General features: G+C 44.6%; 54 protein-coding genes (1 of these 54 only partly in view). 15 read left to right on the top strand and 39 right to left on the bottom strand.

Annotation, left to right across the window (positions count from 1 at the left end):
* Nucleotides 1-24 precede the first annotated feature (24 nt).
* The 21 genes from DXN04_RS19295 to DXN04_RS19185 form a co-directional block, all read right to left on the bottom strand.
* The gene (locus DXN04_RS19295) at nt 25-450 is read right to left on the bottom strand and encodes a hypothetical protein (protein WP_147319998.1); all 426 of its coding nucleotides are present in this window, start codon (nt 448-450) and stop codon (nt 25-27) included.
* Nucleotides 451-1,260 (bottom strand): hypothetical protein, encoded by an 810-nt coding sequence (locus tag DXN04_RS19290; RefSeq protein WP_147319997.1) that lies wholly within the window; start codon nt 1,258-1,260, stop codon nt 451-453.
* 296 nt (nt 1,261-1,556) lie between these two features.
* Entirely contained in the window at nt 1,557-2,168 is a 612-nt protein-coding gene (locus tag DXN04_RS19285) for a hypothetical protein (RefSeq protein WP_116855030.1), read from the bottom strand.
* Entirely contained in the window at nt 2,153-2,635 is a 483-nt protein-coding gene (locus DXN04_RS19280) for a hypothetical protein (protein ID WP_116855029.1), read from the bottom strand. Before DXN04_RS19280 ends, DXN04_RS19285 begins: the two co-directional genes overlap by 16 nt.
* 525 nt (nt 2,636-3,160) lie before the next feature.
* The gene (locus DXN04_RS19275; RefSeq protein WP_116855028.1) at nt 3,161-3,496 is read right to left on the bottom strand and encodes a hypothetical protein; all 336 of its coding nucleotides are present in this window, start codon (nt 3,494-3,496) and stop codon (nt 3,161-3,163) included.
* A 3-nt stretch (nt 3,497-3,499) separates the two neighbouring features.
* Complete coding sequence (locus DXN04_RS19270) at nt 3,500-3,817, bottom strand: hypothetical protein (protein WP_147319996.1); 318 nt, start codon at nt 3,815-3,817, stop codon at nt 3,500-3,502.
* Complete coding sequence (locus tag DXN04_RS19265; protein ID WP_116855026.1) at nt 3,801-4,136, bottom strand: hypothetical protein; 336 nt, start codon at nt 4,134-4,136, stop codon at nt 3,801-3,803. Before DXN04_RS19265 ends, DXN04_RS19270 begins: the two co-directional genes overlap by 17 nt.
* A 515-nt stretch (nt 4,137-4,651) precedes the next feature.
* On the bottom strand, nt 4,652-4,996 hold the full coding sequence (locus DXN04_RS19260) for a hypothetical protein (RefSeq protein ID WP_116855025.1): 345 nt from the start codon (nt 4,994-4,996) through the stop codon (nt 4,652-4,654).
* A gap of 705 nt (nt 4,997-5,701) precedes the next feature.
* Nucleotides 5,702-6,334, bottom strand: a complete 633-nt coding sequence (locus DXN04_RS19250) for a P-loop NTPase family protein (RefSeq protein ID WP_147319994.1) — start codon at nt 6,332-6,334, stop codon at nt 5,702-5,704.
* On the bottom strand, nt 6,303-7,373 hold the full coding sequence (locus DXN04_RS19245; protein WP_116855022.1) for a hypothetical protein: 1,071 nt from the start codon (nt 7,371-7,373) through the stop codon (nt 6,303-6,305). Before DXN04_RS19245 ends, DXN04_RS19250 begins: the two co-directional genes overlap by 32 nt.
* Complete coding sequence (locus DXN04_RS19240; RefSeq protein ID WP_116855021.1) at nt 7,370-7,618, bottom strand: hypothetical protein; 249 nt, start codon at nt 7,616-7,618, stop codon at nt 7,370-7,372. Before DXN04_RS19240 ends, DXN04_RS19245 begins: the two co-directional genes overlap by 4 nt.
* A gap of 214 nt (nt 7,619-7,832) precedes the next feature.
* Nucleotides 7,833-8,405 carry a hypothetical protein gene (locus DXN04_RS19235; RefSeq protein WP_147319993.1) on the bottom strand — a complete coding sequence of 191 codons (573 nt, stop codon included), beginning with the start codon at nt 8,403-8,405 and terminating at the stop codon, nt 7,833-7,835.
* Nucleotides 8,406-9,000: 595 nt separating this feature from the next.
* The gene (locus DXN04_RS34595; RefSeq protein WP_147319992.1) at nt 9,001-9,228 is read right to left on the bottom strand and encodes a hypothetical protein; all 228 of its coding nucleotides are present in this window, start codon (nt 9,226-9,228) and stop codon (nt 9,001-9,003) included.
* Nucleotides 9,229-9,459: 231 nt separating this feature from the next.
* On the bottom strand, nt 9,460-9,606 hold the full coding sequence (locus tag DXN04_RS34840) for a hypothetical protein (protein ID WP_158569076.1): 147 nt from the start codon (nt 9,604-9,606) through the stop codon (nt 9,460-9,462).
* A 25-nt stretch (nt 9,607-9,631) separates the two neighbouring features.
* Entirely contained in the window at nt 9,632-10,057 is a 426-nt protein-coding gene (locus tag DXN04_RS19220) for a hypothetical protein (RefSeq protein ID WP_116855017.1), read from the bottom strand.
* A 210-nt stretch (nt 10,058-10,267) separates the two neighbouring features.
* Complete coding sequence (locus tag DXN04_RS19215; RefSeq protein ID WP_116855016.1) at nt 10,268-10,885, bottom strand: DUF416 family protein; 618 nt, start codon at nt 10,883-10,885, stop codon at nt 10,268-10,270.
* Nucleotides 10,886-10,950: 65 nt separating this feature from the next.
* Nucleotides 10,951-11,568: a DUF416 family protein gene (locus DXN04_RS19210; protein ID WP_116855015.1), complete on the bottom strand. Its 618-nt coding sequence runs from the start codon at nt 11,566-11,568 to the stop codon at nt 10,951-10,953.
* A gap of 140 nt (nt 11,569-11,708) precedes the next feature.
* Nucleotides 11,709-13,433, bottom strand: coding sequence for an RHS repeat-associated core domain-containing protein (locus tag DXN04_RS19205; protein ID WP_116855014.1), 1,725 nt, complete (start codon nt 13,431-13,433; stop codon nt 11,709-11,711).
* Nucleotides 13,434-13,447: 14 nt separating this feature from the next.
* Nucleotides 13,448-13,828, bottom strand: coding sequence for a hypothetical protein (locus tag DXN04_RS19200; protein ID WP_116855013.1), 381 nt, complete (start codon nt 13,826-13,828; stop codon nt 13,448-13,450).
* A gap of 158 nt (nt 13,829-13,986) precedes the next feature.
* Nucleotides 13,987-14,307, bottom strand: coding sequence for a LytR/AlgR family response regulator transcription factor (locus tag DXN04_RS19195; RefSeq protein ID WP_116855012.1), 321 nt, complete (start codon nt 14,305-14,307; stop codon nt 13,987-13,989).
* A gap of 343 nt (nt 14,308-14,650) precedes the next feature.
* Nucleotides 14,651-14,929 carry a hypothetical protein gene (locus tag DXN04_RS19185; RefSeq protein ID WP_116855010.1) on the bottom strand — a complete coding sequence of 93 codons (279 nt, stop codon included), beginning with the start codon at nt 14,927-14,929 and terminating at the stop codon, nt 14,651-14,653.
* Nucleotides 14,930-15,224: 295 nt separating this feature from the next.
* On the opposite strand from DXN04_RS19185, the gene DXN04_RS34590 reads away from it, so the two are divergent.
* Nucleotides 15,225-15,596 carry a hypothetical protein gene (locus DXN04_RS34590; RefSeq protein ID WP_147319991.1) on the top strand — a complete coding sequence of 124 codons (372 nt, stop codon included), beginning with the start codon at nt 15,225-15,227 and terminating at the stop codon, nt 15,594-15,596.
* Between the two features lie 99 nt (nt 15,597-15,695).
* On the opposite strand, the gene DXN04_RS19175 is transcribed toward DXN04_RS34590, so the two are convergent.
* The gene (locus tag DXN04_RS19175; protein ID WP_116855008.1) at nt 15,696-16,235 is read right to left on the bottom strand and encodes a hypothetical protein; all 540 of its coding nucleotides are present in this window, start codon (nt 16,233-16,235) and stop codon (nt 15,696-15,698) included.
* 211 nt (nt 16,236-16,446) lie between these two features.
* Between DXN04_RS19175 and DXN04_RS19170 the strand changes: the two genes are divergently transcribed.
* The 10 genes from DXN04_RS19170 to DXN04_RS35630 all read left to right on the top strand — a co-directional run bounded on the left by DXN04_RS19170 (nt 16,447) and on the right by DXN04_RS35630 (nt 26,497).
* The gene (locus DXN04_RS19170; RefSeq protein ID WP_116855007.1) at nt 16,447-17,784 is read left to right on the top strand and encodes a sigma-54-dependent transcriptional regulator; all 1,338 of its coding nucleotides are present in this window, start codon (nt 16,447-16,449) and stop codon (nt 17,782-17,784) included.
* Nucleotides 17,785-17,931: 147 nt separating this feature from the next.
* Complete coding sequence (locus DXN04_RS19165; protein WP_116855006.1) at nt 17,932-18,282, top strand: DUF7674 family protein; 351 nt, start codon at nt 17,932-17,934, stop codon at nt 18,280-18,282.
* A 91-nt stretch (nt 18,283-18,373) separates the two neighbouring features.
* Nucleotides 18,374-18,454, top strand: coding sequence for a K(+)-transporting ATPase subunit F (gene kdpF / locus DXN04_RS35825; protein WP_044219073.1), 81 nt, complete (start codon nt 18,374-18,376; stop codon nt 18,452-18,454).
* A gap of 11 nt (nt 18,455-18,465) precedes the next feature.
* Nucleotides 18,466-20,145, top strand: a complete 1,680-nt coding sequence (gene kdpA, locus DXN04_RS19155; RefSeq protein WP_116855005.1) for a potassium-transporting ATPase subunit KdpA — start codon at nt 18,466-18,468, stop codon at nt 20,143-20,145.
* A gap of 12 nt (nt 20,146-20,157) precedes the next feature.
* Nucleotides 20,158-22,203 carry a potassium-transporting ATPase subunit KdpB gene (gene kdpB, locus DXN04_RS19150; protein ID WP_116855004.1) on the top strand — a complete coding sequence of 682 codons (2,046 nt, stop codon included), beginning with the start codon at nt 20,158-20,160 and terminating at the stop codon, nt 22,201-22,203.
* Between the two features lie 2 nt (nt 22,204-22,205).
* Complete coding sequence (gene kdpC, locus DXN04_RS19145; RefSeq protein ID WP_116855003.1) at nt 22,206-22,760, top strand: potassium-transporting ATPase subunit KdpC; 555 nt, start codon at nt 22,206-22,208, stop codon at nt 22,758-22,760.
* Nucleotides 22,761-22,768: 8 nt separating this feature from the next.
* Nucleotides 22,769-23,362 (top strand): GNAT family N-acetyltransferase, encoded by a 594-nt coding sequence (locus DXN04_RS19140; RefSeq protein ID WP_116855002.1) that lies wholly within the window; start codon nt 22,769-22,771, stop codon nt 23,360-23,362.
* Between the two features lie 40 nt (nt 23,363-23,402).
* Entirely contained in the window at nt 23,403-24,527 is a 1,125-nt protein-coding gene (locus DXN04_RS19135; RefSeq protein ID WP_116855001.1) for a sensor protein KdpD, read from the top strand.
* 1 nt (nt 24,528) lies between these two features.
* A complete protein-coding gene (locus DXN04_RS19130) occupies nt 24,529-26,223 on the top strand; it encodes a HAMP domain-containing sensor histidine kinase (RefSeq protein ID WP_116855000.1) in 1,695 nt (564 codons plus the stop codon).
* Nucleotides 26,224-26,368: 145 nt separating this feature from the next.
* Nucleotides 26,369-26,497 carry a hypothetical protein gene (locus DXN04_RS35630; protein WP_262512484.1) on the top strand — a complete coding sequence of 43 codons (129 nt, stop codon included), beginning with the start codon at nt 26,369-26,371 and terminating at the stop codon, nt 26,495-26,497.
* 95 nt (nt 26,498-26,592) lie between these two features.
* Here the strand turns inward: DXN04_RS35630 and DXN04_RS19120 are convergent, their stop codons facing one another.
* Nucleotides 26,593-26,970 (bottom strand): hypothetical protein, encoded by a 378-nt coding sequence (locus DXN04_RS19120; RefSeq protein ID WP_116854998.1) that lies wholly within the window; start codon nt 26,968-26,970, stop codon nt 26,593-26,595.
* Nucleotides 26,971-27,266: 296 nt separating this feature from the next.
* Here DXN04_RS19120 and DXN04_RS19115 point away from each other — a divergent pair, with 296 nt between their 5' ends.
* Nucleotides 27,267-27,923 (top strand): NAD-dependent epimerase/dehydratase family protein, encoded by a 657-nt coding sequence (locus tag DXN04_RS19115; RefSeq protein WP_116854997.1) that lies wholly within the window; start codon nt 27,267-27,269, stop codon nt 27,921-27,923.
* 110 nt (nt 27,924-28,033) lie between these two features.
* Here the strand turns inward: DXN04_RS19115 and DXN04_RS19110 are convergent, their stop codons facing one another.
* The 3 genes from DXN04_RS19110 to DXN04_RS19100 form a co-directional block, all read right to left on the bottom strand.
* Nucleotides 28,034-28,999: an acyltransferase domain-containing protein gene (locus DXN04_RS19110; protein ID WP_116854996.1), complete on the bottom strand. Its 966-nt coding sequence runs from the start codon at nt 28,997-28,999 to the stop codon at nt 28,034-28,036.
* Between the two features lie 315 nt (nt 29,000-29,314).
* Nucleotides 29,315-30,016 carry an SMUG2 DNA glycosylase family protein gene (locus DXN04_RS19105; protein WP_116854995.1) on the bottom strand — a complete coding sequence of 234 codons (702 nt, stop codon included), beginning with the start codon at nt 30,014-30,016 and terminating at the stop codon, nt 29,315-29,317.
* A gap of 163 nt (nt 30,017-30,179) precedes the next feature.
* Nucleotides 30,180-30,626, bottom strand: coding sequence for a GNAT family N-acetyltransferase (locus DXN04_RS19100; protein WP_116855263.1), 447 nt, complete (start codon nt 30,624-30,626; stop codon nt 30,180-30,182).
* Nucleotides 30,627-31,002: 376 nt separating this feature from the next.
* Here DXN04_RS19100 and DXN04_RS19090 point away from each other — a divergent pair, with 376 nt between their 5' ends.
* Nucleotides 31,003-32,397, top strand: a complete 1,395-nt coding sequence (locus DXN04_RS19090) for a DHA2 family efflux MFS transporter permease subunit (protein WP_116854994.1) — start codon at nt 31,003-31,005, stop codon at nt 32,395-32,397.
* Nucleotides 32,398-32,658: 261 nt separating this feature from the next.
* Nucleotides 32,659-33,288: an HAD family hydrolase gene (locus tag DXN04_RS19085; RefSeq protein ID WP_116854993.1), complete on the top strand. Its 630-nt coding sequence runs from the start codon at nt 32,659-32,661 to the stop codon at nt 33,286-33,288.
* A gap of 245 nt (nt 33,289-33,533) precedes the next feature.
* Here the strand turns inward: DXN04_RS19085 and DXN04_RS19080 are convergent, their stop codons facing one another.
* The 13 genes from DXN04_RS19080 to DXN04_RS19020 all read right to left on the bottom strand — a co-directional run bounded on the left by DXN04_RS19080 (nt 33,534) and on the right by DXN04_RS19020 (nt 55,352).
* Nucleotides 33,534-34,958 carry a glycoside hydrolase family 30 protein gene (locus DXN04_RS19080; RefSeq protein ID WP_116854992.1) on the bottom strand — a complete coding sequence of 475 codons (1,425 nt, stop codon included), beginning with the start codon at nt 34,956-34,958 and terminating at the stop codon, nt 33,534-33,536.
* Between the two features lie 45 nt (nt 34,959-35,003).
* Entirely contained in the window at nt 35,004-37,346 is a 2,343-nt protein-coding gene (locus DXN04_RS19075; protein ID WP_116854991.1) for a glycoside hydrolase family 3 N-terminal domain-containing protein, read from the bottom strand.
* A gap of 100 nt (nt 37,347-37,446) precedes the next feature.
* On the bottom strand, nt 37,447-38,913 hold the full coding sequence (locus DXN04_RS19070; RefSeq protein ID WP_116854990.1) for a RagB/SusD family nutrient uptake outer membrane protein: 1,467 nt from the start codon (nt 38,911-38,913) through the stop codon (nt 37,447-37,449).
* Between the two features lie 18 nt (nt 38,914-38,931).
* On the bottom strand, nt 38,932-41,958 hold the full coding sequence (locus DXN04_RS19065; protein ID WP_116854989.1) for a SusC/RagA family TonB-linked outer membrane protein: 3,027 nt from the start codon (nt 41,956-41,958) through the stop codon (nt 38,932-38,934).
* A gap of 292 nt (nt 41,959-42,250) precedes the next feature.
* The gene (locus tag DXN04_RS19060; RefSeq protein WP_116854988.1) at nt 42,251-44,083 is read right to left on the bottom strand and encodes a 7TM diverse intracellular signaling domain-containing protein; all 1,833 of its coding nucleotides are present in this window, start codon (nt 44,081-44,083) and stop codon (nt 42,251-42,253) included.
* A gap of 118 nt (nt 44,084-44,201) precedes the next feature.
* Nucleotides 44,202-45,278, bottom strand: a complete 1,077-nt coding sequence (locus DXN04_RS19055; protein ID WP_116854987.1) for a hypothetical protein — start codon at nt 45,276-45,278, stop codon at nt 44,202-44,204.
* The gene (locus DXN04_RS19050) at nt 45,268-46,347 is read right to left on the bottom strand and encodes a hypothetical protein (protein WP_116854986.1); all 1,080 of its coding nucleotides are present in this window, start codon (nt 46,345-46,347) and stop codon (nt 45,268-45,270) included. The genes DXN04_RS19055 and DXN04_RS19050 overlap by 11 nt, the downstream gene beginning before the upstream one ends.
* Entirely contained in the window at nt 46,344-50,282 is a 3,939-nt protein-coding gene (locus DXN04_RS19045) for a PAAR-like protein (RefSeq protein ID WP_116854985.1), read from the bottom strand. The genes DXN04_RS19050 and DXN04_RS19045 overlap by 4 nt, the downstream gene beginning before the upstream one ends.
* The gene (locus DXN04_RS19040; RefSeq protein WP_116854984.1) at nt 50,279-50,950 is read right to left on the bottom strand and encodes a hypothetical protein; all 672 of its coding nucleotides are present in this window, start codon (nt 50,948-50,950) and stop codon (nt 50,279-50,281) included. The genes DXN04_RS19045 and DXN04_RS19040 overlap by 4 nt, the downstream gene beginning before the upstream one ends.
* Entirely contained in the window at nt 50,950-51,423 is a 474-nt protein-coding gene (locus DXN04_RS19035) for a hypothetical protein (protein ID WP_147319989.1), read from the bottom strand. Before DXN04_RS19035 ends, DXN04_RS19040 begins: the two co-directional genes overlap by 1 nt.
* Nucleotides 51,423-52,820, bottom strand: a complete 1,398-nt coding sequence (locus DXN04_RS19030; protein ID WP_116854982.1) for a DUF3289 family protein — start codon at nt 52,818-52,820, stop codon at nt 51,423-51,425. Before DXN04_RS19030 ends, DXN04_RS19035 begins: the two co-directional genes overlap by 1 nt.
* A 23-nt stretch (nt 52,821-52,843) precedes the next feature.
* Complete coding sequence (locus DXN04_RS19025; RefSeq protein WP_116854981.1) at nt 52,844-54,691, bottom strand: type VI secretion system Vgr family protein; 1,848 nt, start codon at nt 54,689-54,691, stop codon at nt 52,844-52,846.
* 148 nt (nt 54,692-54,839) lie between these two features.
* A complete protein-coding gene (locus DXN04_RS19020) occupies nt 54,840-55,352 on the bottom strand; it encodes a hypothetical protein (RefSeq protein ID WP_147319988.1) in 513 nt (170 codons plus the stop codon).
* A 294-nt stretch (nt 55,353-55,646) separates the two neighbouring features.
* Between DXN04_RS19020 and DXN04_RS19015 the strand changes: the two genes are divergently transcribed.
* Nucleotides 55,647-57,671, top strand: the 5' portion of a protein-coding gene (locus DXN04_RS19015) for an ABC transporter permease (protein ID WP_116854979.1). The gene runs 366 nt beyond the window's last position; 2,025 of the gene's 2,391 nt are visible here — the first part of the coding sequence; its start codon is at nt 55,647-55,649; its stop codon lies off the right edge, out of view.

The following is a 57,671-nucleotide window of genomic DNA, read 5'->3' as shown; positions in this document are numbered from 1 at the left end:
TCTGATTGATCAGGGATTTATTATTTATGAGAAGTAAACTTTAAAAAATTGTTTCATATAGTTTGCCAAGTCTTGAACATCGCTTATGACACTGTCTATTATATCATTATACTCCATCTCAGTCCAAATTGTTAAGTAGTCCCCTTTCTTAGTTAACCTCTTCTCCAAAAAAAAGGAAGCAAATATTTCAGGCAATAAGATATAATTAAACACATCTTCATTTGATACAACTACCAATTTCCATCTTATTTTCCCTTGATAATTACTAATAACCTCCTCCAACTTGAGATAAAGCTGATCCCCCTTTTTAATATCTTTAAATCTAAATCTTAAAAAAGGGATTCTCGCATATTTATTATCCAATGGCCACATACTCACTAAAGCTGTTTCAATTGGCCTTATTTGGGACAATGTTTCAAAAATTATTCTGTTATTTCTTATTTCGTTCATTTAACGTATGATTTTAACATCCAGTCCTCCTGGATTCAGTTTATAATACTCGCCTAAATAATCAGCGGTCTTAATTGGTTTATCTCCATACATAGGATCATAAATGCAACCCCGGTTTTCAAACACTTGATAATATTGCACTTCAACGCGTTCTCCATACTCAATACCATTCATCCACTTTCCTGATTTCGGGGTAATTTCTAGTATATTTCCGCCAGAAGTATTTCGAAAAATATCACTTGCAAGGTCTGAGCAATCCATCATATAATCATCTCCTTTACCCGCATAATGAGATAACCTTCCTGCTGCTTTCGAATCAACAGTTCCACCCTTCCCATATGAAGCTCCTTCCATTAACAATAAGAGACCCGCAGCCGTCTGGATATTATCAGCAACTTTAAGTCCTACGGAATGAAGCCTAAGCCCTCCATATGCTTTAGGATCTTTCGCCTCCAAATAATCTGTTAATAATGGGGTCGTTAATTTAGCCAAAGAAGTAAAATCCTCATCATTTCGCTCCATAAAAGGTAATACCCCTTGAGACTTTGTTACACCTGTACCTCTAAGAAACCCACCTTGACCATTTGGGCCATCTCCTCTTGGATAGAATTCCGTGTTAGAGGTTACTGTATTATCATAGATATCAGTAGGAGGGCCTTGATACATATTGGAAAGACCATGCTGCCGCATCGCAGTTAACCGGTTGAGCTGATCGTAGCGATAAGAATACCCTACCGGGTTGTCTGAGTTAATTTTTGAGAGGGCTAAAGTGGTGCGACTAATATTGGCATTGTACAGGTTGCGACCCATGATAGCTCCAGTGAGGGTTGACTAGGTTAAGGGATCACCCTGTCCTGTGCATCATATTTTGTATAACTATACCTACCACTTGCGGCATCATTCCCACGTGCCTGTTGCTCTGAAATTTTCGAGAATTGACTTCATTGTATTCTAATAATATTGTTGCTTTTGAATTAACCATGCAAAATTCTATAAATGGGAACGAAGACGTTATTCGTTTCCAGTGCAGAACAACAAAATTATGATCTATTTAAATCTGATCAAATCAAGGTATATTTAAAACGAAATCTATTATTATTGTTATTTTAAAAGGAATAATCAATTGGGTCTGATTCGATCGTTGTTAGTTCATTATTGACAAGTTTTTTCAAGTACTCAAGAACCTTTATAATTCTGCTAATATCAAGATTAACATCAGCAATTTCAAAAGATTTGATAGTTCCATTGTAAAACTTAATGAAATCTGGATCACCAGTACTTTTTTGTAAGGTAACTTTTGTTTCATCTAAAACTTCCATAAACCAATTTCTTTGTTCAACATTAATTAAACATTTGTTCAACTCTAAATCTACAAAACCATAAAAATTACCAATTGCATTTTCTTTAATTAAACTTCTAAATTCAACCGCCCACAAAGGCAAGTCACGCTCTGACATTTTTGTATGCAAAAAACAAAGCGTCAGGGTTAAGATATTATCCCTTATCCAAAACCCTTTACCATTAAAATCGATAAAACTAGTTGCCATATATTTATTACCTCCTATTGTTATTAATCTACTCATATCTTTAGCGTGATTCTTCTTAATATAGTTCATAACTTCATTAACCTGGTCCTTGTTCAAATTCCTTAGATCCACGGCTACAAGATCAACTGTCTTTCTAAAATGAGCTGTAACTGATTTTAAAAAACTTGACATTTTAAAATTACTAAGTGCGTTTCCATTTGCCTTGTAACAGTACCAATTGCCACATCAATTTCCTGCTTAAACTCTTCTGTCCTTTTTAAAATTTTCAAAGTTCTTAACATTCCAGTTATTGTATTCGCAGCGGGAAATGCTTTTGCGAATAGATATGCTCCAGCGCCTTTACCAGGTGATACAACTGCAACAACATTTAATGCTCCAAGTGCGACACCAAATAAATCCTTTATGACACCTTCATCGGTTTGAACTATGACATCACGATTATGTTTACGTATTTGAAATCCTTTGCCTAATATAGCATTATAAAGACTTGCTGGTATTGAATACCCATCTCTCTCCAATAATTTCCTCACAATTTTCCCCTCAAATCGATCTGTTACGGCCCACTCTGCTGCCGTCGCGATTATATTACCGAAACCATCTACAGCATCATCAAAAATACTTTTTGTTGCGAAGGCCATTTAAGCAGTTTTAGTTTCTGCATACAAAGCCAAAGCTCTATATCACAAACTACCCACCTGAGTTATTAGTGAACTTATTCCTAGGGCTGCACCAAAATTATTGGCGACTTCTGCCCCCATTTCAGTTCCAACTGTAAGGGCAGACTCAAGGAATTTAGTTAAATTTCCAGTTGGTGGTATAGTTTGTGAATCATGAACGTAACAAGGTGTTCTCAAAAAAGCTGTTGACAACTGTGTTTGTTTTTGGTGCCGGGAACAATATCCTTAAAATATTATCCGTCATCATATCTGGCATCCTTTGGATTTACCGCCATTATGACAGCCGAATTTCCTGAGAGTTTATTACTCCTTCTTGCCTTTCACTAGTAGTATAATGATATATTATATTTCTTTGGGGGCTTAACCATAGTGCTAGGGTTGCACCAACCTCAGTTTCTGCGCATGTAGCATTAAAAATGTTTGCTTACAATACTTATCAGCAATTATATTTGACAACATACCTTTCATTGCACCTGAAAAGTGTGGCTAAAAAAAGAAAACAATTCCAGACTTTCTATCGCGGGCATAACTAATAAGCAACAACAAATCATTTTTTAAATTGCTACCCAAAAGACTAAATGTGGATTTTTCAATAACCTTTTGAAGATTGAATATATCATTATCATCATCTATTATTGTTGTCTCAAAATCATCAATTAGCTTACCTGTTATTTTATAAAATCTTTCTACTATATCAGAATTCCAGAAATGCTTAAATTTTTCTTCATCGAGATCAAGTTGCTTTCCTGTCAGCGTATGATTTATGTTATTTGAATATTTTCTAATATCATCTTTAGTATCAGTTGCAATAATAATTCGCATGAGTTAATAATTATAATGAGTTAATTCATTATATTCTGCTTGAGAGTTACCTGTTGTTTTCCCATTTACAACTTTATTATTGGGTACATTTCCATTCAAATCTATATAATTTCTCTTGCCTGTAAGCTTAGTGTCAAGAATTCGGAAGTATTTATTCAATGGATCCTGAATAACTTCTATACTCGAGCTCTCACTTTTCCAAATTATTTTACCGGACTTACTTAATTCAAATGTTGCATCTTTTCCCACAAATTTAGTAATCGCTGACTGCAAATCATCAGTCGCCCAATTAGCTTTGTAGCCATTAGCCAACAACTTCAAACTCGCTGGCCTGCAACAAACCATATCGCCATACCTTGATATTCTTTTTTATGAATTCAGTGCTATTGTAGACAGAATCCCCTGCAGATGGGAATCCGGGGTTACCAACTGTAAACTGAATTGCTCTTCCTGAAATTTTGAATATCGTGTTTCCGTTTCCGTTATTATAAAGATATCCGGGAATATCTTTGGTACCATTACGAACAACGATTTCCGCATTTGTAACTTTTATAGAATCTGGTGTTACACGCATAGGAGATTGCGCCATGACCTGCTGTGCGGACACAAGCAGGCATGCAATTAGTAATTGATGTCCCATGTTTATTATTTAAACAATAAAACCCCCTTCTCCTGTTAAGCCGGAGAAAATTATACCCTCTTAAATCATCAATGAAAAAAATGAATACAGAATTGGCTATTCAGTATTTGGTTGGGATGAAAGTTCACACATATAGGTAAATGTTCTACTAGATGAAAGATAATATTTACTACGGGATTAAATAAATTTTGCATTCTGGATTGACGCTCACGAATTAATGCTCACGGAAACGGGATATAACGTCATGGAATAATTAAGGTTACGGTGTAAATATAGAGTAGATAATTTTTTCAGCATATAACACATTGATGTGATAATTCATTTATTACCAGGCAGTTAAATTACATTCTTTTTGAATTGATTAATAAATAGAATGTATAACGTTTCGGATCTTAAAATACTACCGTGTCCACTCCCCTTTCAAAAACCAAAAAAGGTTGCCCCCGATACCAACCGGGGAGCAACCTTATACTTCTACATTTTCAATACATCAAAAAAAACATTCTCATTTCCTGCTAACTGCTCTTTGTACGGGGTAGGGATACAATATGCAAGCCAACAGGATCATACAAAAACTTCATCTCTACAGTAGCTCCGTTTGTTCCTTTGCGGTAACTTCTGAGGTAGCCCCATTCTAATAGTTCCCTCATGTAACGGAAATAATTACTCCTATTGCCAAGATTAGACTCATAACACATCTCAGTAGACGTAATGTGGAGTACCGGGTTATCCTTTTGCTTTCGCCATTTCAACAATAGGTTGATATATAGCATAGCATGATGAGATTTTATGTTTTTATCTGCCATCCTGATTTCCCAGAAAGCAGAGAGTTGTATTTCTAAATTAAAGTGATTGTTCATTAAGATGCGGTATGGTCGTTAATAATTGGATTACTAACAAGACGACCATTGCATCTGATCGAATCATCGATACACCCTGCCGCGGATGCATATGCAATCGGTCGTCACCAAGTGTGGAATGAGTACAGGATTCATCATAGCAAATTTAATAGTGAGGAATAAGTGAAGTAACAATATTTTACTGCGATGGGAAGTACAGGGAAGGTGCCTTATATATATGCGTAAGGGTATTATTGAAATTGAGCCCGGCAGGAATACCAGGCTCTTTTTCATATTTCCCTGTTAACCCTAATAAGTTATTGAAATTCAGCCCCGGCAAGACTACCAGGGCCTTCCCATTTATTCGTTCTTGGAACGATTTCACCTCAAATACAAATCACTATAATATTTTTTAATTCAGCCCCGGCAGGACTACCAGGGCCTTCCCATTATTCGTTCTTGGAACGATTTCACCTCAAATCCATATCACTATAATATTTTTAAATTCAGCCCCGGCAAGACTACCAGGGCCTTCCCATTATTCCACGTTAAAAATAACCTTACCCCCAATCCCATTTTTAAACACAGGCCGGGCAAGACTACCCAGCCCTTCTCCTACGAACAACTATTAACCAAATACGCTTCTCAAAATCAGGCCCGGCAAGACTACCAGGCCTTTTCACCTTACATTGTGGCGAACTCCCCTCAAGATCTTCCCTCACACACCTAATGCCGCTTATCCGGCGAGCTATCAACAAATAATACCTGGTTAAACATTTCCCGCATCCTGCTTCGTATATGCTTCCCATATATCTCTCCCAACTCCTCACTATACAGCTTCGTCGTCACATGCGTCATCATCCGCCGCGATATAAAATAATTATACCTGGACAACAGCACCTCTCTCATCACATTCACACTCTTACCATACAAATGCCCCTCCGGCTCCAGACCCAAATCATCAAACCCATACACACGTGGCTGCCCATTTGAATAAAATGACCCTTTCGTATATTGTGTGAGCGACTCATAACCCCTCAAATCAAAATCCAACACCACTTCATTGCTTGAACGAAAATCCGGTCGATCCCTCGCTGTACAAAAATTACGCATGATCTTCATGATCGCTGTCTTACCACAACCAGTAGGCCCCATCAGCAAAATTCCTTTCTGAAGATCCAGGCCCTCCGACTCTGCGACTGCCTTGTCTTTCAGGAAGTATGCCAGCAGCCTGGTAATGACAGGTCTGTCCACATCTTCAATTACAAAATCACGCCCAAACATATCTTTCCCCATTTTCGACACATACTGTAGCATGAAATGATAATCATAAGGGGTCGCTATAGGATCTTGTGACATGGGTATTTGTTTTTTCTGATTTGATATTTTTACCTGGTTTAATATTCTCTGCCCATTTCGCCGCCGCGGCCTCCCAATCTATTATCGGCTGCCCGCTGAGCGTCCAGTTGATTGCCTCGTAGTGATAAAAAAATCGCCGGGCCTCCTGGGGCGTTTCCTCCCTTCGCGCAAACCAGTCCAGGACAGCCTCTATTGTTGGCTTTTCATTTTTATTTTTAATGAAACCTTTTTTTTCTGCGGGTGCCTGTTTACCCTCTGTTTTAGTAATTATATTTTTGTTTAAATAATTGTGTCGCAAATTTGCGACTGTAGCAGTACCACTTTCGATACCTGCATGTGTATTAGTTTTGAGATGAGTATCTATATCATTTTCGATACCTGCACATGTACCTGTTTTGCGATTAATACCTATATCACTTTCGACACCTGCATACATACCAGTCTTACAATTCGTACCAAAATCATTTTCAATACCCGCACATCTATCACTTTCAGTAGCTACACGCCTATCACTTTCGGCCCTGCTATCCATATCACCTTCCCGCTCCTCCATCACCAGTGTATAAGCAGCATGCTTCGCAAACCCCTCCGCCAGCAATACAATACTGATGGTGCACAAAATATAAGGACGACCGGAAGGTCGATAAATAATATACCCACACTTATGTAACCATTTCAAACAATGGCTATAGGTATTAGCAGACCCAATCTTACTGGTTTGCATGATCTTTTCCCGTTTGATTGGAAAGCGCTGCCTGAAACGATAATTATTCCAGGTCATAAAAAGCGCCATGTACAGACTGATATGATTCGGTTTCAGCCGGGTATCATTCGCCGCATATTTCCAGAAAGCATTCATGTGCTGGATGTAATTGATGTTTCCACTTTCATAATTGATGTTTCCACGCGCAGCCACCGAGTTTTCTTCTTTAAAAATTAATGGTTGCATATGCGTGGCCAGCTTTGTATGCTCCAGCTGTTCGGCTAATACAGCTGTTTTGACCTGGTGCAATTCATCAGGAGAAAATGCTACACTCATGGCAATATTGATTTTATACGTGATAGATTCATTTTCTCTTCCTCACACCCATCCATCAGTTCAATTAATAAACGGCCCACAGTATCCTTCGCAACAACAGATACATCATACATATACTTCTGAAAAATTGCCACAGAAAGTTGCAACCCGTTATAAAGCAACTCCTTCAGCCGGGGATTTTTTTTGACCAATTCATTAAGCACAGGTAAGAACACACTATCCGTAAAGCTTGTGGTATACTTCATTGCATTTAAGTTTTTAGTTCAGCTGCAAAGTTTTCATATCCCACTGAAATGTACAGGGGTGCCATAAGTGGGACTATCGCCTCTGAAACTCAATACAGACATGGATAGTACCATTTATGGGACTACCTTTTGTCGAAAAAAAAGTTGCCCCCGGGGATCGGAGGCAACTTTCAGGGGGAGTTCTTCGTTGGGGTATACACGAACAAACAATGAACTACAATAACAATTCCGCCACGGTCTCATTCGCCGGCAAATCCTTTGCACTCACACTGATCACACTGCCCTGCACGACATCATTCAACACGGTTGCGGTATACAACCAGTCTAAACCGTTAGCCTGTAATAAGGCATCTCCCTGTTCAATCACCACACCCGCAGCATTCGTGATCGCTACGTTTACACTGGCTACTTTGAAATCATCAATCGCCCTAACGGCAATGGTACTACCGATTGCACCGGTATATTTCGCCGCCGAGATACTCCTGATCTCAGGTGCCTTGAACACATCCCGCAATGCCAGGTTATAAGCTGACTGGTCCTTGTTTGCTTTACGGGCAGCCTCCTGGTACAAGGGCAACAGTGTGGGGTCAGCCATTACCGATTTGGCATAGATCGTACCCATTTTGAATTTACTCTGTACATCCAGTTGCTTCTCCGTAGGGTCTACGGTGTTAGCCCCGCGGTGTTTTCCTATCTGGATACTGCCTGATCTTTTCTTTGTGATCGTCAGTTCCTTTCCTACAGATCCTGAAGTTTCCCTCCAGATCATAGCATTTGACTTTGCCATTGTATTGAATTTTAAAGAAGTGAAAAATGTATACAGTGGGATAAAAGGTGCCGCTCTCTTATCCCGGGCACAGCCTGTATGATGCAATAGTAGGAAAGGAACGAACCTGGTTTTAAAATATCTGTTGGTGAATCGGTAAATAAGGTTTGACGAATCGATAAATGAGGAATGAATAATTCTACTTTGACAACTTAGGATGAGTCTTTATTAAGGTTCTCTAATCCTCTCTGTTCGTGCCTTTTCCTGATTTGGTCAAGCACTTCATCAGAAGAAAACATTTTCTTAGAATAGACTCTTATTATTATATCTCGTATATCATATGCACTTAATAATGGATATTTATCATTATACAAGATTTTTTCACTTAATATAAAATGTAGTGCCTTCATTACCAATACCATATGATGATGCCATGCCCTCCATCCTCTAACCTGATATACCTGCTTCCTGCTTCGCATCCTGGAAGGATCTCTCAATAAAATAACGCTGAGATTGCATTCTGACCAGATCAGCAAGTTCAAATTCATTTTCATATGCATTGGTAAAGGCATATTTATATTCAATATCTCCTGAAGGGGTTTTGTCGCTCTTATAATTAATAAATGTTCTCTATAATCTTCACTCCCCCATCCCATGTATAAACTGTCTGCACATACCCTTTACATACAAGATCGCCCTTACCTGTTTTTCGAAGTCGTATCGTCTGCCATTTTTTTGATGATTTACCTGGGCATAGGTCACTTACTTCTATGGATTTACTATCTGTTTTGTACCGGCAGGGATTACGCCCCGGATTACCCTGCTTTTCAGGAAGATATTTCATTTTCCTTTTTTTTTTAAAAACCTTCCACTATTCCGGCTTATTAACTATATTTTCAGCTTCATTGTAGGCATAGCGTTCCGATTGAAAGGGACAAGGGACTTTTCCTATAACTTCATCTTTAGAAATGACAGAAATACTATTGTTGCCCTGAAATTCCAGGTCACTAACGGGTATTTTTAAATATCTTGTACGTTTTGATTTCCTTATTAATATCCATATTTTGAACGCCTTTTAAAATAGAGCAATTACTGCAACAATTAATCCCGCGATAGCGGCAACAGCTGCAACCCATCCTGCAATCTGTGTGCCTTTGGCTTCTCTAGCAGCCCTTTCTGCAGATTCCTTTTCTTTAAACTCCTTAAAGTGGTCTAACATCATATAGCGAACATTTCTTAAAAAATTGTTATGAGTATTTCTCTTTCGAAGCCCTAAAAAAATCAATACTATCAATAATCTGTTTTTGAATATCAACATGAAGGGTGTCATACTTTATGGACATGGTATCTCTTGATAAATTCATTCTGATAGTCGTATTCAATTGTAAATAAAATTGATTTATTAGACTTTGCCTATCAGATATACGGTATTTATTACATTGTAACTCAAGTAATTGTCTCCCTGTAATGAGCGCAGTAAAAATACCAGAAATTGCTTGGATTTCATTTCCCTCAATAAGTCCACTCAAATAGTCATTACTTTCTTTGGCCTTCTCAGATAAATGGGTCAATATGACTGATTTTATTTGTAATCTTATCGACACATAAGAAGTTATTAATGCTAATATTGAAATAAAAATTGCCACTAAATCAACTATAGAAAGTCTATCCATATTTTGAACGTTTTTTGAAACTGGTAATGATACTTTTAATATACGAGAAACATGCAAACTATATGCAATATTAGAAATGCCTAGTCTAAAACAAGACTAAAAATAAGTATTTAAAAAGGGACTCGATATAGTGAATGAAATTTTGATTCGTGAAAAGAGTTTTTGAAACAAATCATAACTGCAAGGTTAAATTTGCAGCCAGATTGCTATTTATAATCTCTTGGATTCATACAAATTCAAGCTCCCTTTATGATCCATTTGAATTTCTCTCAGAATTTGAATATCTGACTCAATAAGAGTCTCTGTCGAAGAAAGAAATTCAATTATTTTTTTATTTATTTCTGCTTCAGTAATTGACAAGGAATGCTTTGCAACTTTCTCAAAATGACTTTTATCATTCTGATCATAGTCTTCAATTTCTACTACATGCATATAAACCACACTTTCAGAAGACTGAACTAATGCTACAATTTGTTTAAAATCCCTTTCTAACATATATGTTAATGTGTTTCCAATTACTCCTGCTGAAAACAATGCCGCTGAAGTTAAATATGTATCAAACTCTCCTGGTGTAGGGGCATTTGCCTCAACTTCTCTATAAAAATACTTAATTGTATTTTCATCATGGCTGTTGTTAAACAACTCACTTTCTATATAATCTATAGCCGCATTCAAGATAGCAGGATCTCCAAAGTGAAAGTTTCCTGAAAAATATTTATAGTTCATAAACAAACGTCGACAAGCTAAATAGGCATATACCAATTGTTTGCTATGCGACATATCTTTCAACTTTTCTAAAACAAATTTATCAGACAAATAATTAGACATATCTTAACTTTTCAATTCCCGATTGCCATTACTTGATTTGGTTGTACAGAAAAATTCTATAATATTTACAATCTCTTAGATTCATACAAATTCAAGCTACCCTTATCGTCCATTTGAATTTCTCTCAGAATTTGAATATCTGACTCAACAACAGTCTCTGTCGAAGAAAGAAATTCAACTATCTTAGTATTTATTTCTGCTTCAGTAATTGACAAGGGGTGCATTGCTACCTTTTCAAGGTGGCTTCTGTCACTTTGATCAAGGTCATAAACACTTACCACATGGTAGTAAATTACTTCATCCGCGCCCTGAACTAATGCTACCATATCTTTAAAATCTTTTCCTGACATAAATTTCAAGGTATCACCTATTACTGCGGCTGAAAGCATTGCAACAGTGCTTAAATGAGTATCAAATTCATCTGTTTCAGGAACATTTGCTTCAACTTCTTTATAAAAATAGTCAATTGTATTTTTATCATGCTTGCCGCTAAATAACTCGCCTTCAATATAATCAATAGCTGCATTTAATATAGAAGGATTTCCAAAATGGAAGTTTTCCGAAAAATATTCATAGTTCATAAACAAACGTCTACAAGTTAAATAAGCGTATACCATTTGTTTAGTGTAGGACATATCCTTTAACTTTTCTAGAATAATTTCTTCAGACAAATATTTAGGCATATAATAAGAGTATATAAATTATTATGACACAAGCTACAATAATTCTCTGAAAATGATCAGATATCTGTACTAAAAATAGGTTGCTGTAAAGAAATTTTACGCAACCTATTTTTAAAAATTCCGCCCGTAAATCTACAAAACTAGTTGAATAACCTACCTTGAACGGAGCTGTTACTAGGTGGAGGATTTGCGATTACTTTTATTAGCGCTTTAGGCGAATACTGCTTTATGGGAGTAACTATTTTAACACCAGTATTATCAATTGCAGCGGCACAATTTGCACAAACAGGTTTTGTGGCACCAATCTCATGAAGGGTTATTCCGGAGGCTTTAGCTTGATTTAATACGTTAACTTCTGCATGTAATTGGCTGCTTCCATTAACAGGAATTTCTCCAGGCTCCAAGATCCCTATTTGAGCTTTTGTTAATTTTCCGCGACTAGACCCGACTAAGGTAACGTCATTACCTGCTGCATCAGTTCCTGTAGCTACAGCAGTTGTAGTCTTATCACGACGAATGCCCTCTGGTATAGCTTCCTTAAATGCCTGTACCCTTGCCTGAATCCTTTCTGCATTAGATGCCGCTGTACCTGACGCTCCTGATGCAGTTGCCTCAGTAGCTGTTGCAGCTTCGGATGCAGTTGTTGTTACAGCACTTGCTTCAGGGGCGGCTGCAGACGTAGCTTCACTGGCAACTGCAGCTGACTCCGTAGCTACCGTGGCCGCAACTGAAGTTGGACTACCCGGAGACGGAGCACCAAATAGCATACTTGCATACAATATCTGAGCAGCTTGAGGTTGAAGAAGAGAAAATGCAGCTACTCCGGCAGCAGCTACTCCTACCAGGTCTCCCATGGCACGTGCCTCAAATCTGGCATTCAATTCTTTAGCCGTAATTTTCCCGGAGGACACGTCCCTCAAATCCCTCTCCACTCTCATATCCGCAGCCACTTCCAGTCCTTCTAACTCAGTATTTGAAGTAACCTTGTTTTCAGAAAACGCGTAGGGTGAATTATATACATACTTATCAGCAAGGGGATCTACTTCCCAAAATCTTCCAATTTGAGGATCATGGTCCCGCCATTTAAACTGATAAATGTTTAATCCAAAATTGTCATCAAAATCCTGAGCCTGGAATTTTTTCTTATTTTCCGGATACAACGGGCCCTTTAATGCACCTGAGCTAATACCGGCCATGGTTAAGCCAAAAGGATAGTAGTGCGTCTCCTCTAATAGTGGGCCTGAAATATGACTAACAATCAGGTTATCAAAATAAACATTCTGAGCACTTTCATTTGTCAGATAAATATAGATAAATCCTGTCCGGTTAACTCTAAACTTACCAACTGAAAGAATATTAAGTGAATCAATAGGTCCCTGAAGTTGTTTTACGCCAGAATTTTCATCTACAAGATTAAACTGATCATCAAAAGTTGCATAATTTAAATATGCTTTGGGACTGCCTGAAAGGTTTTGGTTTGGGTCTTTTGTTACTAAGTTACTGTATATGCTACTAGTGAAAGAAGATATAGGAGATCCGGTACCGATTCCACTATGAACACCATCTGTAATGCCGGAACCTGAAAATGCCTGAATTATAGCTGCAGACATTGAAGAGGAGTTACTAGAAGATGTATTTGCACCAGCATTTTTATAAAGCCCTTTAGTAGCAATAGATATAGTATCACCGGCCATAACTCTCAACGTTAATCCGGGTCCAACTTTATTGGTACTGGCATTTAGCAATGCACAATATTGATTCGGATTGGTTGTATTATCCGTAGGATATGGATTAGGTAGCGGTGCCCTGGTATTACTTAAATTATTAAATAAACTTTCTTCTACGGATGCAGCCGCACTTTCCATTGTTGCTGCATATATTACTTACAATATTTTTCCTTTAACTTATCAAATTCCGCAACTATGGGATTACAGTATGCTTTAACTGCGTTCATTAAATCATCATAATATTCTGCATTCAGAATCTCTTTCGGCACAATTGCCTCAATTTGTGATAACGGAATATTTGGTTTAAAGTTATTGATTATTGGCAACTTTGGCATATCTCTTTCTGTCATAAAAGGATTCCTCACAAAATTCTTCAAAATAGGAGCAAGAAAGCGATGTTTATCCAACAAATCCTTTAAACGCTGTTTATCTTCTCCCTCCACATTATACATCCATGGGCGAGGCAGCGGGTCTACATAAGCTAGAAATGGATCAACAATCTCTGTAAATTTTGGCCCATAATGAATATCCATTATTAAGTGCATATGATATACGAGATATAATAATAAGAGTCTATTCTAAGAAAAGGTTTTCTTCTGATGAAGTGCTGACCAAATCAGGAAAAGGCACGAACAGGGAGGATTAGAGAACCTTAATAAAGACTCATCCTAAGTTGTCAAAGTAGAATTAATTACAGGACGACTTTTACACGCTCAAAAAAACGCGCAGCATAGCCTTTTCCCAGGGCCAGTTCTTTATCCGATATAAAAACCGTCTCCATGGTAAATCCGCTTACATGGTCCATACATACAATACAGGACCTGTTCACCCGGCAAAAATGTGCCTTTGGTAACATTTCTTCCAGTTGCTGAAGGGTGCTATTCACCAGGTAATGTGCCTTTGTGGTCAGGATCTTTACACAGCCGGTGCTGGCCTCCAGTAATACAATCTCAGCGCTATCCACCTTCGTGAATACCCCATTGCTTGTACGAATAAAAATAGCTTCATGCATAGGAAAAATCTATTCAGGATCCACTCCGGTATTTCCAGTAATACAATCTCAGCGCTATCCACCTTCGTGAATACCCCATTGCTTGTACGAATAAAAATAGCTTCATGCATAGGAAAAATCTATTCAGGATCCACTCCGGTATTTCCAGTAATACAATCTCAGCGCTATCCACCTTCGTGAATACCCCATTGCTTGTACGAATAAAAATAGCTTCATGCATAGGAAAAATCTATTCAGGATCCACTCCGGTATTTCCAGTAATACAATCTCAGCGCTATCCACCTTCGTGAATACCCCATTGCTTGTACGAATAAAAATAGCTTCATGCATAGGAAAAATCTATTCAGGATCCACCCCGGTATTTCCAGAAACGATATGCTAACCATTCCGGTCGCTGATCCCTGTAATAAGTACAAAACTCTGCCAGGGTCAATTTATAAGTAGGCGGTTTATCCAGCGCCTGCCTCGCCTTTTTTAGCAATCGGTAAGCTGTAGATGAAGAATCATCTATCATTACCATCAACGCTTTTGCTTTTAGTATTTCATGGAATAAATATGCATACCGGCCACCAGGTGTAAAATTTTCAAAATTGCCAGTTTCTCCAAATTTCTCATTATTCAATGCCCTACAATTTAATTATTTATCATTGTTCGTAGGATCTTGCAAAATTAACATTTCAATTGCTTTTATCATGACGACAAACGGTAAATTATTCTTATTGCAACGCAAAAATACCCCCTGCAAAAAAAACAAGCGGATCATGAACCCGGAATTCACCACAGCCATTCGCGCTGCAAAACTAATCAAGGTTTGCGCGGCATTCATGCCACCTGACCGAAAGCGGTTTTATCGTTTATCAAAGTTTATTTTGCACCATGTAATTCATGCGGACATACATCACAAAATTGGTGAAAGAATGTTGCTGACAGAAAACCTACAGGTATTTAAAAATTATGAATTCGATCCGGACCATCCATTCGAAAAATACATGCCCGGAGAAATCATCCTGCATAAAAACAGCATCTCCATTCCACAGCCGAAGATCATCTGGCCGGCAAATACCTCGTACTTTAAAATGTTCCTGATAGGTGTCAGCATAGACTTCCAGGCATTCACGACAAACAGCCTGACACAAAGCACTGAATGGCTCACACAGGATCATGATCCCATTAGCCTGGAAATAGCAAACACGCATGCCCACCTTACCGCGATAGGGATTGCATTTACAAACAATAATCATATGCCGGTCAACTGTCAGGCAGTAAAAATCATCGATGTCAATCTTTGATCATTCCAGGCGAACTTCTCTCACAGTTTCATTGTGTGGCAAACCAACCGCTACAACGATCACCTTCCCACCAGCGCGCTATCACAGACGCTTTATTAATCATTCCAGGCGAACTTCCCTCACTGTTTCATTCCCTGGCAAATCCACCACCACCACAATCACCTTTCCACCAGCCGGTAACACAACAGCCTTATAATACCAATCCACGCCATTACGACCTAACACCGCCATCCCCCTTTCCTGCAACACACCTGCCGCATCAAATACCTTTACCTGCACTTCAGCCACCCTGAATTCATCCTTCGCCCTTACTACCACTGTCGTTTCTTCAAACACGATGTTCTGCACTTCAGGCGACCTGTAAGCATCCTTCACCGCCATATTATAGGCATTCTGCCCCGGCCCTGCCTTGGACTTATAATAATCCTTCAGCTCCGGATCCTGCAAAATCACCTTTGCATAAGCCGCCGCTACACGTAACTTATACCTGGCCTCCAGCTGTTTTTTTGTCGGTTTCTTATTTGACGGGCCACGCTTCTTTGCCATGATGATCTGCCCGTTCCTTTCGTAAATCGTGAGTTGACCGCCGAGACTTCCCCGGACGAGTTGCAGCAAAATGTTATCCTTTACAAGGGCCATAACAAACAATTTTTGGGGTTATATATGCAATGTAAAGATTTTCGTCCGGAATACGACATTAAATAAACACCAATACGTCACTTAATGCTTACCTCAATATCCAATCGATATAGTAGTACCCTTAAAATGTCCTTATAGTTACCTATACGACTTAAACAAAGCCCCTCTTCCAATAAGAAATAACCTTAATTTTGCTTTTCAAATAAATAATATGACAGGAACTGTGCTCATTATCGACGACGAAGAAAAATTACGCAGCCTGATGAAACGCATCATCACCCTGGAAGGGTACAACGTCCTCGAAGCCGGTAATATCAAATCCGCCCAAAAAATTCTCGATAAAGAAGATATAGACGTCGTCCTCTGTGACGTAAAACTCCCCGACGGCAGCGGCGTAGACTATTCCAAAACCATCAAAGAAAAATTCCCCTCCCTCGAAGTCATCCTCCTCACCGCCTACGGCAACATCCCCGACGGCGTGCAGGCCATCAAAAACGGGGCTTTCGACTACCTCACCAAAGGCGACGACAATAACCGCATCATCCCCCTCCTGAACCGTGCACATGAAAAAGTCCTCCTGCAAAAACGAATCGAAAAACTCGAAAAACAGGTAGGACAGAAATACAGCTTCGACAGCATCCTGGGCAATTCCAGGGCCATCACCGATGCCATTGCACAAGCCAGCAAGGTAGCCCCCGCCGATACCACCGTATTATTATTAGGTGAAACCGGAACCGGTAAGGAAGTCTTCGCCCAGGCTATCCATAACAACAGCAAACGTGCAGGCAAACCTTTCGTGGCACTCAACTGTAGCGCCTTCAGCAGGGAACTGCTCGAAAGTGAACTATTCGGTTATAAAGCCGGTGCCTTTACCAACGCCACCCGGGATAAAAAAGGCCTCATCGAAGAAGCCAATAACGGCACCATCTTCCTCGACGAACTGGGCGAAATGCCACTGGACCTCCAGGCCAAACTGCTCCGTGTATTGGAGACCGGTGAGTTTATTAAAGTAGGCGATACCAAACCTACCAAAGTAAATGTTCGCATCATCGCCGCCACGAACCGCGACCTGAAAGCTGAAGCAGAAAAAGGACTCTTCCGGGAAGACCTGTATTACCGCCTGAACGTATTTGCCATCACCCTTCCTCCATTAAGAGAAAGGAAAAAAGATATTCCTGTACTTGCAGAATACTTCATCGCCCTCGCTGCCAACCGCAACAACAGGAAGCCACTGAAGATGACACAGGAATTTATTGAAAAGCTGCAGCTGCATGAATGGAAAGGGAATATCCGTGAACTAAAAAACGTATTAGAACGGGCAGTGATCCTCGCTGACAATGATGAACTGACGGTTGATCATTTACCCTTTGACCTGCAGATTGCTGATAAATCTTCCGGCATCCTCTCCGCTTTTGACCTTGCCAGCGTAGAAAAACTTCATATTATAAAGGTGCTTCACCACACCAAAAACAATAAAACAGAAGCAGCGAAATTATTAAATATAGGACTGGCTACCCTCTATCGAAAAATAGAGGAATATAAAATCTAGCTTGTTTCAAATTGATAAAACCCTCTCAAAATGAGAGGGTTTTATTTTTACAGTCGGCCAGGTCACCATTGAAAACCAATCATTTAACCCTATTTTAATCTCCCGGCACGTCAATTGGCTTCATCCCCCATATAAAAATCATTTTTTATGAACCAATATGAAGCCGCTGCAGAAATAGCAGATGAAATACCCTCCATTCAGAAAGAAATAGTCAAAGCCCCCGTATTCGGCTCTGCCTATCTCTGTATCAAAGTATTGGCTAATTATACCCTGAAAATGATCCAGGACCATGAAATAAGAGAAGTGCAACACAGCATGATCCTGGCCGAAAAGATCTACAACAAAGGCAACCAGCTGGTAAAAACAGCCATCGAAAACGTATTCATCTACAGTTTCAGCGCCATGAAAATGCTTTGCTCCCGCCAGGAATGGCAGGAAATCCAAAGCAAAATGCCAGTGAACATCTTCTCTGTATACATCCAACAATTACACGCTTAAACATATGCTCACATTCATCTACCTGCTCATCATAGCAGCCTGTTTTTACATCTTTTATAAATCTATTGACTTCTTCGAAAACATCTAAGCCATGATGACATTACTCCTGATCATATCCATCCTCGTATTCATCTACCTGGTGTATGTGCTCTTAAAACCTGAAAAATTCTGATCTCTTAAATTATGAACAGCGAAATCACAGGTGTCTTAGTCACCTTCTTCATTACCTTACTGATTGCTTTCCCCCTCGGAAAGTACATCGCCAAAGTATTCAGCGGGGCACCTACCTTTACCGACTTCCTATCTCCTTTTGAACGATTCCTCTACCGCACCTGCGGCATCGATCCAAATAAGGAAATGAACTGGAAACAGCACATGGTGGCTTTATTAACCATCAACCTGGTCTGGCTCATCTACGCATTCTTCATTCTCCTGTTCCAGGCACACCTTCCCCTCAACCCGGATGGTAACGGGAACATGACTCCCGACCTGGCCTTCAATACAAGTATCAGTTTCCTCGTCAACTGTAACCTGCAACACTATTCCGGCGAATCCGGACTTACCTACCTCTCACAACTCATCGTCATCACCTTCCTGCAATTTGTATCTGCAGCAAGCGGTATGGCAGCTGTAGCGGTGCTTTTTAAGGCGTTTGCAGGCAAAACGACCGGGAAGCTGGGTAACTTCTTCGTTTTCTTTATTAAGACGATTACGCGCCTCTTATTGCCCCTGGCGGTGATTATGGCCATCATCCTGGCATTTAGTGGCACCCCTGCCTCTTTCGACGGCAAAGACACCATTACCACCCTCCAGGGCGATACCGTACAGGTATCCCGCGGTCCGGCTGCCGGCATGATCGCCATCAAACACCTGGGTACCAACGGCGGTGGCTGGTTCGGCGCTAACTCCGCCCATCCCCTGGAAAATCCAGGTTACTTTACCAACATGGTCGAAGCCATCGCCCAATGTATCCTGCCAATGGCCCTTGTTTTTGCTTTCGGGTTTTTCATCAACAGGAAGAAACTGGGCTATGCCGTCTTCGGTGTCATGACCATCGGTATGCTCACGTTGATGATCCCTAACATGCTCTCCGAACTGGGTGGCAACCCCGCCCTTGCCAAAATAGGTCTGCATGATCACACGGCCATGGAAGGTAAGGAAGTACGTATAGGCGTAGCTGCCTCTGCCTACTGGCAGGTGATGACCACGATCATTTCTACCGGCTCGGTGAACTCCATGCACGATAGTTCCATGCCACTCTCCGGTGCCATGCAATTGCTGGGTATGATGATCAACTGCTTCTATGGTGGTAAAGGTGTGGGACTGCTGAACTACTTTATCTTCCTCATCATTGCCGTGTTTATCTCCGGACTTATGGTAGGCCGTACCCCCGAATTCATGGGTCGCAAAGTGGAAGCAAAGGAAATGAAGATCGCTGCCATTATCGCGCTCTTCCACCCCTTCTTAATCCTGGTTGGTACCGCCATCGCAGCGTACTATCCCCAGGCAGCCTGGTTAAATAATCCAGGTCACCACGGATTCTCGGAGATGCTGTATGAATATACTTCGTCCTCTGCCAACAACGGCTCCGGTTTCGAAGGACTCGGGGATAACAATATCTTCTGGAATATCAGCACAGGTATTGTGATGTTGTTAGGCAGGTTCCTGCCCATCATCGGCCCCGTAGCCATCGCAGGAATCCTGGCGAATAAAAAATATACGCCGGAATCTGCCGGTACGCTGCAGACAGACACCGCTACCTTTGGTATCATGACCTATGCTGTCATTATGATCGTAGCTGCACTGGCCTTCTTCCCCGCTTTGACACTGGGACCTGTGGCCGAATTCTTTCAATTATATTAATCGTTTCCTGTCATGTCCAACAATAAATTATTCGAACCTTCATTGGTAGCCGGTGCCTTAAAACAGGCATTCATCAAACTCTCTCCCCGGAGCATGTTCCGCAACCCGGTTATGTTCACCGTGGAGATAGGTACCGCTATCATGCTGATTGTGACCGCATATACTTTTTATACAAAAGATGCATCACAGGGTGCACCTGCTTACAACCTCACGGTCTTTATCATCCTGCTGTTAACCTTACTCTTTGCCAACTTTGCCGAAGCCATCGCTGAAGCCCGGGGTAAAGCGCAGGCGGAAAGTCTGCGTAAGACAAGAGAAGAAACCCCTGCCAAAAAAATACTGGCTGTCGGCGAGATCTTTATGGACGAAGTGAAAATCGTTCCTTCTTCCCAACTACGCAAAGGCGACATCTTCATCTGCGAAGCCGGCGACATGATCCCTATGGATGGCGAAATCATACAGGGTCTTGCCACCATCGATGAGTCAGCGATCACTGGTGAATCAGCTCCCGTGATCAGGGAAGCAGGTGGCGATAAAAGCTCTGTTACCGGTGGTACAAAAGTGCTGAGTGATAAGATCAAAGTAAGAGTGACCACCGATCCCGGCGAAAGCTTCCTGGACAAAATGATTGCACTGGTAGAAGGCGCAAGTCGTCAGAAAACGCCGAACGAAATTGCGCTGACGATCCTGCTGGCCAGCTTTACCCTGGTATTCATTATTGTATGTGTGACACTGAAACCTTTTGGTGATTTCTCACACACCCCGATTACCATTGCCGCATTCGTTTCTCTTTTTGTTTGCCTGATTCCTACCACCATCGGCGGTTTATTGAGCGCCATCGGTATAGCAGGTATGGACCGTGCACTGAGGGCAAACGTGATCACCAAGAGCGGTAAAGCCGTGGAAACTGCCGGTGACCTGGATACCCTCTTACTCGATAAGACAGGTACCATCACTATCGGCAACAGGAAGGCTACACACTTCTGGCCGGCATATAGTATAGGGAAGAAAGAATTCTTCGAAGCCTGTACACTCGCTTCGCTGGCAGATGAAACACCTGAAGGTAAATCGATCATTGAGTTAGCCGCTGAAAAAGGGATTAAAACCAGCAACTTAAATGCGGCGGGCGCAACCTTCATTCCTTTCACGGCAGAGACCCGCAGCAGTGGCCTGAACCTGGGTCAGCTACGCATCCGGAAGGGTGCTTATGATGCGATTCGTAATATCGTAACCCGTGCCGGCAATGAGTTTCCTGCCGAAACGGAGGAGAAGGTGAAAGAGATTTCTTCCAATGGTGGTACGCCACTGGTAGTGAGTCAGAATGAAATGGTAATGGGTGTCATCGAATTGCAGGACATCATCAAACCCGGGATCCGCGAGCGTTTCGAACGGCTGCGCCGCATGGGTGTAAAGACGGTAATGGTAACGGGCGATAACCCACTTACGGCTAAGTTCATTGCTGAAAAAGCAGGTGTGGATGACTTCATTGCTGAAGCAAAACCAGAAGATAAAATGATTTACATCCGCCGTGAACAGGAAGGTGGTAAACTGGTGGCGATGATGGGCGACGGTACAAACGATGCGCCGGCACTGGCACAGGCCGATGTAGGCGTAGCCATGAACAGCGGTACACAGGCAGCCAAAGAAGCAGGCAACATGGTTGACCTGGACAATGACCCTACCAAACTGATTGAGATCGTTGAGATCGGTAAACAGTTGCTCATGACACGCGGTACCCTGACTACCTTCTCCATTGCCAATGATGTGGCCAAGTATTTTGCCATCGTACCGGCACTATTCGTGACAGCCATTCCAGCTTTGCAGGGACTGAATATCATGCACCTGAAAAGCCCGGAGAGTGCTATACTTTCAGCGGTGATTTTCAATGCGATTATTATTCCTGCATTGATTCCGCTGGCACTGAGAGGGGTCTCCTATAAGCCCATCGGTGCAAGTGCACTCCTGCGCAGGAACCTGTTCATCTACGGCCTGGGTGGTGTGATCATCCCATTCATCGGTATCAAACTGATAGACTTATTTTTATCCTTAATCATGTAACAATGAAAAAATATCTTTTGCCATCTATAAAGCTCACCCTGATTTTAATCTTAGTATTAGGTGTCGCCTATCCCCTGCTGATAGCAGGTGTGGCACACTTCGCCATAGGCCAGGGAAAGGGCCGCACCATCTCAGTAAATGGTAAAGTGGTGGGCTATGAAAATGTAGGACAGAAATTTACAGACGATAAATATTTCCAGGGCCGGCCATCTGCTGTAGATTACAATGCCGCAGGTTCCGGGGGATCTAACAAGGCAGCCAGCAACCCTGATTATCTGAAGACCGTACAGGAAAGGATCGATACTTTCATGGCCCATAACCCGGGTACACTGGCGGCAGATATCCCGGCTGAACTGGTGACAGCTTCAGGGAGCGGCCTGGATCCTGATATCTCACCTTCCGCTGCGGACATCCAGGTAATCAGAATTGCAGCAATTCGTCATCTGGATGTAGCTGCTATCCGTAAACTGGTAGCCGACCATACAGACAAATCGTGGTTAGGACCAGACAAAGTAAATGTATTAAAACTCAATATCGCGCTGGACGCGTTAAAATAATTAGCACAATGGAACAGGACCGGATTATCGTCAGGAAGGCGACACTTTCTGACATTCAATATGCCGCTACAATTACTGATGAAATGGAAGCTTCCGCCAAAGCGAGAGGTACCGGGATAGGAAAGCGGCCCGTATCCACTATTATTGATAAGATCAGGCAGGGTAAAGCAGTGATAGCTGTAACGGCTGATAAAGTGTGGGTAGGATTTTCCTATATTGAGATATGGGGGCATGGGGAATATGTTTCGAATTCAGGACTGATTGTAAATCCTTCATTTCGTAATATGGGGGTTGCTTCCAGGATCAAAAAAAGGATCTTTAGATTATCGAGGGAATTGTACCCGGCAGCAAAGGTCTTTAGTATTACGAGTGGACTGGCGATCATGAAGATGAATACAAAGCTGGGGTTTGAGCCGGTGACCTTTAGTGAGATCACGAAGGATGAGCAGTTCTGGGCAGGGTGTAAAGGTTGTGTCAATTATGATATTTTACAGAAGAAGGAATTCAAACATTGTATTTGCACGGCGATGTTGTATACGCCACAGGAACATGGAATTTCGCAAGCGGTAAAATCTACGGCAGCGCAGCTGCTTCTTTCATAAGCCGGCCGAAGGCCCTCACAAAAAAACAGTCTCCCTATTCATGACTGAAAAAGAAAATAACGTCCAACATTTCCTCGACCTGATCCGTCAATCCAGGCGTGGAAAATTTAAAGTCTACATCGGCATGAGTGCCGGTGTAGGCAAAACCTATCGTATGCTTACGGAGGCTCGTACCCTGCTGCGGAACGGTGTCAACATTCAAATCGCCTACATCGAAACACATAACAGGCCGGAAACCCACTCTTTACTGGAGGGCCTGCCTGTTATTCCACGTCGCCAGTTATTCTATAAAGGCAAAATGCTCGATGAACTGGATATGCAGGCGGTACTCAACCTTCATCCGGAAGTGGTCGTGATCGATGAACTGGCCCACTCCAACATCGAAGGCAGCAAGAATGAAAAACGCTGGCAGGATGTAATGGAAATTCTGGATGCAGGCATCAATGTGATCAGCGCCGTCAATATCCAGCATATTGAAAGCTTGCAGGAAGAAGTCAAGAACATTACTGGTATAGATGTCTCGGAGCGGATTCCTGACAGCATCCTGCTGCAAGCCGATGAAGTGGTGAATATCGACCTCACTGCCGATGAGCTCATCACACGTTTACAGGAAGGCAAGATCTATACCCCTGATAAGATCGCTGTGGCTATGAAGAACTTTTTCCAGCCGGAAAAGATCTTACAGTTACGCGAACTGGCATTGAAAGAAGTGGCCTCCCAGGTAGAGCGTAAGATCGAATCGGCGCTTCCCCGCACGGCGCACCTTCGTAGCGAGCGATTCCTGGCCTGCATCAGCAGTAACCATGTCATTGCCCGCAAGGTGATCAGGAAGACGGCGAGACTGGCGGCTTACTACCATAGCCGTTTTTATGTACTGTATGTACAGACACCGAAGGAGAATATGGACAGGATCGAGCTGGCCTCTCAGCGGCACCTGATCAATAATTTCAAGCTGGCGATGGAACTGGGAGGCGAAGTACTGAAAGTAAAAAGTAGTAATATTGCCAAAACGATCATGGTCACAGCTGAGGAAAAAAACATCACGACTATCTGCATGGGGAAACCCCATCTCAATGTATTAGGCATGGTGTTGAACACGGCTGTATTTGCCCAGTTACTGGGTAAATTGTCTGAATCGGATATTGACGTTATAATTCTGTCATAAGATGCGCCTGAAAACGAAATTAAGTATAGGCATTGGGTTTTTATTTACGGCCATCCTCGTATCCGGATTGCTGGGCATCTTCTCTATCAACCTGATGAAGAAGGATGCACATCTTGTATTGAAAGATAATTACGAAACGCTGGTATATAGCAATAATATGTTGCAGACGCTGGAACAGTTTCGTACGGATCCGAAGAGTATAAAGACCTTTGAAGAAAACCTTGCCAGGCAGGAAGCAAACATCACTGAACCTGGCGAGGGTGTGGCAACAGCCGCAGTACGGGATCTCTTTGAAAAATTAAAACTGGCACCCGGCAATGACTCCCTGCAGCAGCGCCTGCGGGAGAAAATATACCTGATCAATACAGCTAACCAGCAGGCCATCTTTGCCAAGAACAGTACGGCTATGGCCAATGCAAAGCGCTTTAGTAACTGGCTGATGATCATCTTCTCCTTATTATCACTGGTTGCATTTACACTGGCGGTGAACTTCCCGGGTATCATCAGTGAGCCGATCAATGCATTGTCCGAAGGGATCAAATCAATTGTGAACAAGGATTATTCCCGCAGGATCCATCTCAATCAGCATGATGAATTCGGGGAATTGGCACAGGCATTTAATACCATGGCGGAAAAACTGAATGAGTATGAGCATAGTAACCTGGCTAAGATCAAATTTGAGAAATCACGTATTGATACCATCATCAACCAGATGAATGACGGGATTATCGGGATTGATGACACCCGGCATATCCTGTTTGCAAATCGTGTAGCCGAGAAGCTCTTAGGTTTAAAAGAAATAGAGATTGCGGGCAAGTATGCACCGGATGTGGCATTGCAGAATGACCTGATGCGTAGTTTGCTGCAGGAGAAAAGTAAGGAAAAGGAATTGAAGATCTTTGCGGATAATAAGGAGAGTTATTTTCATTTGGATGTGATCAATGTAGATAATAATGAGCGGGTGATTGGGCAGGTGATCGTGTTGCGAAATATTACGCCTTTTCATGAGTTGAATGAGGCGAAGACGAATTTCATAGCTACGATTTCTCATGAGTTGAAGACACCTATTGCGAGTATTAAAATGAGTGCGCAGTTGCTGGCGGATCACCGGGTAGGGTCGGTGAATAAGGAGCAGGATGAGCTGATTAAAAGTATTACGGATGATTCAGACAGGTTGCTGAAGATTACAAGTGAGTTGCTGAATATGAGCCAGGTGGAAACAGGGCATATCCAGTTGAAGATAGCACCGGTGAGTCCTTCAATTATTATAGAGAATGCAACGAGTACGGTTAGTTTCCTGGCACAACAGAAGAATATACGGGTGCGTGTGGAAGAAGCAGCGACACCGTGTAAGATGCTGACAGATCCGGAGAAGACAGCCTGGGTGTTAACGAATTTTTTGACGAATGCAGTGAAGTATTCTCCCGAGGATGATGAGATTGTGTTGACGACGGAGCTGAGTCAAAATAATATTTCATTTACGGTGGCAGATCACGGGAGGGGGATTGATGAAAAGTACCTGCCGAAGATTTTTGACAGGTACTTTAAGGTGCCTGGTACGCCAGAGAAAGCAGGAACAGGTTTAGGTTTGTCGATTTCCAGGGAGTTTATTGAGGCCCAGGGGGGAAAGATATGGGTGAATAGTAAGTTGGGGGAAGGTGCAGTGTTTGGGTTTAGTTTGCCGGTGGCAGTGTAGAGGCGGATACCAAATGCAAAATGAAGGTTAGTTTGAAAAGGCAACCACTACTCTTAGAGCCATCCAATTTTTATAAGAGCAGCAGTTGCCTGGTTTCTTAAATTATTTTTGACATTCTTTTACAACCTTGCGAACACGACAGGTCTTGGTCTTACAACGACCACCCTTGCAGGTGGTGGAGGTACCGGCCTTACAACAACTACCCTTACAGGTGGCGGCGGCGGAGGTGGAGGCACTGGCCTTGCAACGACAACAACTCTTGGGGCGGGTCTGACAAAGATTACCTGGGCCTGCGCATGCGTGCTGGCGGCAAGGGCGCATAAACCTACAATGGAGGAGATCAAAATCTTTTTCATAAAATCAGTTTTATTAACTTTTACTATTTCTATAATTCTCTTTCATTTCCTCTCTCCTCGCCTTCTTATACTCCTGGAACTTCTTAAACTGGTCATCGGACAACAGCGGTTTCAGCGCGGCATCCCTTTCCTGGTCAGCAGCTTTTAATTTCTGAAACTTAGCCAGTTTACCACCGCCTTCCTGTTTAATACTACCCAGTTTAGACAGGAATTGTGCATTGATATCATAGACCTTCTTATACTGATCGTCATTCAGGGAAAGACGTGCCTGCATGGTATCAGTCATTGCTTTGGTGGCCTGATCCTTTCTGCTTCCATCCTGCGCAAATACGCCCTGGCACATGGCTAAGAGCAGTACAAATAATGCAACTAATCCAATTTTGTTTTTCATATTTTAGATTTATAGCAAATAGACAGAAATTTGGGGAATGCGAGGGGGATTTCTTCGGTGAAGCAGGCAAATTCAGGGGTGAAGTTTCTGGTATTTTAAGGTAATACTGAAGACAGTAAGTGTAAAGGGAAAGGTAGTGCATAGGTAAGAAACTTATTAATACATTGATTATGAAAGACCTGTTAATCCCTAATTAAGGGGCTATTGTGGAGGGAGAGGAATTCCTTTTTTGAAAGGGGAAGAATCGCTACATCCAAAGTTTCGTACATTTGAACCCCATACTAATTGCAGCAATTATGAAAGTCATCGTCACCGGTACTACCGGTATGGTAGGAGAAGGCGTCCTGGAAGAATGCCTCCGCAACCCACTGGTTACAGAAGTCGTATCCTTCGCCAGGAAACCCTTTGGCAAGTCTCATCCCAAATTAAAAGAAGTCATCCACCCTGACTTTTTTGATATCCGCCCTGTTGCTGACCAATTAAAAGGTTATGATGCCTGTTTCTTTTGTCTGGGTGTGACCAGCGTTGGCAAAAATGAAGCGGACTATACCCGGGCCACCTATACCCTGACCTTGCATGTAGCTGAAGTACTGAGTGGACAAAGTCCTGACATGACCTTCTGCTATGTCTCCGGCAGTGGAACAGACAGTACTGAAAAAGGCCGTCTCATGTGGGCACGGGTAAAAGGCAGGACCGAGAACGATCTTATGAAACTTCCTTTTAAACAGGTATTTGCGTTCCGGCCTGGATTTTTAAGAGCGGATAAGGGGGCCAGATATGTGTTGAAAGGGTATAAATATGTAGACTGGATTTATCCGATAGGCCGGAAATTGTTTAAAAATGGATTTTGTACGCTTGCAGAAATGGGCAAAGCGATGATTGAAGTAACCGCGAAGGGGTACTTTAAGAAGACAATCGAGGTGAAGGATATTGTTGCGTTGGCAGGGGGGTGATAATTTGAGGTTTGCCACCCTATTTGTATAAGGTTAGCCACCCTTTTTTATATAAGGTTGGCCACCTTTTTAAGTACTGCCGCCATGAACACTACATGACCGCAATACCCTCACAATGAATACGCCTGCCTCTTTTGCAACAACGCCTGCAAATGCTTAATCTCCTGTCCGAAAGGACTCATAATCACCTGTTTCACAGAAGACGATGCAGGTGATAAGGTCTTCGTCAACAGGTTGCTACAAGTGCCTGATGGACTGCAGTCAATATAAAAGCAAGGCCCCGCATTTTCCAGTCTTTCGATCGCCGCACTAAAAGCAATCGGCTCCCGCACCACATCCCAGAAATAATCAGCATCTACCTGGTAAACAGATCCGGATTGAATACCGGAAATAAAAGTAGCCTCCGGGGCTCCGTACCTCAACTGCTGCATAATCCGGATAATAGGCCCCCTGGCCGGTTCCATCAGCGGACTATGAAACGGGTACCGTACCGGCAACTGGCTATAAGACAATTCATGACTATCCAGCCAGAGGCGCAGGGCCAGCAAGGTACGTTCATCAGCAGAAAGTGTGAAATGCCCCTTGCTGTCTATGGCAGCCAGCGTGGTGTTTTCATATAACAAAGGCTCCTGCTCATAAATGGCCGGATCAGCTAAAATGGAGATCATTCCCCCCTTGGTACAGAGACGCTCTATGATACGTGCCTGGTCGATCATGGCCGTGAGCATTTCAGCAGGCGATACCATCCCGCACACAGCAGCAGCGACCATCTCGCCTACACAGCTACCGATTACATAATCAGGCCTGACTTTCAGCTCTTCCTGGAGCAGCCGGGCCAGGGCGTATTGGACCATGAACAGGGCGGGGTTTGTGTAGCGGATATCATCAAAAATCCCTTCCCCGTTGTAACGGCTGCCATACAGGTATTCTACGACTGAAGAACCGGTGTGATTGCGGACTTCCTTGTCTAAATGGAGGATGGTGTTCCTGAAAAAAACATTGCTGTGGTATAACATGGCCCCCATGTTATAATACTGGCTACCATGGCCGGCGAACATGAATACAAAGTCAGGCATAGTGGGTGGGGTTTTGGGTCAAACAATAATACGTTAATGGGTCAGTAAATAATAGCTTAATGGGGCAATCTTAGGTATAATAAATGGATCAGGCTATAATTCCCTATTAAGTCAGACTAAAATTTCTTCATGGGTCAAACAACCATACATTAAATTAAAAGTTTTATGCCGAAAAAGCAAATCGGAAAATCAAAGGTTGTGGTGTAATTTGATTTTTTGTTTGTAGTTAAAATTTAATACAAGCGACAACACTATTAGTTCGCAGGCATTATATTGATTTATACTTATTGCAGCCCCCCCCTGATTCCCTAACCGCTACTGGGCATTTTCCTCAAAACACGCCAGGTACTTATCGATAAACTCCTGTTTCCGCTTCGCCCTGTACTGCATCACAAACCTCGGATGTTCCAGCGGCACTATCTTCTTAAAAAATCCCTCCTGTTCATTCAGTTTTATTAAAAACCGGCTATTCTTCCCCGTCCCCAGACAGTAACACACACTTGTATCCACCCCAAATTCCAACTGCTTTTTTATATTCTCCACCATAAAAGGATACACTGCTTTGGTCAGCTCCGCGCTATCATAATAGTTGTAATTAATTTCTGTTCCATCCGCCTTCACTGAGGTGAAGCCCAGGGGCGATACAGAAGCAAAATAAAAATCATGATAAAACTTCTCTGGTCCTCCGTATGCTGCAATGACATCATAAATAAACACGGAGGATGGCTCATGTGTTTGGATACCGGAAATGGATATACCGCATACGGATTGCAGGCGCTTGGTATCTGTAAAGGGGATGCCGGTGGAACCAGAGCCTAAGCGGCCGGGATTGATGCCCATAATGATCTGCCGGGGATGGTGATCACCGTAAAAACGGCGGTAGAATTGCTTCATGATCTCCATGACCTGGGGCTGTTCACGGAAAGGGTTCATGATGCGGATGCCTTGGGGCAATTTGCCGGTGTATGCAAGGTGAGTGTTAAAATCGATGACGTGGTCTGCAAAGGTCATTTTCATGGAACGAAAATAACTGATTTCTTATTACCAATAGTTCGGTTATTGCTACCAACCAGTTGTTTTTACTCCATCAATCACAGACCATATAATTATACTGCTTACAAATTTATTGTCATCATGGCTAGACGGCCCTATCCCGGGTGTATACGTTCTTTCATGTTAATCAGTAATCCCTTGTCCGTTTCATTTTTAAAATGGGATAGTCCCTGCCTTCATCATCTTTTTCTGTTCTGCTATACACCTCAAACCCCATCTTTTCATAAAAGCCTTTCGCCTGTAAATTTTGTTCATTCACATCAACCTCACTCGCCTTTAGTTCCGATATTGCAAAATTCATCAGATACTTTCCAAGGCCTTTTCCAATATATGCAGGATCTAAAAATAACATTTCGATTTTTGTTTCATGTAACCCGATAAACCCAATCACCTCATTGTGCTCCAATAAACAAAAAACATCCAATACCCCAAAGTCAAAGCTTTGCAGCATTTCTTTAATTGCAACAAAATCATTTGTGTGTAAAAAATCGTGGGTCGCTAAAACGGATCTTTCCCAAACGTTCAATAGCGCGTCTTTAAAACGAGTATTATATCTTTCTATCTGATAGTTCATGATTAATTTCATTTTAGTGGAGCAAGGCATTGTAAATGCCTGCTGCACTATCTGCCATTTGCCTTATCACCCGTCAGGGTCATCACAGTACTGGTGATCATCGCCACCAGTTTTCCATCACTACGAAATATCTCGCATTGGATAATGGCTGATCGTTTTTCCTTTCTGCAAAGGTATTGCTTTTGCCATGAATATGGCCATCAGCCATATGACTAATGTCTATTTCAGCATTGCCATAACTTACGCAAATTGGTATTAAAATCGATACTGCTAAGTTTAAGACTTTTGAAAAAATGCCTTTTGCCCACATATTTTACCTGCAACCGGTACCCCATCCATTTTACCGAAACAAAAATTATTAATAATTTAGGTGCACATGAAGCAACGTTTTGGCATTCTATTCCCCCTGATCCTGGGGACCTTTATGGCGGGAATAGACAGTAGTATAGTGAATGTTTCCCTCCCCACCATGAGCACGCAATTTGGGGTTGGGCTGGATGCAATTGAATGGGTCATTGTCGCCTACATGCTGGGGTTTTGTGTCTTTATGCCTCTCACCAGCTGGCTGAAAGAACAGATTGGGTTTTATGCATTATACCTGATCAGTTTGTCGATCTTTACCTTCGGTTCCCTCTTATGTGCCATTTCTGTAAGTCTGCCGGAGCTGATAGCCGCAAGGGCGATTCAGTCTTTTGGAGGCGGTGCCATTACACCAACTGCGATGGCTATATTGACCCTTGTATTTCCCCCGGAAGAAAGAGGCAAGGTAATGGGTTGGTGGTCCCTGGGCAGCATTGCCGGACCCGCCATTGGACCGACTTTGGGAGGTACGCTGACCAATTTGTACGGTTGGCCGTCTATCTTTTATATCAACCTGCCTATCGGGATCCTGACCATCGGGATTGCCGCATATACTTTACGATTCCTGAAGACCTCGGCCCGCCAGCCTGCCCGTTTTGATGCCGGTGGCTTTGGGTTGTTTACTGTATTTATTATTTTATTTCAGTATGCCATTGCGGTATTGCCGGATAAAGGGTTTGCCTCGCTGGCGGTATGGATTCCTTTTGTTGTCAGTATTATCGCAATTGTTGTATTTATCCGGCGCAGTCTGCCTAATCCCCATGCGCTTTTTAATCTTCACATTTTCCGACATAGAATTTACACATATTGCATCCTGATTACCAGTGTCCGTTCAGTAGCTATCTTTGGAGGATTGTTCCTGTTGCCGTTCTTACTACAGGGACAGCTAGGGTTTTCAGAAATTGCTTCGGGATTACTGATCCTGCCTTTTTCGGCGGTAATGGCGCTGGTGACACCTATTGCGGGATCCTTGTCTGATAAGTTCGGACCGAGGCGCTTGATTGTGGTAGGGCTGGTACTTGTGGCTATTTCTATGGTGCAGCTTTCTCTGTTAAATACGCCGGATTTATTCCCGATTATTGCGGCGATGGTGGTGAGAGGGTTTGGAATTGGATTGCTGGTTTCAACGATTACGGCAGCGGCGATGAGTGCCGTACTGCCTGAGGAGGTGACACAGGCTTCTGCTATGTTTTCTTTGATCCAGCAATTGAGTGGAACGATTGGGATTGCGTTTAGTGGGTTGCTGCAGCAATACATTATGCGGTATTATACTGACGGGAAAGGGTATACGGAAACTGTGGCGCATCATTATGGGATCCAGGATACGTTTTTTATTGCAGCAGTATTGGTAGTGGCGACGCTGCCTTTTGCATTGAAACTGCCACATTTTGTGAAGCGACCGGTGAAATAGAAATTTGGCAGGCACAAATTGAAATTCATTTACCCGGCTTATTGAATTCCATTTACCCGGCTTAATGCAAGGAATTGTAGGGATTGAAAACTTGAATTTAATTACGCTCATAATGAATAAAACCTCATCGTCTTAAAAAACAGATCTGATCACCTGGCTTAATGCCCTTCAATTTTATGGGGTAATAAATAAACCAATCCCCTCTACCCATCATCCATCCACCCAAAACTCATTATCTTAAAAAACAACTAAATTAATACCATGCAGCACTCGGCAAAAATCACTACCCTCTTCCTGGACATCGGCGGGGTTTTATTAAGCAACGGCTGGGACCGTGCAGCCCGTAAAGAAGCCGCCAGGATTTTCGATCTCGACATTGTTGAACTGGAAGAACGCCACCACCTTACCTTCGATACATATGAAGAAGGCAAGCTCACCCTGGACGACTACCTTACCAGGATCGTCTTCTACGAACACAGGGAATTTACCCGGAATGATTTCAAGGAGTTCATGTACAGCCGTACCACCCCTTATCCTGAAATGATTGACCTGATCTGCCAGTTGAAAGAACATTATAAACTTAAGATCGCCATCGTTAATAACGAAGGACGCGAACTCAATGAATACCGCATCCGTACCTTCGGCATCGACAAGTTCGTAGATTTCTTCATTTCCTCCTGCTTCGTACATTTCCGCAAGCCAGATGCTGATATCTGGAAAATGGCCCTGGATATCGCGCTTGTTCGCCCCGAGGAAGTGCTTTATATCGAAGACCGCGCTATGTTTATTCATGTAGCTGAAGGACTGGGTATTAATGGCCTGCTGCACGAGAATTATACAAAAACGCTGGAGAAACTGAAGGAATGGGGATTGGGCCTGCCGCCACAATAAGAGAGGATTCTGTTACAATAAAGGCGACTTTCATTACAAAAAAGAGACTTCCGCCACAATAAAAGAGCCTCCCGTCACCGGAAGGCTAAAGGGGGTGCAAATCAACGTAATAGAAGTTTTTTGCAATAGATGTATTACAAATATATGTTTCACCACATATAATAGTATCCCACGAACTGTGTATTTATTAGAAAAGCATCCTCCCAAAGGGAGATGCTTTTCTAGTAAAATGATCAATTTTAGCCCTATTTCCACACCAGGGTCACTACCGCTCCCCCCTTCAACACATACTTATATACGCTATTCCCATCCTGCACGGAGAATTCCCTATCCTTCTCACCCGTATTCAACACCACCAATACCCTACTCCCATCCTTATTCAAAAACGCCACATTCTCCAACCCATCCGGGTGCCCGGATGCCACTCTCTTCGCGCCCGGCCGCACATACTTACTAAAATGCGCCAGGGCGTAATACTCTACATTCCTGCTTACTGTCCCACTATCAGACCTTACCGTCACCACTCCCCTGCAGGTCATACAACCCCTGTTTATCTTCTCCCCGGCCGGACCAGGCTGATTGGTGGTAGGCCCGTTATGCTCATCCAGCGCCATATTCCACAACAATACATTCCTGGACCAGTTATTCACCGTACCTATCATCAGGTTGCCTACCATATACTTCAGGTTACCCGCAAAATCAGGTGCCCAGCTCCCGCCGCTACACTCTGTAAAGTACAGTCCCTTGTTAGGATAGGCCTCATGGACCTGGCTCATTGCACCCACAGACCCCTCATAGCAATGAAAGGCGGCCCCGGCCACATATTTACCTGCCACTGAATCATCCAATATTGAAATCGGGTACTCAGGACTATTCCAGTTATGATCAAATAACAATATTTCTGTATTTATCCCCTTTTGGTGTAATACGGGTCCCAGGTGATCCTTAATAAACGCCAACTGTTCAGGTGCCGTCATCTTCATGGTGGGATATGCCGCCTCATACTGCGGTTCGTTCTGCACACTCAGGCTGCTTGCTTTAATGCCGTATGCACCTAATGCCTGGATGTATTTTGCAAAATATTGTGCATAGGCTGCATAAGCATCAGGTCTTAATGAACCACCTTCCAGCTTATCGCTCGTCTTCATCCAGGCCGGCGCACTCCAGGGCGTAACCATGATATGAATAGATGGGTTGATGGCCACCACCTCTTTCAACACAGGGATTAATGCACCCGTGTCTTTTGCAAGACTGAAATGCGTGAGACTATCATCCCGCTCTCCGGCTGGCATGTCATCATAACTATAAGGGGATAGTGAAAAGTCAGAAGCGCCTATTGAAAGACGGATATAATTGATCCCAATCCCCTTTTCGGCATCAAACAGTTCATCCAGCAATGCCTTCCGTTTCGGCGCTGTCATATACTGCTGCATGACATAAGCAGAGGACCCCGTCATTGCAGCACCAAAGCCTTCTATCTCCTGGTATTGCAGACTGGTATCAATCCGTACATTCACCAGCGCGGTATCCTTTACCGGCTTTAAAACAGGCTGTGATTGGAATAATTGTTTTTCATCAGCAGTAGTCAGATACACTGCTGCATGCTCATTTTTCTGGGCACAACCAGCCAGGACGGATGCCAAGCACCCGGCATACAACCATAATTTCATGATAGAAAAGTTGAGACATGGGGGCCGCAGCAGCCCCCATATAGATTATAATTTAAACTTCGCAGTCAGCTTCGCCACATGCACCTCAAAATCGCCCGGTTCCAACACCGGCTTGCCATCCACACCTGCAAAGGCCAGCTGCTCTACCGGAATATCAAATGTCACAGTCTTACCCTCACCTGCCTGTAAACTGATCTTCTCAAACCCACGTAAGCGCTTCACATCAGGAGAGATCAGGGTAGCCACCAGGTCTGATGTATACACTTCTACTGCTTCCTTACCTGCCTTAGTTCCTGTATTCTTCACGTCTACACTCACATGCAGCACGCGGTTCTCAAGCGCCACACGAAGATTACTATATTCAAAAGTAGTATAACTCAATCCTGCACCAAATGGGTACTGTGGATTATAATCTGCCTCATAGTTATACACCCCTTCTGCCTTTGTCTGCTCTTCAGATGGCTTATGGATATAACCAATCAATGCATTGGGATAACGCGGATAGGTATACGGCAATTTCCCGGATGGGTTCACATCACCATACAACACATCTGCTATCGCATCGCCACCGAAGTTGCCAGGCAGATAGCCCAGTACCACGCTTTTCACGCCCTGCTCAAATTTACTGATGATGCGCGGGCGACCTTCTGTCAGCACCAGCACCACCGGCTTACCTGTCGCAATCAGCTGTTGTGCCAGTGTAGTCTGGTCATCCCCGATGTAGAGGTCATTCAGATCACCGGGTTTCTCAGCATATGAGTTCTCACCCAGGCACATTACAATCACATCTGCATTTTTTGCAGCTGCTACAGCATCAGCCATACGGTCAGGGGCTTCTTCATACCACTTGCCATTTGCCTTATAGCTCACGCCAGGTACATAAGTGACATTCCCTTCACCTGCTTTCTTTTTCAATGCAGTAAGAATAGAGTTGTACTGTGCTGTAAACTGTGGCACCTTTTCACCCTGCCAGCTATAACTCCAGGCACCATCCAGTGTCCGGATGTCATTCGCGTTAGGACCGGTTACCAGGATCTTAGCACCTTTTGCCAATGGCAATACACCCCCTTCATTCTTCAGCAGTGTAATTGCCTCTGCGGCTGCATCATAAGATGCTTTTTCAAATTCTTTGCTCCCGAATTTAGGATAGTCTTTATAGTTAGTCACCGGTTTCTCAAACAATCCCAGTTCAAACTTTACGCGCAGCACCCTGCGTACCGCATCGTCAATTCTTGACTGTGGTACCTTTCCTTCCTTTACCAATGCTACCAGTCCTTCGCAGAAGGGCTCATAGTTGTAAGGAATCATAGACATATCAATCCCGGCATTGATCGCCAGCATAATCGCTTCCTTATCGCTAGCTGCAATATGATCCCGGCGATACAGGTTTTCAATATCCGCCCAGTCTGTCACTGCAAGACCTTTAAAGCCCAGCTCTTCTTTCAGTAATTTCGTCAGGATTTCATAATTCGCATGCACCGGAATACCATTGATCTGGCCGGAGTTGATCATAATGGTATGCGCACCCGCTTCTACCCCGGCTTTGAAAGCTGGCAGGTGGTATTCATACAGCTGTTGCTTACTGATGTTTGCCGGTGTACGGTCTTTACCGGATACAGGTGCCTGGTAACCCAGGAAGTGTTTGATACTTGCCGCCACATGGGTCACATCATTCACATCATTCTTCTCCCCTTCGTATCCTTTCACAATTTCATGTCCCATCTGTGCACCGATATAAGGATCTTCGCCAAATGATTCCCAAATACGCGGGAACCGTGGGTCTGCACCTAAATCCAGTACAGGAGAAAACACCCATGGGGTATTGCTCGCCCTTGTTTCATACGCCGTAATTTCAGCACCTTTACGTACCAGTTCCCTGTTACGTGTAGCCGCCTGCGCTATCTGCTGGGGGAACAGGGTTGCACCTGCTGTGTAAGTCGCCCCGTGAATGGCATCTATACCAAAGATCACAGGGATCTGCAAGGCATTGCCTTTCATATTTACCTGCTGGATATAGCTCACTACTTCCCACCATCGCTGTGGTGTGAGTGCCTTATTGTTTGCTGTATTCAGCACGGAACCAATCTTGTATTTTACCAGTGCTTTCTGCATCTCCGCAGTGTCAATCACCAGCGGATCGAAGCTCGAAAAGCGGTTAGGGCCTTTCCCTACTACGTCGAGCGTGATTTGTGCCATCTGGCCTACTTTCTCTTCCAGAGACATTTTAGCCAGCAAAGCTTCTACTCTTGCATTGATAGTCGCGGAATCATAAGCTACCACCTTTGCCTGTGGTGCCGCCTTTGTTTTTTTCTGCGCATGTACCTGTGTGAGCGGGCATATGATCCCTCCCACCAAAGCTACTGTGAGCAGACGTTTTCCAAAATCCATGTTGTTGTGTGTTTAGAGTCGCTATAGATTATATTTCTCAGCGGGAATGGTCAACAATTCCCGCTGAGAAGATAGCCCCCTTTTACAGGTTAAACAATGATTAATATCCTGTATTCTGGGTCAGGTTCCTGTTCAACAACCGGTCTTGCTGCGGGATGGGGAATAAATACTGATGCTTGTCAGCATTCACACCGTAATTGATGGTACTACCGGATTCGTCTTTCTGGCTGTTCATGAGTGTCACTACATTCACATAACCATTCTTCTCTGCACGCATCAGGTCATTCCAGCGGGTGCCTTCATTTACCAGTTCCAGTCTTCTTTCATTCAGGATAGCAGTGGCCAGGTCTGCTTTGGTAGTGGCAGTGGTGTTAGGCAATCCTGCACGGGTACGGATCTGGTTCAGCAGGGTCGTTGCCTGGCCGGTGTTACCTAATTCATTATTGGCTTCTGCTGCCAGCAGGATAATATCTGCCAGGCGCAGCAGGGTAATATTGTCTGTACTGTTCCAACCACTCGGATCAGGCCATTTGTTCATAAAAGGAATCTTTTCGGTGTAATCCCAGGCGGCTGCAGGACTGTTAAAGCTCGCATTGGCCACCTGCCAGTTGAACGTAGCTTTATAGCGTGCCAGAGTATCGCCGGCCGCTTTAAATGCCTGTACCAGGTCATAAGAACCGATGTTTCGTTTTGCCCACTGGTCAGATGCTACATAAGCAAACATTTCCACGCCCCAGAAGCTGTAGGTGCTGCCGGAATACTGGATTTCCAGGATCGCCTCACTATTGTTCTTATTTGCTGCGCCCCAGAGGTTCGCGTAGTTACCTACCAGTGCATAGGTGCCGCTGTTGATCACCTTGTTCGCATAGGTCAGGCTGTTCGTATAGTCACCCATCTGTGCATAGGTTTTTGCCAGCATGGCATCTGCAGCACCCTGTGTGGCACGGCCGTACTGGCCTTTGTATGGAGATGTGGGTAAGGTGCTGTCTGCATACTTCAGGTCAGTAATGATCTGTGCATATACTTCTGTACTTGTAGCACGGGAAGGATAATAATTACCTCCATTATCTTCTGAAGTGATCAATGGTACATCCCCCCATTCTGTCACCAGCCAGTAGTAGTTCATAGCACGCAGAAAACGGGCTTCGCCCAGGATCTGTGCCTTGCGGGTAGTACCTGCCCATTCGTCGGCGTTCAGGCCGGGTACTGCATCCAGCACTGCGTTTACAGCCCGGATATTATTGTACAGTTCCTGCCAGTCACGCTGAATATTGGTATTGGTGGCCACGTAGGTAAACATTTCCAGTGGTTGTTCTGCAGCGGTGTTATCACCGTTTACATAACAGTTATCGGAGCGGCCATCGGTGTTCATCAGGTTATCATACTGAAAAAAGTTGCCATTGGCCATGGTGCGGTAAGCACCGGTCAGGCCTTCTTCCGCATCTGTAGCAGAGGTATAGAAACTACCGGTGCTCAGATCGGATTCGGGTGTTTTATCGAGATAGCTCTTTTTGCAGGCAGCAAATGCCAGGGCGAAAGAAAGCGTATATAAGAATTGTTTTTTCATATTTCCAGGATTAATCGGTTAGAACTGTACATTCAGGCCCAGGGTATAGGTCTTTGCAGCAGGATACGTACCATTGTCTACACCCAGTGTCATCAGGCTCGCGCTGGAACCGGCATTGGTAGCCTGGTTGTTGGTACCAGTACCGAAACCATTGATCTCAGGATAATAACCCTTATACTTTGTAATGGTGAACAGGTTCTGAGCGGTCGCATATACACGCAGGCCGGCAATACCGATATGTTTCAGTAATGAAGCATCTACATTGTATGCCAGGGTAGCGCTACGCAGGCGGAAGAAGGAACCATCCTCTACATAGTTGCTTGCAATCTGGCTTTGGAGCAGTGCGGCAGCAGTTGCATTCGTGGTACCGTTGTCCTTTGCACGTGGAATGTCTGTGACATCACCAGGCTGTTTCCAGCGGCGCAGTACTGCAGCGCTTTCGTTCGTATAGCCGGTCAGGTTTTCGATCTCCATACGGGTTTCGTTGTATACCTTGTTGCCATGCACCCCGTCGAACAATACATCCAGGGAGAAGTTCTTATAGTGGAAATTAGAATTGATACCGTAAGTAAATTTAGGCAATGCATTGCCCAGGTCCATCATGTTGCTGCTATAGACCATGTTACCCGTCTGCGGATCCACACCCAGTGCTTTGTAGCCCCAGAAGGTACCGAGGGAATAGCCGTTCTTGATCAGACCTGTGTAGATTGGCTGTTTGCTACCGCCTACGCTTACACCACCTGTCTGGTAAGAAGTCGTGGAATCCATACCGGTGATCTTATTATTGTTGAATGAGATATTGGCACCCAGGTCCCAACCCCAGTCTTTCTTGTCTACGATCACCGCATTGGCACTCAGTTCCACCCCTTTGTTGATGTCGTGACCTGGCAGGTTTACTGCTGTAGTAGCACCGCCTGTGGTGAGTGGCAATTGCTGGGTAAAGATCATGTCGTCCACTTTCTTGTAGTAGTAGTCAGCAGAGAAGGTGATCCTTGATTGCAGGAAGCCCGCATCAAAACCGATGTTCGTTTGCTTGGCACTTTCCCAGCGCAGATTAGGGTTACCAATCTGGCTGCTGGGGCTTACACCCGGACTAGCTGCACCTGAACTCCAGGAATAAGCAGAACCTGCACTCAACAGGCTATACGTTGGGTACAGCATGGTATATGGCGGCAGGTTACCTGTAGCACCATAACCGGCACGGATCTTCAGGTTCTGAACGAAGGTGACGTTCTCCATGAATTTCTCCTGGCTCACTTTCCAACCTACTGAAACTGCGGGGAAGGTACCCCACCTGTTGTTGATACCTACACGGCTGGAGCCGTCTGCGCGCAGGGTAGCGGTGAGCAGGTACCTGTCAGCATAAGAATACATCAGGCGACCGAAATAAGAGTTGGTAGTCCAGTTATAACGACCGGTGCTGATAGAATAATTTGTACTTGCACCGTTCAGGGTAGTCACAGAACCTGAAGCAAAGCCGGTTCCGTACTGGCTGCTGGTAGCGATCTTTTCTTCCAGTGCGGAAGTACCGACTACCACATTCAGTGCATGTTTGCCAAAATGCCTGTCGTAAGTCAGGGTATTATCCCAGCTATAGCGGAACACTTCGGAAGTGTTTTCGCGGCCGGCACCGGTGAGGGAGATTCCATACAGACTGGTGTAAGGATTCAGGAACCAGTCGTAGCGGGAGTCTTCCATAATGGCGTTGAACTGGCTACGGTATTTGATATTAAATGGCAGCGTAATCTCGGTATACACATTGCCCAGCAGGTTGTTGGCAATGGTCTTGTTTTCAGACTGCCAGATATCGGACAACGGGTTATCGCCGGAGAAGAAGTTGCTGTAACCATACACGCCGGGGTAAGGAGAGCCCGCAGGCATTTTGATAGGAATATATTCAGGTGTCACAAGGGCCGCGATCACCGCACCACCGTTCTGGGTGGAAGCGTTCTGCGGAATGGAGCGCTGGTAAGAGCGGTTGTAACTCACGTTACCACCTATGCGTAACCATTCTTTAGGTTTCTGATCCAGGCTCAGTTTTACAGAATAGCGGTTAAAGTTGGAACCTACCATGATACCATCCTGGTTCAGGTAACCTACGTTGAAGTAGTAAGTACCCTTCTCAGAACCACCGGACATACCTACGTTCGCACCGGTCTGCATGGCCTTGCGGTAGATGATATCCTGCCAGTTATTGTTGGTGGAATCCAGGTTGTAGTAAGATGGCAGACTGGGTTTGGTACCATGAATATCGGTCATGAGATCTACCCACTGGTTGTTATTGAGTACGTCCAGTTTCTTTACGATCTGCTGCATACCGGTGTACACGTTCGCGTCTACTTTCATCGCGCCTTTGGAACCCTGCTTGGTGGTGATCATCACCACCCCGTTTGTAGAACCGGCTGCACCGTAGATCCCGGCAGCGGAAGCATCTTTCAGTACGGAGATAGACTCGATGGTGTTCGGATCGATGGTTTTGATATCGCTGGCCAGCACCCCGTCTACTACGTAGAGCGGTTCACCGCCGTTGGGACTACCAATACCACGCACTCTTACAGAGAGGTCGCCACCTGGCTGACCGGAAGGTACGGATACCTGCACGCCCGGTGCTTTACCAGTGATGGCTTCTACCGCGCTCACGATCGGACGGCTGGAGATGTCTTTGGTAGATACAGAGGTAATGGCAGACGTTACGTCCTGTTTCTTCTGGGTACCGTAGCCAATTACGACTACCTCACCCAGGTCCGTTTTCCCGTCTGTCATGGTAATGTTAATACTGGAACGGCCGTTGACGGCGATTTCCTGAGAAGCATAGCCTACGTAAGAAACTTCCAGCGTGGCGCTGCCTGGCGCATTGAGGCTGAAGGTGCCATCGCCCTGGCTCGTGGTTCCCTGGTTGGTGCCCTTGACCCTGATGGTGACCCCAGGCAAGGCATTTCCTTTACTGTCTTTGATTTGTCCCCTGATGTTGCTGTTTTCCTGTGCGAACAATTGGCAGCATAACATTAACAGGAAGGCTGTCAGGAATGTTACCCTTTTTTTCATAATGTGTGTGTTACGTCAGTTTGATTTAGTGGAAAAGGATACGAAAGTATCAGTTGGCTTCATAACGTTTTACGAGGATAAAGGTAAGGGTATTTAGAGGTACGAATCAAAAATATTTTATCATAAACGATTGAATTTAAGCTACTTATAAAATATTTGATACGCTTTAATACCGTTTGGCAATACGCTTCAAAAGGCTTGATAATGATACATTACATGACAATTTTCGCTATATCTGGGAGGAAAGCCCTGATACGGTTTAATACCATTTAAAAATAATTGCTTGCCGTGGTCAAGCATCCTCTTTATCGTCCAATACCAGTAAACTCCAGCCCTGTCCGTTGGCATTTTTGAGTGCCTTTTTTCGTTCTTCCATCATTTTAGTAATGCGGGAAGCGTAGGACCAACAGGTGCTTTGGCGGATTTCGAGGATTTCAGACAGCTTGTGGGAAGAAATCCTGCCCTTGCTGCTGTATACTAAGAAGGTGAGATAGAAGGCTTTATTAATAGGTATACGGATATTCTGGTAAATGGTGTAGGCAGTGGCCGATTCTTCGTAGCTGCATTTGGTACAGCGGCGGCTGAAAGGCTGGTGACCGGGATAATAGTTATCATTCCCGCATTTACGGCAGTGGTATGGCCCTGTCCATTTCAGGTCGGCCAGGAACTGCAGACAGCTTTCCTTGTCCGGGTAGATCTTACTAAAATCTTCAAAATCAAGGGAGGTGGAAAGCGCACGGGCACGGCTTACTTCTTCCACGTTCGTCTGCAACTGCTTGTTATGCTCTTCCAGGAGGGCGTTCATGCGGGAGATTTCCGCGGCTTGTTCCGAGATTTCCCTGGTCCTGGCTTTCACCTGGGCTTCCAGTTCCCTGTTCAGGTTATCTTTCAGGCGGGCGTTTTCCGTCATTTGCCGGATCATCTGGCGATGGGCTTTGTCCCGTTTGCGTTTGAGGAGGCGTACCTTATCCCCCACTGCAAAGCTGAGGAAGAACATCTCTAATATAAAGCAGCAACTGAGGCTATAATAACTGATAGCGCCAAAATTCAGCCAGGTATAGCCCAGCATGATGAAAAACTTAAGCATAAAGCCAAGGAAGAGGAAGGCGTAGCCCAATACGAAGAAACGGGCCGGCCGGTAGCCCCTGGCCCAGACATGGATACCTGTATAAAACGCAACCGCCAGGGGCAGCAACTCTACGAATTTATAATTGAACCAGTAGGGATTGATGAACAGGCAAGCCAGGAAATAGAGACACCTGGCGGCTATGACTACCTGGATGAGCCGGTACAGGAATGGCTGCCGGACCTTCAGGTGCAATAAACTACTGGTAAATAGGAGTGCGAAGATGCTCATGGTGAGCAGGGGCCAGGCAAAAGCCTGTTGGTTCCAGAGGGGCCAGTTGGGCCAGAGCAGCTGGTAGGCAATACCATCCGTACAAAGTTCGTACAGGGCCACACTCATCACATACAATACATAATAAAGGTACTGGCGCTGCCGCATGGCAATAAACATAATCAGGTTGTAAAAGCTGAAAATGAGGATCATGCCATAGAAAATGCCGAAAGTGAGGTATTCGGAGAGGGCGTAGCCTACAAAGCGATCGATGGACCGGAGTACGATAATGATATCCGCCGTTTGGGAGGACTGGATCCGGAAATAATAGACAGCGTTGTCATTCCGGAAATTGTCCAGGGGGATTTCGAAGTTCTTATGGTGAAACCACCGCTGGGCGAAGGGGTACCGGGCCCCTACGTGCACAGTTTTGAAATGCCCGCTCGTATCTGGCAGGTAGGCGGTGAGGTCGTCTATGGTCTGGTCGAAAAATTCGAGGAGGTAGTATTTATCGGCCTCCCGGTTGTGGCCGATACGGATCCGGTACCAGCGTACAGCCCCCAGTTCCCGGTTCTGTGGCGTGCTTTCCAGGCTGGCGCGGAATTGTGCCTGCATGGCTGGCTTTGTCACATCGTGGATGTTCAGATTGCCATGCGGGTCGTCCAGGTATTCAATCTGGGCATAGGTGAAGATGTGTTCGTTCAGTGAGCTGTCGATGCGGACTAAAGCCTGCCCTTTGGCAATAGTGCTTAGCAACAGCAATGCCCCCCATAAAAGCCAATTACGCATAGGGGACAAAAGTACGGTTATTTATAAAAAAGCCGCCGTTAATAGCTGATGCCTTCGACATCAATTATTAACGGCGGATCGGTATGACATTGGCCTGCTGCCGGTATTAATAATTTATTTATTCTCCATAGAGATTCTTCAGCTCAGGCAAATTAAAGTAATGCTGTTCCTTTATATAATCCTGGATCTTAGGATCCCGTGCCTCCAGGTTAAAGATCAACTCCGTGGCTGGCCATCCGGGTCCACCGTATTTGTCATGCAGGGGAATAAAGATATTATCTATATAAGCTGCTATCTTCCTCTTCTCATCCAGGGTATATTCCGAATTATTCTCATAGAGTTTAAATGCAAAATTATACAGGGCATCCAGCATCCTGTGCTCCTCCTTCGTGGTATGCTCCTTTACCCAGTTCAATAAGCCTTCCCTGATCAGTAACTGCTTTTTGCAATCCCTCCTGAAGATAATGCCGGCTACATGCGCCACATGATCATCATCCCCTGTCAGGAATTCCTTCATCACCATGTCATTGAGCCTTGGCTCTTTTGTATAGCCATAAGAAATGACCAATGCAGGCAAGATATTGTCATGCTGCCGGATTAATGTATCCAGGTCTGTTTTGCTGTCGTTAAACAAAAACTTATTCAGGGATACGAGGGTCTGTGCAGATTGTGTTGCTATTTCAAAATGATCCTTGTCCACGAAAGTGCCGAGACCCGAAATTAAAGGGATATGTGTAATAAAACCATTCGTCACTGATACCGCCAGATCCTCTGTCATCAGGGGATATTCTGCTTCTACTACCGGCCCTTCATACAATAGGGAAAACTGTGCATGTTCTTTTAACCTGCATTTGCCGCCCTCACTAAAATTCTCTGCAAACACTTCCTGTAATCTCTTTTGAAAATCAGCCTGGGCTGGTGCCTGGTAGCCTTTTGCTTTCAGTATTTCTGCAATCACCGGCAATGCCACATTCAGGTCTTTTTCAGTATAACTATAGGTGCCACCACCTTCATCATCCAGGTGTCTTTGCAAACTATCCTGTTTGTACAATTCGGGGTTGGTGATAATAATGCCTCCCTGTGCGGGCTGCGCAGATTGTGCCGCCGGGGTATCCTGCTTACGCTGCGTACTGGCTGACTGGCAACCCGCACCTGCTATAACAAATGCGATAATAATAAATGCCTTATTCACCATATAAATTCTTTAGCTCCGGTAAGTTAAAATAATTTTGTTGCTTCAGATAATCCTGGATCTCTTTATCCCTTGCTTCCAGGTTAAAAATCAGTTCCTCAGCAGGCCAGTCGCCACCTTTCCCGTATTTGTCTTTCAAAGGGATGAATGTATTATCAATATAGGCGGCTATCTTACGTTTCTCATTTTGGGTAAAATCATTTTTGCCTTCATAGATTTTAAATGCGTAATTGTACAATGCACTGATCAGCCTGTGTTCATTCGCATCTGTATGATCCGCGATCCATTTCAGCAATCCTTCTCTTACGATCAGCTGGTTTTTACAATCTCTTTTGAAGATGATCGCCGCCACTTTCTCCAGCTCCTCCTCCTCTCCTCTCAGGTATTCATTCATCACCAGGTCATTGATCTTCTGATCTTTTGTATACCCGAATGAAGTGACCAATACTTTTAGAAATGCCGTATCCTCATTCAGCAAAATAGCCAGATCCGCCTTACTGTCATTGAAGAAATACTTGTTCCGGGAAATAAGTTTTTGTGTATACTTTGTATCAATCTTAAAATGCACGGTATCGACAAAACTCCCCAGGGATGCAATCAATGGGATCTGCCAGATGAAATTAACTTCCTTTGCTGCTACCACATCGTCGGACATCATGGGGAAGGGTGTCTCAATGGAATTGCCTTCGTAGAGCATGGTAAATTTCTCATACTCACGTACGCGGCAGGTACCGCCGGGACTAAAATTCTCGGCAAAGATCTCACGCAGTTTTTTATCAAAGACATCCCTGGCAGGTGCTACATACCCTTTCGCCTTCAGGATGTCTGCAATTACCGGCAGTGCTACATTCATGTCTTTTTCTGCGTACCTGTAATTGCCACCGCCTTCATCGTCCAGGTGCTGCTGTAATTCTCCTTGTTTTTTAAATTCGGGATTCATCATAATTATCGCTTCCTTTTCATCTGTTTGCTTAGTGGTATCCTGTTGTTCTGCTCTTGCCTCCTGCTTAGCAGCCGTGGGCTGGCAGCTCAGACCTGCTAAAATTCCGATAAAGACAATTACATTCCTCATTCTGAAAATTTTATTCCTATATGGAAGTGATCCTGGTGCACACTTGCATAGTCGCCACTTGAATGTTTGATCCCGGCTTTGTAGGTGTAGTTGTTTACATAATTCCATTTGGAAGCAAGTTCCAGCAAAAATTCCAGTTTGGCTACAAAGTCTTCCGTAGATGCAAATGCTTTCGCCGCCTGGGACCACATGACCTGTCCGGCGGTATTCGGACTACCGGGATAACGGATGTCTACGTCTACGCCTACCCGGTGGGAACTATGCCCGATATTGCGTGCATCGTTTGCAGAGATGTCATTGTAGTAGAGTGTGTCCGTATATCCTTTTACCGGCAGACAGAAAAAGAAGCCCAGCAGGTGTGCCGCCATTTCAGGGGAAGCATAGTTATCGCCACCGGCATCCCGGGTACCGAAGCGGCCCCAGTTAGGCCCCGTTTCAGGGAATGGCAATAAGCGGATATCTACCTTGTTGCCCCTGAAGGTGCTCTTCATTTCTTCGGCATTGATGTACTTTGTATACACCGATTTCTTATTTACAAATACTTCGTACCTGTATTGTTTGGAGGCCAGGTTTTTATATTCATAGGTTACCGTGAAGGTATCCACATCGATCTTATAACGGTTACAATCCTTCTCCGGCACCACATCTCCGTACTTACATTCATTCACTTTGAATACAATGGAGGTATTCTTTTCAAAGGCTTCTTTTTTCACCCCATAGGCAGTTTTCCCGCCGGACAATTCCTGGTCTGCACCTACGATGACACTGATCACGTTTTCATCCTTTTGTTTATTGGCCACGTGGGCGATCTTGTATATTTTCCAGAAGGCCATGGAGGCCAGCAGGGAGATCTTTGGATTGGTTCGCAGCAGTTCGGAATTCGCAACGATGTCGCCGCCTTCCTTGCTGGTATAAACATTGGCTGCGGTGTAATTACTCCTGCCTGTGAGCTGCAATGGCCCCATGCCACGGAATCGCCAGCCATCTCCTTCTTCCGTATTACCCAGTTCAACGCCTTTTTCAGATTGGGGACCATAAGCGTAATTGGCTACTTTCTTTTCACCTTCTTCGTCCAGTCCGTTTACATTCGCCTCTGTCTGGCGGCCCAGTTCCTTCGCCTTTTTCTTTCCTTCGGCAGTTCTGAAAGCCTTGAACCGGTTCAAACGTTTATACCAGTAGTTGAAGTTTTCATCTTCTGAGATGTCCAGCGTTTCTCCTGATTCACCTTTTACCTGGGCGAAGAAGTGTGCCTTGTTCCAGCAGGTATTCATGTTCAGTTCCGCCATATACTTTGTATAGTTCGCAGCAATGGCTGTCAGGTCACTGGCATTTGCTTTTGTAAAGATCTGTTGTAATTGTGCCAGGGTGACGGGGGCATTACAATTCGGACAGCCGGTGGTACTGGCTGCTTTCTGCGCAGGTTCGTTTTTCAGCACCGCAGGGGCGTTTTTGTCTGCCAGCTTATTCCACTCATCTGCTTTTGCATCGGACAATTTCAGGTGCTGGAAGAAATAGATCTGTTCAGCCTTATGCGCATTTTCGTCCGCCACATCCTTTGGGTACATGAATGATTTCGTCTCATCCGCTTTTATCACCAGGTAAAAAGCACGGTATCCATCATTCCTGGCCTTATCACCGCTCTTCAGTTCATTCGTATCAAAATTGATGGTCACGAGTTCTGCGTTGTCCGGCTTGATCTTTTTGGACTTAATCAGTTCGTCCTTATCCTTGTTCTTATTCTCCCAGAATTCGACTGTCAGGTCCTTGCCAGCCAGGTTGGCCGTCTGGATCTTAATATCAATTTTCTCACCATACTTGTAGACCCTGTAAGCCAGGTTACCACCGGATTCGAAGTACTTCACGTCTACCACTTCCGGTTTTTTGGTGATGTAAACGTACTTCCCGGTTTCAGATCCGCGCATATTGCTTTCTTTGGCCGGGAAGATATATTCTTTGCCCTTGCAGGCGACTTTTTTGACCGCATCGAACTGCAGGCCTGATCTGGTGGGCAGCATGACGAAGAAGACATCGTAGTAATCGCCTTCAAACCACAGTTCCGACAGCTTACTTTTCAGGTCATTGGTGTTGAGATCAATACTCAATAGCCCGTCAGCCCCGAAAGTGCCCTTTTTAGGCCCCAGGATATAATTGGGTTCCGCGTTCTTATCTGCTTCCAGGATGTGCAACTCCACCTCCTCATTCGCCGCATTTTCACTCTTAATGATCATTTTGAGGTTTTCATTCCAACCTGCCTTCGCCTTATATGCGCTATCCTTGTCGCCAAAGTACCAGGCATCGATCTTTGCAAAGTCGGCATTCGCTTCCAGTACCTTCTTAGACGCACCAAGGGAAGCTGTCACAGTAACTTTTCCTTTGTGATCTGCAAATACGCCGGAGATCTTATCGCCTTTGCCGGATGAAGGGATCCAGGTAAAAGGGCCATCTTTCGATGCATCGTAAGGCATCCTGGTAATCGCGACGATATTGTATTTCTTACCCACGATCCAGTTCCTGTTGCCATGTTCCTCTTTGACTTCGGTAATGGTATTATGGGCTACTTCAAACTGCCAGTCGTCTTTATGATGGGCATTGGGGGCATTCTTCTTCGCATTCCAGGCATCGGCTACAGATACGTAGGCTTCTACCACGTACTGTCCGGGGTTCACAAAATACTGGTTGCCATCCAGGTGGAGGGTCTTACCTGTACCAACTATTTTACCGTTCAGCTGCCATTTGATCTGGCCAGCTTCAAATTCTTCCACCTGGGTGGTATAGGTCATCTCACTTACCTTGAAAGACATGCTGGTACGAGGACGGATCACCGTGGTATTCTGGTCGTTGGTCACGGCCACAACTCCATTTGCTTCGGACTTCATTTCCTTTGTCACCACCTGTTCACCCATCTTTGCGGTAACGGTATAGGATGTAGCGGAATTATCGACCTTAAAAGTGATCTTATCTACACCGGCATCAGTCGATGCGATGACATTGCCTGCTGCATCAGTGACCTGCATAGATACCAGCTGCTTTTCTTCGGCCGTAGGCGGATCTATTTCGTATACCGCATTCACTGTCACATTCATTCCCCTGCGCACACGGTATTGATCTTTGACGAAATGGCCCAGCAAGCCGTCCATTTTGAATTCATCTTTCAGCTTGTTCACAGCCACGGTGACATCGATCGAACAGGTAGGATCACCTTTGCCATTGGCACCGTAGGCCATTACCCTATAAGTGCCGACTGTATCAAAGTTCATTTTAAAATCAGGCCCGATGGTTTCAAAGACAAGGGTGCCTGTCTCAGAAAAACCGTGTCCTTTGAACACTTTCCAGCTCACCTTCGCTTTGTCCGCATTGCCGGGATTGAAATAATCTTTTACTTTGAAAGTTACGTCTTCGTCTACACGGCTTATTATCTCAGGCACCTGCTTGCCACTCTGCACAGTTTCTTCAGATGACGCGATTTTCCCTTCTATGGACTTTACTTTCGGGATCTGTAAATTGCTGTCTGGTGGTTCGGCCATGGGGTTGAGCGCCGCCATGGTAGATACTTCCACATTATCAAAATGCGCACTGCTCACCTGTGCTACCTGGCCGTGGTTGATGATGGTAATGCAGGGGCTTCCGCTCACAGCGCAGGTAGCCTTGCTATCTTCCGTGAGGATCTTCCCCCCATTGGTGAGGGTGATTTTATTATAGAAACTATCCCATTTGGTAATGTTTACGCTACAGCCACTATTTATTTTACTACAGCGGCCAAAGGTTTTGGCTTCCAGGGGCTGGCCGATATCTTTCGTACTGGCAATAGGTTTAGCATCTCCGCTCCCATCATTGATGTAGTCGCGGTCATTGGAGGCAATCTTCAGTTTATCGGGGGAAGCACCATAATCGCATTTGCAGGTAGCTCCCTGTACTACAAAGTGTTTTTCACTCATACTACAGTTTCTTTAATCGGATTACAAACAGCCGTGAGTTGTGTACGGCGGGGACTCCCATCCTGCTCAAATTTCCATTCGGCTGTGATGGTGTCTATCATTTTAGTCAATTTATTGACGGTAAATTTTATATCATGTTCGTAGGGAACCGGCTCTTTGAAAGGGATCAGCTGGTAAGCGGTACGCCTGCCGCCCATAACCAGGTTGCACCAGCAGGCCAGGAACAGGTCCTGTTGTATGGCACGCAGAATGGCGGCTTCATCCTGGATGCTCCTGGCGGTAGCATGGATATATTCAGTCGCTTCAGGACCTGCAAAGTATTCCAGCAAACGAGGTTCTTTTTCTTCCCATCGTTTCACAATTTCAGGATGGTTGAAGATCTGGGTAATACTACCGTCTGCGCCTACACAGAGCTGCAAAGGATACAGGACCGCGCCGCATTGTGCAGCGAGATCCGCAGCGATATAATCGGACGATGCATCGCCGTTTACGGTGACTTCCCCGCGATCGAACTGGAAGAAAGTCCGCTGATCATCTTCCACCTTCATCCGGCTTACAGTCACCAGGAATTCAAGTATAGCAGGGTATTGTATTTTCACGGTGTATTCCACTGGTGCCAGGACTTCCACGCGGGGCGGACGCTTACCGAAGATGTTAAAGATGCCCATTACCGATTACATTTATTTTCCAGTGTATCTCTTTTACCAGCTACTTCCAGGGTCCACAGTCCATGGGAGGAATCATCTTTACAGCGTTCATAACGATATTCTCCCAGGTAATCCTGCAGCTCCTGGTTGATATCGTTATGGATATCCCAGAAATCTTCCTTCCCTTTTATATAGCTCTTCGTATTGTCTGACAAACGATAGAACTGGATAAAGTAGCGGATGTATTTTTTTTCTACATCCTCATTGTTCACTGTACTATCTACATATTTTAAGATGATTTGCCGGAGGCTGTCAGGAGAGTTAGGGGTATTACCGATCAGGGCATAGCGGTAGTAGCCGGGACCATATTGGTCATTTACAGCTACCGTGCCCTGATGATCCAGTTTATCTAAATAGATCACATGCGGGCCTGTAGGTTTGGATGAACAGGCAAAGAGTTCAAAAGTTAATAGTAGTAAAAAAGTATACTTCATTATCGCTTATTTTTCCTTTCCTGCGCACCCTCTTTTATATTGCCGGAAAATTCCTTTGTGAATACCATTTTAGTTAAGAATGGTTTATAGCCCCTGAGATGTTGCAGGAGGAACCAGGCGCGGAAGCCGGCACCCCAGGAATAAAACTTTTCCATATCAGGGAGGTCGAGACCGAAGTGGTCCCAGAGCTGCACTTCGTAGCGGGCCTTATAATTGTCGCCTGTCTGCTTAAAACTCAGGAGCGTTACCTTATAGCTCCATACGTCATTGACAGCGATGGTCAGACCTGTGAAGAGGTTGTAATCCCTGCTGTAGGGATAGGCCGGGTGGCCGTAGGGATGCGAGGTTTTATAGCCAGCTTCACTACCGGTGTATACGGTCTTATCTTCCATGGTGATCAGTTCGCCGCCGGCTTTTTTGATCCGCTCAGCCATTTCATCTTCAATCCCTGTGCAGAAGCGCTGGGTAGAGGGATTGGCCTGTGCAGCGGCGGTGAGTTTGGCATTCTCATAAACACCACCTTCGTTCTTCTGGAACTTGCTGATCATCGCCTTGATGTTGTCATTCAGATCTCCCCGGGCCATGGCTTCCACCATTACCCTGAAGTCCATGAAGAGGGCATCGTCACTACCGGCTGCGTTGGACAGTTGCATCAGGTAGCCGGTATCCAGGATCTGCTTTTCGTTGTAGATAGCGCTGTAGGTACCGTTGCTGGCAGCATTGGCGAATTTCGCATCTTTTTTAAGGTCGAACCCGTTGTTGACGTAAGAATTTTTATAGGCATCTACTTCTCCTTTCGTATATACAGGTCGTTTAGCCACGCCTTTTCCATAGGCCATATCGTTGGCGATATCGGTACCGTCTTCATTGAGGCCGGGTGTACGGTATACGTCTACGACCAGTGGCAGATAAATGATTTTTGTAGTGGCTACGACTTTCGTATCCGGCTTGCGGAAGAAGGCATAGACACTCACTTCCTTATCGACGGTATTGCCATCGACGGTGATAGATTTATAGGCCACGCCTTTTTCTACGCGGGTGGTACCGGTTTTGAAATGGGTGATCGTTTTACCGCCGTCAAACGAAAAGGCCCAGGCTACCAGGCGGAGCTGGTTGTCGGGTAACTGTTCGCTGAAAGAGGTCGCTTTGAATTCGTAGGTATTACCATTGACAACGCTTCTGGGGCCTTCTACCTTCAGTACTTTGACGGTAGTGCCGGCGTTGAGTACAACGGGGTCATTTTTGTGAAAGGAAACGCCTTCCTGTTTACCGTGGATGTTGATCCGTTTGCCGGATTGCAGGTTGGTTTCCCCTGCACTGTTCCAGCGCACTTTCTCACCGTTTTCAGTATAGTTCTTGGCGACAATGACGAGGTTTCCCGTACTGTTATCTCCCATGGTTTTTCAATTAAAGATGAGGATCAGAATAGTTTGGATTTCTCTGCGCTCTTGATGGCGACTGACTTCCCGGAGTTGATGGTCATCTCTTCTTTAGAGCTGTCCACCTTTACCTGTTCGGCCGTTTTCTCAATGCTTTTGGCCTGCACGTCCATATTTTCTGATGCAATCTTGGTAATGTTGGTTGCGCTCAGTTTGTAGTCATTGACAGAATATTGGGTGATGCTATCGCCGGCATTGTGCATAATGTTCATGCCTGCGCTGGCAGTGAGGTCATAACCGGCACTGTTGGTGAGGTAGGTACCGGCAGTCACATCTACGCTTTCAACGGCGATGATGTTGATGTTCCGGGCCTGTATTTTGATGTTCTGCAAGGCTGAGATGGAGATGTTCTGGCCATTGGTATCCATGATGATGGTGTTGCCACCCTTGTCATTGATGGTGATGAATTCCTGGCCGGCAGTATCATCGAGCCGGATGGTGTGGCCGCTGCGGGTCCTGATGGCCTTGATATTGTTGTCAGCATCTCCATAGTCCGTTTTCCCGCCACCGTTATAGAGTGTACCGGTGACGTAGGGCGCTTCGGGATTACCGCCTTCGAAGTCAACCCATACTTCTTCGCCTGTTTCCGGCAGGAAATAGAAGCCTTTGTCGCCACCGCCATGAGGCTGTATGATGCGTACCCAGGGGGTCATCCCATTTTGCCAGCTAAAGCGTACCCGTACGCGGCCCAGTCCTTTGGGGTCGAAATTTTCAACTACTACGGCACTTTGGGCTTCGCAGTAAGGAATGTTTTCGATGTCCATGGGAGGAACGGCAGTAGCGGCGGGGATCCCTTCGAAGAGGTTATAATATTCACCGTTTCCATCTACGAAATGTTCCAGCGAGGTGAGGAAGAATTCACCATGATCGGCAGTGGCGAAGATATTTTCCTGGATGCTGATGGTATCGCCAAGGCGCAGGGCGGTACTTTTGCTGCGGCCGTTGATGCTGACCATCCGGGCCATCTGTGCCTGTTGCTGGCGCTTACCGGTATTCTCCAGTTCTTCTTTGGCATTGCTGCTGAAAGCGTGGGGAACTTTGTAGATAAAGGCCCGGTTATAGAGTTTATCGCTTACGGTCTTCGCGTTTTGCGTATAGTTGTCTACGTTGCCGACGGAGATAGCATTCGTATTGAACTCCACATCAGAATAGTTCCTGTATTCCTGTCCTTTCAGGGCCTGGTTGTTGGGAACGGCTCTGAGTGAAATATTGTAATCTACCAGGTTTACCTGGTGATAGAGGGTCACTTTTTGCGGGGTGTTTTTCCCGAAAATGATGCGTTGTCCGTTGTAGAAGAACCATTCGCCATAGCGCTGGGATAAGCGCTGGAGGAACTGAAAACCGGTTTCTTTGTACTGCACAATATATTTCAGCTGTGTAGTGTGCTCCGGGTTTACTTCAGGAGAGCCGGGGAAGGCGCTGCTGGTTTTTAAAACGGTGTTGACAATGTTGGCGAGGTTCTGCGTTTCGAAGGACTGAATATGCGGGTTGCCATCGAGCAGGATGGTTGGACTGGATGCATAAACGGTACAGTGACCATTGATCGAGTTGCTTTCCTTGCCGAAGGTGACAGCAGTAACGACACCATTAAAGGATAGTGGACTACCGTTGCCGGTGCCTTCCATACTTTCGACGGTCATCCGTACTTCCTTGCCTAAAAAAGATTGCCCGGAAGAGACGGGGTCCTTCCCTAATTTGAGTAACCAATCGTATCCAATCTTGATTTCCAGGGAATGATGCCCTGTCATGGATTGTTTGAGGTGAAGGGAATGAAATTGCCTGAATTGTTCATCTCCTATTGATACAGAGGTTTGGGTATATAAAGCCATTCGCTCAATAATTGATATGGTAATGCGGTTAACGAAATAGGTTAATTACTTACAAACAGCCCGAAATTATAAAAAAAATTTGAATCTGTTGTTTAAACAGACATAAAATTAATTATTAGTGATTAAACTTAATATTTAAGCCTATAATTTAGGATGCGATAAGGAGTTGGTAGAAGTCAGCTATGTCATTTATGGCCAGGAGGAGATCGGAATACTCACGATTTGCATTCAGCCAGTATACACGATGAGCATCGGGGCTACAGATTAACATTTCTTCTTTAATTGTTAAAAGGGATTCTTCTGTTTTGGGGAAGTAGTGATCAAACTGGTAGTTATTGGCACCGGCTACTAATGTTAGTAATCCGAGGCTCATTTCAGGGCTTTCTCCTATTTGCACCAGGTCGTGGTAGTCACATGAATCCATATTATTGACGAGATAGCTGTGCCCGCCGGAGACCAGGAGCTGATAGGGGAATCTGTAGCCGATGGTATCGGGTGCGGGGTCGACACTTACGAGGGTGGCGGCCCTGTTAGAGAAGGCCATGAGCAGGATATCGGTAATGATCCTTTCTTTCCACAATTTGACGAGGGGGATGGCAGACAACTTAGGTAGTTCTATACAAACGCTGGCATCTCCGAATTTTTTGATGTGTATTTCCATGTTACAGGGAGTTGGACCGAAGATAAGGAGGGGGAGCATGCAAGTGAGTTAATGCGAAGTTAATAAAATTTAAATAGGGGTAGTCCCTATGCCAGCTGAATGGGTGAATGAATGGTGACATGAATGGATGAATTGAATGGGTGATCTGAATGGGAGACCTTTACGAAGCGGAAAGACCATACCCGGACACCCCTTGTACCAAAACCGGACAGACAACATTTTATAATTTATTGAAAATGAGTAGTTTTCTTTCTGGCAGGGTTTTTCCGCCCGCAGAAGATTCAACCCAACGCTATGCACAGGAACTATTTAAAAATGGCCATCAGGTACCTGTTTAAAAACAAGGTGCATTCCTTTATTAATATTGCAGGACTCTCTGTTGGGATGACTGTAGCGATGCTCATTGGATTATGGATCAGGGATGAGTTTACCTACGACCGTTTTCCGGCGCATTATGAGCGCATTGCCCAGGTGTATAAGACCCAGGTATTCAATGGGGAGATGAAGACCGGCAAGGCCATCAGTATACCCCTCCCCCAGGCGCTGAAGGAGAATTACGGGGAGTATTTCAAAAATATGACCATGGGTTCCTGGGTTTGGGGACATATCCTGGCTGCAGGCGACAGGAAGCTGTTGCAAAAAGGCAATTTCATGGAGGCAAGTGTCGCGGAGATGTTTGATCTGAAAATGCTGCGGGGGGATAGAAAAGCGTTGACAGATCCTCATAGCCTGATATTGTCTCAGACGGTGGCCAGGGCATTGTTTGGGGAGGCTGATCCCATGGGTCAACTGGTAAAACTGGACAATGACCAAAGCTTTAAGGTAACGGGGGTTTATGAGGACTTCCCGTACAACAGTGAATTCAGGGAACTTTCATTTATAGCACCCTGGGATTATTATGTCAACACCCCTTCCCTGGTTAAACCCAAATCTAAAAATGACTGGGGGGATAATTCCTATCAGTTGTACGTGCAGCTGGCCGATCATGCGGACATGGATGAAGTGAGTGCGAAGATCGCGGATGTATCCCGGAAAGAAGTGGATGCTTTTATCAAACAATTTAATCCAAAGATCCAGTTGCATCCTATGAGTCGCTGGCACCTGTATTCAACATTTAAGAATAGTGTGGCGGTGGGAGATCGATTGCAATATGTGTATTTGTTTGGAATCATTGGAATGTTTGTACTGTTGCTGGCCTGTATCAATTTCATGAACCTGACAACGGCAAAGAGTGAGAAGCGGGCGAAGGAAGTGGGAATCCGCAAGTCGATCGGTTCATTAAGACGGCAACTGGTGGCGCAGTTCTTTACAGAGTCGTTGTTTGTGACGGGCATTGCATATGTACTGGCACTGGGGCTTGTGCTGATCTTATTGCCGGCATTCAATGAGGTGGCGGATAAGAAAATTACATTGCCCTGGAACAATCCATTATTTTGGCTGGCAGGAATCACTTTTACCCTGCTGACAGGCTTGATAGCAGGGAGCTACCCGGCATTCTATTTATCTTCTTTTCAGCCGGTGAAGGTACTGAAAGGTGCATATAAAGCAGGCAAACTGGCATCGATGCCAAGAAAAGTATTGGTGGTATTACAATTTAGTGTATCTGTTACATTGATCATCGGGACAATCGTGGTGTTTAATCAAATCCGGTTTGCCCGGAATCGTCCTGTAGGGTATAACAAAGATGGGCTGGTGACGGTGACCACCATTACCAGTGCGATAGCAGATCATTTTGAATCGTTCAGGCATGAGTTGATCGCATCGGGGAAGATAGATGAAGTTGCGTTTTCCACGAGTCCTTCTACAGGCGTAAACAACAATACGAGTTCTATCAGGTGGCAGGGAAAGGATCCAAATATGACCGTGGATTTTGCGAATATAGGTGTGACGTTTGGATTTGGAAAGGCGGTGGGCTGGCAGTTTATAGCCGGGCGTGATTTCAATGCGGGGATGCTCACGGATTCTGATGGGGTGGTGATCAATCAGCGTGCGGTGGAGTACATGGGGTTAAAAGACCCGGTGGGTCAGGATCTTACCTGGGGAGATCATCATTTTAAGATTCTGGGAGTGGTGAAAGATATGGTTATGCAGAACCCATATGAGGTGGTGGCACCTACCCTGTTTTATATCAGGAATCATTTCAGTGATAATTATGTCAATATCAGGATCAGGCCGGGCATTGGTCCTGTGGCGGCGGTGCAGCTGATAGAAGAAATGTGCAGGAAGTATGACCCCGAAAGTCCGGTGAATTATAAGTTTGCCGACATGGAGTATGAGACGAAGTTCAGGGACGAGATAAGGATTGGTAAGCTGGCAGGC

Origin of the sequence: Chitinophaga silvisoli, assembly GCF_003412465.1 — a bacterium.
In the GTDB taxonomy this organism is placed as follows: domain Bacteria; phylum Bacteroidota; class Bacteroidia; order Chitinophagales; family Chitinophagaceae; genus Chitinophaga; species Chitinophaga silvisoli.
Note: the sequence above shows the minus strand (reverse complement) of the source record. Positions and strands in the feature narration are given on the sequence as shown.

What these genes read in the sequence shown, in the direction of transcription:
- DXN04_RS19065 (WP_116854989.1), bottom strand. Translation starts at nt 41,958, where the DNA reads ATGAAAAAAAGGGTAACATTCCTGACAGCCTTCCTGTTAATGTTATGC.
- DXN04_RS19135 (WP_116855001.1), top strand. Translation starts at nt 23,403, where the DNA reads ATGACTGAAAAAGAAAATAACGTCCAACATTTCCTCGACCTGATCCGT.
- DXN04_RS19285 (WP_116855030.1), bottom strand. Translation starts at nt 2,168, where the DNA reads ATGTCAAGTTTTTTAAAATCAGTTACAGCTCATTTTAGAAAGACAGTT.
- DXN04_RS19085 (WP_116854993.1), top strand. Translation starts at nt 32,659, where the DNA reads ATGCAGCACTCGGCAAAAATCACTACCCTCTTCCTGGACATCGGCGGG.
- DXN04_RS19055 (WP_116854987.1), bottom strand. Translation starts at nt 45,278, where the DNA reads ATGGTGAATAAGGCATTTATTATTATCGCATTTGTTATAGCAGGTGCG.
- DXN04_RS19020 (WP_147319988.1), bottom strand. Translation starts at nt 55,352, where the DNA reads ATGGAAATACACATCAAAAAATTCGGAGATGCCAGCGTTTGTATAGAA.
- DXN04_RS19280 (WP_116855029.1), bottom strand. Translation starts at nt 2,635, where the DNA reads ATGGCCTTCGCAACAAAAAGTATTTTTGATGATGCTGTAGATGGTTTC.
- DXN04_RS19265 (WP_116855026.1), bottom strand. Translation starts at nt 4,136, where the DNA reads ATGGGACATCAATTACTAATTGCATGCCTGCTTGTGTCCGCACAGCAG.
- DXN04_RS19075 (WP_116854991.1), bottom strand. Translation starts at nt 37,346, where the DNA reads ATGGATTTTGGAAAACGTCTGCTCACAGTAGCTTTGGTGGGAGGGATC.
- DXN04_RS19235 (WP_147319993.1), bottom strand. Translation starts at nt 8,405, where the DNA reads ATGGCAAAGTCAAATGCTATGATCTGGAGGGAAACTTCAGGATCTGTA.
- DXN04_RS19110 (WP_116854996.1), bottom strand. Translation starts at nt 28,999, where the DNA reads ATGCCTGACTTTGTATTCATGTTCGCCGGCCATGGTAGCCAGTATTAT.
- kdpA (WP_116855005.1), top strand. Translation starts at nt 18,466, where the DNA reads ATGAACAGCGAAATCACAGGTGTCTTAGTCACCTTCTTCATTACCTTA.
- DXN04_RS19050 (WP_116854986.1), bottom strand. Translation starts at nt 46,347, where the DNA reads ATGAGGAATGTAATTGTCTTTATCGGAATTTTAGCAGGTCTGAGCTGC.
- DXN04_RS19140 (WP_116855002.1), top strand. Translation starts at nt 22,769, where the DNA reads ATGGAACAGGACCGGATTATCGTCAGGAAGGCGACACTTTCTGACATT.
- DXN04_RS19080 (WP_116854992.1), bottom strand. Translation starts at nt 34,958, where the DNA reads ATGAAATTATGGTTGTATGCCGGGTGCTTGGCATCCGTCCTGGCTGGT.
- DXN04_RS19120 (WP_116854998.1), bottom strand. Translation starts at nt 26,970, where the DNA reads ATGAAAAACAAAATTGGATTAGTTGCATTATTTGTACTGCTCTTAGCC.
- kdpC (WP_116855003.1), top strand. Translation starts at nt 22,206, where the DNA reads ATGAAAAAATATCTTTTGCCATCTATAAAGCTCACCCTGATTTTAATC.
- DXN04_RS19295 (WP_147319998.1), bottom strand. Translation starts at nt 450, where the DNA reads ATGAACGAAATAAGAAATAACAGAATAATTTTTGAAACATTGTCCCAA.
- DXN04_RS19210 (WP_116855015.1), bottom strand. Translation starts at nt 11,568, where the DNA reads ATGCCTAAATATTTGTCTGAAGAAATTATTCTAGAAAAGTTAAAGGAT.
- DXN04_RS19105 (WP_116854995.1), bottom strand. Translation starts at nt 30,016, where the DNA reads ATGAAAATGACCTTTGCAGACCACGTCATCGATTTTAACACTCACCTT.
- DXN04_RS19060 (WP_116854988.1), bottom strand. Translation starts at nt 44,083, where the DNA reads ATGCGTAATTGGCTTTTATGGGGGGCATTGCTGTTGCTAAGCACTATT.
- DXN04_RS19040 (WP_116854984.1), bottom strand. Translation starts at nt 50,950, where the DNA reads ATGGGCATCTTTAACATCTTCGGTAAGCGTCCGCCCCGCGTGGAAGTC.
- DXN04_RS19090 (WP_116854994.1), top strand. Translation starts at nt 31,003, where the DNA reads ATGAAGCAACGTTTTGGCATTCTATTCCCCCTGATCCTGGGGACCTTT.
- DXN04_RS19215 (WP_116855016.1), bottom strand. Translation starts at nt 10,885, where the DNA reads ATGTCTAATTATTTGTCTGATAAATTTGTTTTAGAAAAGTTGAAAGAT.
- DXN04_RS19070 (WP_116854990.1), bottom strand. Translation starts at nt 38,913, where the DNA reads ATGAAAAAACAATTCTTATATACGCTTTCTTTCGCCCTGGCATTTGCT.
- DXN04_RS19290 (WP_147319997.1), bottom strand. Translation starts at nt 1,260, where the DNA reads ATGGGTCGCAACCTGTACAATGCCAATATTAGTCGCACCACTTTAGCC.
- DXN04_RS19170 (WP_116855007.1), top strand. Translation starts at nt 16,447, where the DNA reads ATGACAGGAACTGTGCTCATTATCGACGACGAAGAAAAATTACGCAGC.
- DXN04_RS19260 (WP_116855025.1), bottom strand. Translation starts at nt 4,996, where the DNA reads ATGAACAATCACTTTAATTTAGAAATACAACTCTCTGCTTTCTGGGAA.
- kdpF (WP_044219073.1), top strand. Translation starts at nt 18,374, where the DNA reads ATGATGACATTACTCCTGATCATATCCATCCTCGTATTCATCTACCTG.
- DXN04_RS19115 (WP_116854997.1), top strand. Translation starts at nt 27,267, where the DNA reads ATGAAAGTCATCGTCACCGGTACTACCGGTATGGTAGGAGAAGGCGTC.
- DXN04_RS19130 (WP_116855000.1), top strand. Translation starts at nt 24,529, where the DNA reads ATGCGCCTGAAAACGAAATTAAGTATAGGCATTGGGTTTTTATTTACG.
- DXN04_RS19275 (WP_116855028.1), bottom strand. Translation starts at nt 3,496, where the DNA reads ATGCGAATTATTATTGCAACTGATACTAAAGATGATATTAGAAAATAT.
- DXN04_RS34840 (WP_158569076.1), bottom strand. Translation starts at nt 9,606, where the DNA reads ATGATGTTAGACCACTTTAAGGAGTTTAAAGAAAAGGAATCTGCAGAA.
- kdpB (WP_116855004.1), top strand. Translation starts at nt 20,158, where the DNA reads ATGTCCAACAATAAATTATTCGAACCTTCATTGGTAGCCGGTGCCTTA.
- DXN04_RS19100 (WP_116855263.1), bottom strand. Translation starts at nt 30,626, where the DNA reads ATGAACTATCAGATAGAAAGATATAATACTCGTTTTAAAGACGCGCTA.
- DXN04_RS19045 (WP_116854985.1), bottom strand. Translation starts at nt 50,282, where the DNA reads ATGAGTGAAAAACACTTTGTAGTACAGGGAGCTACCTGCAAATGCGAT.
- DXN04_RS19240 (WP_116855021.1), bottom strand. Translation starts at nt 7,618, where the DNA reads ATGAAGTATACCACAAGCTTTACGGATAGTGTGTTCTTACCTGTGCTT.
- DXN04_RS19025 (WP_116854981.1), bottom strand. Translation starts at nt 54,691, where the DNA reads ATGGCTTTATATACCCAAACCTCTGTATCAATAGGAGATGAACAATTC.
- DXN04_RS19030 (WP_116854982.1), bottom strand. Translation starts at nt 52,820, where the DNA reads ATGGGAGATAACAGTACGGGAAACCTCGTCATTGTCGCCAAGAACTAT.
- DXN04_RS19220 (WP_116855017.1), bottom strand. Translation starts at nt 10,057, where the DNA reads ATGGATAGACTTTCTATAGTTGATTTAGTGGCAATTTTTATTTCAATA.
- DXN04_RS19195 (WP_116855012.1), bottom strand. Translation starts at nt 14,307, where the DNA reads ATGCATGAAGCTATTTTTATTCGTACAAGCAATGGGGTATTCACGAAG.
- DXN04_RS19175 (WP_116855008.1), bottom strand. Translation starts at nt 16,235, where the DNA reads ATGGCCCTTGTAAAGGATAACATTTTGCTGCAACTCGTCCGGGGAAGT.
- DXN04_RS19245 (WP_116855022.1), bottom strand. Translation starts at nt 7,373, where the DNA reads ATGAGTGTAGCATTTTCTCCTGATGAATTGCACCAGGTCAAAACAGCT.
- DXN04_RS19205 (WP_116855014.1), bottom strand. Translation starts at nt 13,433, where the DNA reads ATGGAAAGTGCGGCTGCATCCGTAGAAGAAAGTTTATTTAATAATTTA.
- DXN04_RS19165 (WP_116855006.1), top strand. Translation starts at nt 17,932, where the DNA reads ATGAACCAATATGAAGCCGCTGCAGAAATAGCAGATGAAATACCCTCC.
- DXN04_RS19200 (WP_116855013.1), bottom strand. Translation starts at nt 13,828, where the DNA reads ATGGATATTCATTATGGGCCAAAATTTACAGAGATTGTTGATCCATTT.
- DXN04_RS34595 (WP_147319992.1), bottom strand. Translation starts at nt 9,228, where the DNA reads ATGAAATATCTTCCTGAAAAGCAGGGTAATCCGGGGCGTAATCCCTGC.
- DXN04_RS19035 (WP_147319989.1), bottom strand. Translation starts at nt 51,423, where the DNA reads ATGAAGTATACTTTTTTACTACTATTAACTTTTGAACTCTTTGCCTGT.
- DXN04_RS34590 (WP_147319991.1), top strand. Translation starts at nt 15,225, where the DNA reads ATGTTGCTGACAGAAAACCTACAGGTATTTAAAAATTATGAATTCGAT.
- DXN04_RS19250 (WP_147319994.1), bottom strand. Translation starts at nt 6,334, where the DNA reads ATGTCACAAGATCCTATAGCGACCCCTTATGATTATCATTTCATGCTA.